At 37.5% G+C, this 57,671-nt stretch carries 53 protein-coding genes and 1 other annotated feature (1 of these 54 cut by a window edge); of the genes, 12 read left to right on the top strand and 41 right to left on the bottom strand.

The window, feature by feature from the left end:
- Positions 1-34 precede the first annotated feature (34 nt).
- From serS to JG29_RS06500, 14 genes are all read right to left on the bottom strand, one after another.
- Complete coding sequence (gene serS / locus JG29_RS06435) at positions 35-1,324, bottom strand: serine--tRNA ligase (protein WP_045923126.1); 1,290 nt, start codon at positions 1,322-1,324, stop codon at positions 35-37.
- Positions 1,325-1,648: 324 nt separating this feature from the next.
- Positions 1,649-2,521, bottom strand: a complete 873-nt coding sequence (locus JG29_RS06440) for a WxL domain-containing protein (protein WP_045923127.1) — start codon at positions 2,519-2,521, stop codon at positions 1,649-1,651.
- Positions 2,522-2,545: 24 nt separating this feature from the next.
- A complete protein-coding gene (locus JG29_RS06445) occupies positions 2,546-3,565 on the bottom strand; it encodes a WxLIP family cell surface protein (RefSeq protein ID WP_156961641.1) in 1,020 nt (339 codons plus the stop codon).
- Between the two features lie 71 nt (positions 3,566-3,636).
- Positions 3,637-4,518, bottom strand: a complete 882-nt coding sequence (locus tag JG29_RS06450) for a WxL domain-containing protein (RefSeq protein ID WP_045923129.1) — start codon at positions 4,516-4,518, stop codon at positions 3,637-3,639.
- Between the two features lie 78 nt (positions 4,519-4,596).
- The gene (locus tag JG29_RS06455) at positions 4,597-5,616 is read right to left on the bottom strand and encodes a WxL protein host-binding domain-containing protein (protein WP_045923130.1); all 1,020 of its coding nucleotides are present in this window, start codon (positions 5,614-5,616) and stop codon (positions 4,597-4,599) included.
- Positions 5,617-5,634: 18 nt separating this feature from the next.
- A complete protein-coding gene (locus JG29_RS06460; protein WP_045923131.1) occupies positions 5,635-6,387 on the bottom strand; it encodes a hypothetical protein in 753 nt (250 codons plus the stop codon).
- Between the two features lie 62 nt (positions 6,388-6,449).
- The gene (locus tag JG29_RS06465) at positions 6,450-7,487 is read right to left on the bottom strand and encodes a WxL protein host-binding domain-containing protein (RefSeq protein ID WP_045923132.1); all 1,038 of its coding nucleotides are present in this window, start codon (positions 7,485-7,487) and stop codon (positions 6,450-6,452) included.
- Between the two features lie 90 nt (positions 7,488-7,577).
- Entirely contained in the window at positions 7,578-8,375 is a 798-nt protein-coding gene (locus JG29_RS06470) for a hypothetical protein (protein ID WP_045923133.1), read from the bottom strand.
- 63 nt (positions 8,376-8,438) lie between these two features.
- A complete protein-coding gene (locus JG29_RS06475) occupies positions 8,439-9,473 on the bottom strand; it encodes a DUF916 domain-containing protein (RefSeq protein ID WP_045923134.1) in 1,035 nt (344 codons plus the stop codon).
- Between the two features lie 17 nt (positions 9,474-9,490).
- Positions 9,491-10,549: a WxL protein host-binding domain-containing protein gene (locus tag JG29_RS06480; protein WP_156961642.1), complete on the bottom strand. Its 1,059-nt coding sequence runs from the start codon at positions 10,547-10,549 to the stop codon at positions 9,491-9,493.
- Between the two features lie 97 nt (positions 10,550-10,646).
- Positions 10,647-11,714 carry a WxL protein host-binding domain-containing protein gene (locus tag JG29_RS06485; protein ID WP_045923136.1) on the bottom strand — a complete coding sequence of 356 codons (1,068 nt, stop codon included), beginning with the start codon at positions 11,712-11,714 and terminating at the stop codon, positions 10,647-10,649.
- Positions 11,715-11,907: 193 nt separating this feature from the next.
- A complete protein-coding gene (locus tag JG29_RS06490) occupies positions 11,908-12,678 on the bottom strand; it encodes a hypothetical protein (protein ID WP_045923137.1) in 771 nt (256 codons plus the stop codon).
- Between the two features lie 85 nt (positions 12,679-12,763).
- Complete coding sequence (locus JG29_RS06495; RefSeq protein WP_045923138.1) at positions 12,764-13,219, bottom strand: LPXTG cell wall anchor domain-containing protein; 456 nt, start codon at positions 13,217-13,219, stop codon at positions 12,764-12,766.
- 100 nt (positions 13,220-13,319) lie between these two features.
- A complete protein-coding gene (locus tag JG29_RS06500; protein WP_045923139.1) occupies positions 13,320-14,819 on the bottom strand; it encodes a glycosyltransferase in 1,500 nt (499 codons plus the stop codon).
- Between the two features lie 106 nt (positions 14,820-14,925).
- On the opposite strand from JG29_RS06500, the gene tpx reads away from it, so the two are divergent.
- On the top strand, positions 14,926-15,417 hold the full coding sequence (tpx, locus tag JG29_RS06505) for a thiol peroxidase (RefSeq protein WP_045923140.1): 492 nt from the start codon (positions 14,926-14,928) through the stop codon (positions 15,415-15,417).
- A 57-nt stretch (positions 15,418-15,474) separates the two neighbouring features.
- Here tpx and JG29_RS06510 read toward each other — a convergent pair whose 3' ends face one another.
- Positions 15,475-16,236: a flavodoxin family protein gene (locus JG29_RS06510; RefSeq protein WP_045923141.1), complete on the bottom strand. Its 762-nt coding sequence runs from the start codon at positions 16,234-16,236 to the stop codon at positions 15,475-15,477.
- Entirely contained in the window at positions 16,233-17,408 is a 1,176-nt protein-coding gene (locus JG29_RS06515) for an MFS transporter (protein ID WP_045923142.1), read from the bottom strand. The genes JG29_RS06510 and JG29_RS06515 overlap by 4 nt, the downstream gene beginning before the upstream one ends.
- 75 nt (positions 17,409-17,483) lie before the next feature.
- Here JG29_RS06515 and JG29_RS06520 point away from each other — a divergent pair, with 75 nt between their 5' ends.
- Entirely contained in the window at positions 17,484-17,846 is a 363-nt protein-coding gene (locus JG29_RS06520; protein ID WP_045923143.1) for a hypothetical protein, read from the top strand.
- A gap of 112 nt (positions 17,847-17,958) precedes the next feature.
- Positions 17,959-18,954 carry a UDP-glucose 4-epimerase GalE gene (galE, locus tag JG29_RS06525; RefSeq protein ID WP_045923144.1) on the top strand — a complete coding sequence of 332 codons (996 nt, stop codon included), beginning with the start codon at positions 17,959-17,961 and terminating at the stop codon, positions 18,952-18,954.
- A gap of 205 nt (positions 18,955-19,159) precedes the next feature.
- Here the strand turns inward: galE and JG29_RS06530 are convergent, their stop codons facing one another.
- From JG29_RS06530 to JG29_RS06560, 7 genes are all read right to left on the bottom strand, one after another.
- Positions 19,160-20,092, bottom strand: coding sequence for a dihydroorotate dehydrogenase (locus tag JG29_RS06530; protein ID WP_045923145.1), 933 nt, complete (start codon positions 20,090-20,092; stop codon positions 19,160-19,162).
- An 8-nt stretch (positions 20,093-20,100) separates the two neighbouring features.
- A complete protein-coding gene (carB, locus tag JG29_RS06535; protein WP_045923146.1) occupies positions 20,101-23,274 on the bottom strand; it encodes a carbamoyl-phosphate synthase large subunit in 3,174 nt (1,057 codons plus the stop codon).
- Between the two features lie 10 nt (positions 23,275-23,284).
- On the bottom strand, positions 23,285-24,352 hold the full coding sequence (locus JG29_RS06540) for a carbamoyl phosphate synthase small subunit (protein ID WP_045923147.1): 1,068 nt from the start codon (positions 24,350-24,352) through the stop codon (positions 23,285-23,287).
- Positions 24,349-25,635, bottom strand: a complete 1,287-nt coding sequence (locus tag JG29_RS06545) for a dihydroorotase (RefSeq protein WP_045923148.1) — start codon at positions 25,633-25,635, stop codon at positions 24,349-24,351. Before JG29_RS06545 ends, JG29_RS06540 begins: the two co-directional genes overlap by 4 nt.
- Positions 25,635-26,570 (bottom strand): aspartate carbamoyltransferase catalytic subunit, encoded by a 936-nt coding sequence (locus JG29_RS06550; protein WP_045923149.1) that lies wholly within the window; start codon positions 26,568-26,570, stop codon positions 25,635-25,637. Before JG29_RS06550 ends, JG29_RS06545 begins: the two co-directional genes overlap by 1 nt.
- A 194-nt stretch (positions 26,571-26,764) precedes the next feature.
- Positions 26,765-28,414, bottom strand: a complete 1,650-nt coding sequence (locus tag JG29_RS06555) for a putative polysaccharide biosynthesis protein (RefSeq protein WP_045923150.1) — start codon at positions 28,412-28,414, stop codon at positions 26,765-26,767.
- An 87-nt stretch (positions 28,415-28,501) separates the two neighbouring features.
- Positions 28,502-29,461 carry a GDSL-type esterase/lipase family protein gene (locus JG29_RS06560; RefSeq protein WP_045923151.1) on the bottom strand — a complete coding sequence of 320 codons (960 nt, stop codon included), beginning with the start codon at positions 29,459-29,461 and terminating at the stop codon, positions 28,502-28,504.
- 81 nt (positions 29,462-29,542) lie between these two features.
- On the opposite strand from JG29_RS06560, the gene JG29_RS06565 reads away from it, so the two are divergent.
- The 3 genes from JG29_RS06565 to JG29_RS06575 are packed head-to-tail and all read left to right on the top strand — an operon-like array spanning position 29,543 to position 31,335.
- A complete protein-coding gene (locus JG29_RS06565) occupies positions 29,543-30,175 on the top strand; it encodes an HAD family hydrolase (protein ID WP_045923152.1) in 633 nt (210 codons plus the stop codon).
- 57 nt (positions 30,176-30,232) lie between these two features.
- Positions 30,233-30,547, top strand: a complete 315-nt coding sequence (locus JG29_RS06570) for an acyltransferase family protein (protein WP_045923153.1) — start codon at positions 30,233-30,235, stop codon at positions 30,545-30,547.
- Positions 30,496-31,335 (top strand): acyltransferase family protein, encoded by an 840-nt coding sequence (locus JG29_RS06575; RefSeq protein ID WP_045923154.1) that lies wholly within the window; start codon positions 30,496-30,498, stop codon positions 31,333-31,335. Before JG29_RS06570 ends, JG29_RS06575 begins: the two co-directional genes overlap by 52 nt.
- A gap of 104 nt (positions 31,336-31,439) precedes the next feature.
- On the opposite strand, the gene JG29_RS06580 is transcribed toward JG29_RS06575, so the two are convergent.
- The 7 genes from JG29_RS06580 to budA form a co-directional block, all read right to left on the bottom strand.
- The gene (locus JG29_RS06580; RefSeq protein ID WP_045923155.1) at positions 31,440-32,624 is read right to left on the bottom strand and encodes a NupC/NupG family nucleoside CNT transporter; all 1,185 of its coding nucleotides are present in this window, start codon (positions 32,622-32,624) and stop codon (positions 31,440-31,442) included.
- 135 nt (positions 32,625-32,759) lie between these two features.
- Positions 32,760-33,233: an S-ribosylhomocysteine lyase gene (locus JG29_RS06585; protein WP_045923156.1), complete on the bottom strand. Its 474-nt coding sequence runs from the start codon at positions 33,231-33,233 to the stop codon at positions 32,760-32,762.
- 6 nt (positions 33,234-33,239) lie between these two features.
- Complete coding sequence (locus JG29_RS06590; RefSeq protein WP_045923157.1) at positions 33,240-34,085, bottom strand: MetQ/NlpA family ABC transporter substrate-binding protein; 846 nt, start codon at positions 34,083-34,085, stop codon at positions 33,240-33,242.
- Positions 34,075-35,214 (bottom strand): 5-methyltetrahydropteroyltriglutamate--homocysteine S-methyltransferase, encoded by a 1,140-nt coding sequence (locus JG29_RS06595; protein WP_045923158.1) that lies wholly within the window; start codon positions 35,212-35,214, stop codon positions 34,075-34,077. The genes JG29_RS06590 and JG29_RS06595 overlap by 11 nt, the downstream gene beginning before the upstream one ends.
- 67 nt (positions 35,215-35,281) lie before the next feature.
- Positions 35,282-35,527: a binding site (T-box leader), on the bottom strand.
- Positions 35,528-35,583: 56 nt separating this feature from the next.
- Positions 35,584-36,501: a zinc metalloprotease HtpX gene (gene htpX, locus JG29_RS06600; protein WP_045923159.1), complete on the bottom strand. Its 918-nt coding sequence runs from the start codon at positions 36,499-36,501 to the stop codon at positions 35,584-35,586.
- A gap of 13 nt (positions 36,502-36,514) precedes the next feature.
- Positions 36,515-37,066, bottom strand: a complete 552-nt coding sequence (locus tag JG29_RS06605) for a LemA family protein (RefSeq protein ID WP_045923160.1) — start codon at positions 37,064-37,066, stop codon at positions 36,515-36,517.
- Between the two features lie 87 nt (positions 37,067-37,153).
- Entirely contained in the window at positions 37,154-37,858 is a 705-nt protein-coding gene (gene budA / locus JG29_RS06610; RefSeq protein ID WP_045923161.1) for an acetolactate decarboxylase, read from the bottom strand.
- A gap of 401 nt (positions 37,859-38,259) precedes the next feature.
- Here budA and JG29_RS06615 point away from each other — a divergent pair, with 401 nt between their 5' ends.
- A complete protein-coding gene (locus tag JG29_RS06615; protein ID WP_045923162.1) occupies positions 38,260-39,357 on the top strand; it encodes an SLC13 family permease in 1,098 nt (365 codons plus the stop codon).
- A 12-nt stretch (positions 39,358-39,369) separates the two neighbouring features.
- On the opposite strand, the gene JG29_RS06620 is transcribed toward JG29_RS06615, so the two are convergent.
- Both JG29_RS06620 and JG29_RS06625 read right to left on the bottom strand, forming a co-directional pair.
- Positions 39,370-40,011 (bottom strand): SDR family oxidoreductase, encoded by a 642-nt coding sequence (locus tag JG29_RS06620; RefSeq protein WP_045923163.1) that lies wholly within the window; start codon positions 40,009-40,011, stop codon positions 39,370-39,372.
- Positions 40,012-40,270: 259 nt separating this feature from the next.
- Complete coding sequence (locus tag JG29_RS06625; protein WP_045923164.1) at positions 40,271-41,146, bottom strand: RluA family pseudouridine synthase; 876 nt, start codon at positions 41,144-41,146, stop codon at positions 40,271-40,273.
- 127 nt (positions 41,147-41,273) lie between these two features.
- On the opposite strand from JG29_RS06625, the gene JG29_RS06630 reads away from it, so the two are divergent.
- From JG29_RS06630 to asnB, 4 genes are all read left to right on the top strand, one after another.
- Positions 41,274-41,744, top strand: a complete 471-nt coding sequence (locus JG29_RS06630; RefSeq protein WP_045923165.1) for a nucleoside 2-deoxyribosyltransferase — start codon at positions 41,274-41,276, stop codon at positions 41,742-41,744.
- A gap of 15 nt (positions 41,745-41,759) precedes the next feature.
- Entirely contained in the window at positions 41,760-42,611 is an 852-nt protein-coding gene (locus JG29_RS06635; RefSeq protein WP_045923166.1) for an aldo/keto reductase, read from the top strand.
- Positions 42,612-43,119: 508 nt separating this feature from the next.
- On the top strand, positions 43,120-44,748 hold the full coding sequence (locus tag JG29_RS06640; protein ID WP_045923167.1) for a malolactic enzyme: 1,629 nt from the start codon (positions 43,120-43,122) through the stop codon (positions 44,746-44,748).
- 317 nt (positions 44,749-45,065) lie between these two features.
- Positions 45,066-47,024 (top strand): asparagine synthase (glutamine-hydrolyzing), encoded by a 1,959-nt coding sequence (gene asnB, locus JG29_RS06645; RefSeq protein ID WP_045923168.1) that lies wholly within the window; start codon positions 45,066-45,068, stop codon positions 47,022-47,024.
- 48 nt (positions 47,025-47,072) lie between these two features.
- On the opposite strand, the gene JG29_RS06650 is transcribed toward asnB, so the two are convergent.
- Together JG29_RS06650 and JG29_RS06655 are read right to left on the bottom strand one after the other, a co-directional pair.
- Positions 47,073-48,470 carry an MFS transporter gene (locus JG29_RS06650; protein WP_045923169.1) on the bottom strand — a complete coding sequence of 466 codons (1,398 nt, stop codon included), beginning with the start codon at positions 48,468-48,470 and terminating at the stop codon, positions 47,073-47,075.
- Between the two features lie 6 nt (positions 48,471-48,476).
- Positions 48,477-48,887, bottom strand: coding sequence for a MarR family winged helix-turn-helix transcriptional regulator (locus JG29_RS06655; RefSeq protein ID WP_045923170.1), 411 nt, complete (start codon positions 48,885-48,887; stop codon positions 48,477-48,479).
- Positions 48,888-49,023: 136 nt separating this feature from the next.
- Between JG29_RS06655 and JG29_RS06660 the strand changes: the two genes are divergently transcribed.
- Positions 49,024-49,866: a glycosyltransferase family 8 protein gene (locus JG29_RS06660; protein ID WP_045923171.1), complete on the top strand. Its 843-nt coding sequence runs from the start codon at positions 49,024-49,026 to the stop codon at positions 49,864-49,866.
- 139 nt (positions 49,867-50,005) lie between these two features.
- Here the strand turns inward: JG29_RS06660 and JG29_RS06665 are convergent, their stop codons facing one another.
- The 7 genes from JG29_RS06665 to JG29_RS06695 form a co-directional block, all read right to left on the bottom strand.
- Positions 50,006-50,314 (bottom strand): glycine cleavage system H family protein, encoded by a 309-nt coding sequence (locus JG29_RS06665; RefSeq protein ID WP_045923172.1) that lies wholly within the window; start codon positions 50,312-50,314, stop codon positions 50,006-50,008.
- Positions 50,315-50,654: 340 nt separating this feature from the next.
- A complete protein-coding gene (locus JG29_RS06670) occupies positions 50,655-51,743 on the bottom strand; it encodes a PTS sugar transporter subunit IIC (protein ID WP_045923173.1) in 1,089 nt (362 codons plus the stop codon).
- 13 nt (positions 51,744-51,756) lie between these two features.
- Entirely contained in the window at positions 51,757-52,695 is a 939-nt protein-coding gene (locus JG29_RS06675) for a 2-dehydropantoate 2-reductase (RefSeq protein WP_045923174.1), read from the bottom strand.
- Positions 52,696-52,879: 184 nt separating this feature from the next.
- Positions 52,880-55,504 (bottom strand): BspA family leucine-rich repeat surface protein, encoded by a 2,625-nt coding sequence (locus JG29_RS08595; RefSeq protein ID WP_052696328.1) that lies wholly within the window; start codon positions 55,502-55,504, stop codon positions 52,880-52,882.
- Between the two features lie 212 nt (positions 55,505-55,716).
- On the bottom strand, positions 55,717-56,859 hold the full coding sequence (locus tag JG29_RS06685; protein ID WP_045923175.1) for an ArgE/DapE family deacylase: 1,143 nt from the start codon (positions 56,857-56,859) through the stop codon (positions 55,717-55,719).
- A 9-nt stretch (positions 56,860-56,868) separates the two neighbouring features.
- Entirely contained in the window at positions 56,869-57,630 is a 762-nt protein-coding gene (locus tag JG29_RS06690) for an amino acid ABC transporter ATP-binding protein (RefSeq protein WP_045923176.1), read from the bottom strand.
- Positions 57,623-57,671: the final stretch of an ABC transporter substrate-binding protein/permease gene (locus tag JG29_RS06695; RefSeq protein WP_045923177.1), read on the bottom strand. Its footprint extends 1,463 nt past the window's final position; only the last 49 of its 1,512 coding nucleotides appear in the window; its start codon lies beyond the right edge, outside the window; the stop codon is at positions 57,623-57,625. The genes JG29_RS06690 and JG29_RS06695 overlap by 8 nt, the downstream gene beginning before the upstream one ends.

Here is a 57,671-nt window from a genome sequence, read left to right on the forward strand (position 1 = left end):
GCTTGTCAACCGAAAAATTGATCTTTTTTTATTTTTAACGTGAATTTTCAACTGTTAGCTTTGAAACACCGTTAAGATAAGGAACTAATACCTCAGGAATATCCACTGAACCGTCTGCATTTTGATAATTTTCTAAAATTGCGGCCACTGTCCGGCCCACAGCCAAGCCGGAACCATTTAAAGTATGAACTAAATGAAGTTTTCCTTTTTGATCCCGATAGCGAATATGGGCGCGGCGCGCTTGAAAATCGGTACAGTTAGAACAACTGGAAATCTCGCGATAAGTGTTTTGCTGAGGCATCCAAACTTCCAAATCATAAGTTTTAGCTGAACTAAAACTAGCATCACCAGTAGATAGCGTAACTACATGATAAGGCAAGTTTAGTTTTTGTAAGATACTTTCCGCATTCGCAGTTAAAGACTCTAATTCTTTCCAAGAATCTTCCGGCTTACAATATTTAACCATTTCTACTTTATTAAACTGGTGCATTCGAATTAATCCCCGAGTATCACGGCCAGCTGAACCAGCCTCTGAACGAAAACAAGGAGTTAAAGCTGTTAAATAAGCAGGCAACTGTTCTTCAGTTAAAATTTCATCACGATAGTAATTAGTTAGGGGCACTTCCGCCGTCGGAATTAAGGTTAAAGGCCGTTCTTCATCAATAACTGTGTAAACATCTTCTTTAAATTTGGGAAATTGGCTCGTACCAAACATAGAATCCGCATTCACCATATAAGGTGGAATTACTTCAGTATAGCCATCTTTAGTATGCTCATCTAACATAAAGTTATAAATAGCCCGTTCTAATTTAGCGCCCATACCCATATAGTAAACAAAACGACTGCCGGAAACTTTAGATGCCCGTTCAAAATCGAGAATACCCAGGTTCTCTCCAATTTCCCAATGAGCCTTGGGGGTAAAAGTAAATTCCCGAGGCTGCTGCCATTTACGAACCTCAACATTATAAGATTCATCGGGCCCTATCGGCACAGAATCATCAGGAAAATTGGGCAAACGTACCAGAATATATTCGGTAGATTTTTCAATTTTGTCTAACTGCTCATCCAGTCCCTTAATTTGCTCGCCAACTTGTTTCATTGCAGCAACTTGTTCGCTAGCATCTCCTTGTTCGCGCTTGATTTGTGCAATTTGTTGAGAAGCCTTATTCCGCTGAGCTTTTAATTCTTCGCTTTGGGTTAAAAGCTGACGCCGTTTTTCATCTAATTCTAATAAATCATCCACTTGTTCCGGACCAATATTACGAGCGGCCAGCTTTTTTTTAGCCCATTCAGGGTCTTTTCTAATTAACTTAATATCTAACATATTAACCTCCTTAAATAAAAAGTCGATCCATCCCCAGAAGGGACGAATCGACTTAATTCGCGGTACCACCCAAATTCAGTGTTGGTCACTGCACTTTACACCGATAACGGTGGCAACCGTATAACTTCAATTATTATCCGCTTGAAAATACTGGAAGATGAGTTATTCAGGCTTTCAGCAATTGCCTGATTCTCTGGACATAAACTCTAAAGGTAATTCATGCGTTATCTAATGATGATAATAAGCTATTTGATTAAAAAAAGCAAATAGAAATAAAAAAGACTTAGAAAAAATGTTTCTAAGTCTGTTAATAATTTCAACTTATTAAGTAACAGGGACAGTGCTTAAGGTCCAAGTTAATTTGGCAATATAATCACCAGTTAACTGTGATCCTAAACTTGGAGTCTCTAAGTCCACATCCTTCTCACTATTAAATGCTAATCCCCAAATACTTTTACCTTGAATAGACTTACTCTGAGCGCTCCAAATTGTTGTACCAGGTTGTTCGGGAACAATTGAAATACTTTTAGTATCTGAATCTGTTCCTACTATGTTATTAGTCGGTGCCCCGGGATAACCATTAGTTGCAGCCTTTAAATCAAATTGCTTATTTTTAATAGCATCTTCAGTAATAGGTCCTTTAAAATTACCGTGTACTAAGCGAGCACTATTAAACCACATATAATCGATAGGCTGAATAGTAGGCTTGTCAGAATCACCATAAGGATGATCCGGAGTTTTAAGTTTAAAGTCAGACACCTGAGCCGTTAGAGTCCACCCACTTTTAGCAGGAATTAGGGCCCCTGTATTATCTCGGGGACTACGAAAATCGCCCACAACAATACTATCATCTTTATAATCATCTTGTTTATTGGCGCTGTTAGAAGATTCAGATTTATTTGGAACTAACTTCCAGAATTGATCAACCTGCACAATACGAGTACCAAAATTAAAATTAGGAGCGCTTATTAGCCACAAATCACCATCTTCAAAGCCAATACCAGCCTGTGATTGCCCAGTGGCTGAACCAGTATTATTCTGATTCTGAGAAACAGCAGCAGAGTTAATAATAGTACTGGAGTCCACCCCACTCAAAGCAGCACTAGGAGCAGCAGCCATAACCGATGTCGATAAACCAAATGTTGAACAAGTCAGTGCACCTAAAGCTACAACCTGGGTTAATTTTTGTTTTGACAAAATATCTCCTCCAGTCTTCTCTTACTACTGCTTGTTTTGTATCTGATTTTGTCCTCGTTTATAGAACCAATAGAACAAGAGACCAATCAATAATAAGATTATTATCACAATTATTAGAATAAGAGGCCAATAATTCTTATGATAGTCAGGATTTTGCCGATTCAAACGATTGGCATCTTTAGGAGAAATAGTGAAATTCTTTACAAAATACCAACTACGTTCCGGAGTACGTACCCGTACCCGAGCCTGATAATTACCTGCCTGCATCCGCTTAGTTCCCCAACTAACAGGAAAATCAAAATTGGAATTAGGTGCAAAGCTCATTTGCTTTTTCTTGTTTTGCACTACAAGCTCATTACTATGACGCCGATAAATACGCGCATGAACCTGCATTTTTCCATCTTTAATATATTTAGGTTGAAAATTCTGTAAATTCAAAAACACTGCAGGATCTACTCTCAACAAGCCTAACCTAATACTGTGCAAACGCAAATTCGGCTGTGCCTGAGAAATGTCGCCAACATTCATTAAGATACCTACAGAATAAGAATATAAATTAGTAATTGCTACTTTACGATTCTTTTTAGCATTGTCCTTTTTTAAATTTTTATTAACCGTCGGTGAATAAACATAAAAACTTCCCAACATGACCCCATTGAATTTTCCCTGGGGAATCTGCAAGTTTTGATTGACGACCTGACTTTGTTTAGGCTGTAATTTTACAGTTTGCTTAGTAGGCCCAATTTTAGTCCAATCATATTTTAAACTGGAATCTCTTTTTTTAGTCACATTGGCATAATTAATTTGACCTGAATTATCGGTTCCAGCAACCGTCGGTATTATAACAATTTTTATGGCCTTATTATAATTATTAGTTAACTTTAATTTTAAAGGGTGACTTTGCCCTGGTTGAAGATTCAAACTAAAATAATCTGCCTGATTACCAATTTCATTATCGACTGGTTCCACAGAAAAACCGGCCGCGCCACTGATTGCGGCTTGTGCCGGTTTTGTAAATGTAAACCAAGCGAAAATACTAGCCATTATTAGAATAAAATATTGCCATCTCTTCTGCACAAGCTTATCTCCTCTATCTTAGTATTACTCACTAGGTACTAGTGAAGAGGAGAAGCTGATAACGTCCAAGTTATAGTAGAAACATACTTTGTATTAGGCACAATCTTAGCGATACCAGCAGTTGTAGAGCCAGGTAAGACCACAAATTCTGCACTCGCATTATCTTTAAAATTGATTGCTGTCGGTCCAGGAGTCTTACTAGACTTTGATTGTGCAATCATGCCAGCATTGTTCAAAATATCAGTAGCTGAAGTAGCAAGGTCCAAACCAACTGTACTAGGGTCAATACTATTAGTTCCAGGCTTATATATTTTGTCTGGTTGATCTTTTACATTTTGACTTTCTGGAACATTATATGTCAACTTATCCGATCCCGTTCCATTAGTACCTCTATCATTTATTAAAACTTGAACATCCCCAGTAGTTAAATCTTTTACCGTCTCAGTTTCACTATTCTCTGGTGTAAAATTGCCTGCTTCAGCAGTTAAGGTCCAGTTATACGACTTACCATCCCCAGCCTTTGCCGAACCATCTGTTGAAGTGTAGCGGTTATCTACAATAACAGCCATCCGATTACTTTCTTCACTATTAGTAGAAACATCAATCATCTTATAAGTGTTAGCAGCAATTTTATTATCCATACTAAAATCAAAGTTAGGAACTTGATAAAGAATCAAATCACCAGATTTAAAACCAATTCCAGCATAAGACTTACCTGTAATCACCCCACTACCATTAGCATCAGACACAGCCGCACTGTTAATAATTTGTGAACCAGAATAATCCGAAACTCCAGCAACATCTTTTAAAGCTGATGTTGGTTGTTCCTCATCAGCACTAACACTCTGCACTAGAAATGGTGCTACAACTCCCACCAATGCCAAAGCACTGGCGGCTTTACTTAAACCCTTAATAGACATATTGAAATCCCCCTCTTTAGTTTTTCTTAGATTTCAGTTTTATTATAGAACAATATAAAAAATAAAGAAAGCTAAATATTACTTTTTCTTAATAATTTTCTGGTAACCCTGATTTTTTGCATACCAGAAAATCCCCCAGAAAAATAATCCTAAGGCTACAAGCGCAATACAAATGATAAAAATAATCAAGGGCCAACGATTAGGTTGCAAATCGCGATTTTGGCGATTTAATTGTAGAGCTTGGCGGTTACTAATCGTCAAATGTCTTTGAAAATGCCAGAGTTGATCACCAATTTTGACTTGGGCTTTAAATAGATAAGTATCAGCTTGGACAGGATGATTTCCCCATACAATAGTTAAAGGCACAATTGCATTGGCTGCCAAAGCTGCCTGGGGTAAGTGCAAGCTGGCCACTTTTTTACCATGGCTATCCTGCAGCTGAGCTGAGTAACTCACCGCTCCGTTACCATAATAAATAGGTGCTTGATTATGGATTTCACCAACAATTGTTACTTGACCTCCTTGTGCTTGTATATAAACCTTGCCTAAACGTAAATGTGGTTTTACATCCTCATAATTTCCGACGTTTAATAAAACGCCATAAGCCTGCTGAATTTGATTAGGAAAACGAGTATGCCGCTGAAGCTTTACAACTGGTTGAACAATGATCGAACCGGAAATTGACCCCTGATAATTCGGTGCCTGCAAAGTGACTGAAATTTTTTTGATTTTTTGAGCTGGGATACTAACTGTTCGAGGCGAAAAACCCAAATTCCGCAAATGATACTGCCAAGAAGAATCCATCCGCTGTTTAGTATTATCACCTAAAACAATCTGCCCGCTATTATCATTTTTAGCGACTCCGGGGCCTACTTTAATACTTACTTTTTTATTACTTATATTATGTAACCAAATTACAAAATGAATCTTCTGTTGGGGTTGAACATCCATATTAACTACACCATTAGACTTGTTAGCAGCCGGCAATTGCAACTGAACAGTCACAGGCATCTCAGCAGCATGAGTAGTCCAACAATTAAAAAAAATACACCAACCACCAACTATGATTAGTGTAATTAAAAAACGTGACTTTTTCATAAAAAACCTCGTTTATCATTAATTCGTAACATTTAAAGTCCAAGTAATAGGTGCTACATATTTATCAGCCGTATAAGGTTGGTTATCCAGATCTAAATTTAAATTGGCAGAATTCGGACGAACAAAGGTGACCATCACACCTAAACTATCTTTCTTATTATTTGAATTATTCAAATTACGTTGCAATATTACTTTTGACGTTCCTGTACTAATGTTTGCCCCTTGGTCAAACATCTGTAAACCATCTATAGCAGAACTTGCAGCAGGATCGTAATTAGAACTTTCTTCTAAAGTAGCCGTTTTCAAAAATGCTCCACCATTAAGCTCATTATTAAAGCTAATTGAAACATCATCAGAATTAATTTGCGAATTGTTGACATTATTTTCCCCTAATGAAGCAGTAACGGTCCAATTTAAATGACCGTTTTCATCCTTAATAATGAGCACACGCTTATCTGCAGTCGAATCTATTAATTGGAACTTACTTTTTCCTTCATTTCTTTTATGATACCCAAAGTCAAAATTGGGCACTTTATATAGAGTTATTGGATTAGTCAATAACTGATCGCCATAACCGATTCCGGCATAGGATGTACCAGCTGAACTACTACTACCAGCCGACTGATAGCCATCCTCCATACCTGCGGTAACTCCCGAAACATTAGTTAAAGCATGATCATCATCGGCTGCTACAGCTGGTTTAGCGAAACACGGGGCTATGATCAAAATCGATGAACCAGCTAGTAATGATAATTTGTTTCGTAAACGCACACATATCCCTCCCCCTGATACTCACGTTTTCATTTTAAGGCATAAGCTCTTAAAAGTAAATCCTAATCCTTCCTTTTTTGCCACAAGCCATAATGATAAACTAAAAAAGTCAGTAATATTAAAAGGCATACCGTAATGATTGCTATCACAATAAATATTACTTGATAATCGCGTGGTTTTTCAGGTAAATAACGATTCAATTCTTGAACCTGCTTATCGGATAAAATAAGGGTTCGTTTAAATTCATAGTGCATCCGCGGATTGGTAAAAGTATATTTTAAATAATATTTTCCTGCCAAAAGCGGACCCTTCTGCCAAGGAAATAACCAATCAACTTGAGAATTAGCCGCTAAATCAATATTATTCATTGTCTTAGTAAAATTCAATGCGTGATTTTTCGGATTAGTAACTTGTAATTTTAAGCGTCCTTTAGAAAAGGGATAGGCAGTTAAATTCTTGACTGGAGTAATTAAAAGCGGTTGTTGATTTTGTAAACGTAGTCGGGGTGCTCCAACATTCAAATGAACTTTTAATTTAGTCATAGATTGCTGTAAATATAGTCCATAACTGATTGCTGCTGTTGATAAAAAAGCTGATTGATTTTTGCCCTGATTTTGTAAACTGTCCTTTTGCTTTTGTAAATCAGTCTGAGAGCGAAACAACAACCCGCCCATCAAAATTCCTCGAATTCCGGCGGCAGGAACATGAAGATTCATCGTTTCCGTGACCCGCTGCTGCGGCTGTAAAGTAAGAGTCTTACCAGTAGTCAGCTTGCGAAAATCATATTGAGCATGCGGACCCGGTTGAGCGTTGGGCTCATCCAAATTTAGCTGTAGTTGAGAATTAGTTTGGACAATAACTGGTATAACTTCAATTACATTAGTTGAAGACAAAAAATTAGCTATTTGAAAAGTTATTTGATAATCATGATCGGGCTGAACTTTCAAATACCAACCCTGATTTATAGAACCCATCTGTTCGGGAGATGCCTGTGGAATAACTGTAAAAGTGCTGCCGGCAGCCTTGACTGAAAGTGTAAATACTCCCAAGCAAAAACAGAAATCTAAACAAATTGCAACAAACTTTTTCCAAAATTTCATAGACTACTCCGTTATTAAAATCAAACTATACAAAATAAGAGTAGCACTACTAGCTACCCTTTAATCCATTATTAAAATGCAAAGTAAATATTAAGAACCAGTATCAGGTGTCATTGCAACGGTCCATTGGAGCGGAAAAATCAAATTTAGATGCTGATACTTAGTTGTTGATTCTGAAGTTGAAGGACTAGTAGAAAAATAATTTTTTAATTTATCTAACTGATCTGTATCAGTTATCCAAAACGTGGCACTTTTAGCATTATTAAAATTTACACCTGATTCTCCCTGAGAACCCTCTTTTACTGAAAAAACATTAGTTGCACTACTACTAGAAGTATGATCCCCAATATATAACGGTATGTTTCCTCCTGCAGTTGCATCCGTGTATTGACTCCAATAACTAGGAATTTCCTTATAAGAATCATAAATAATCTTTCCAGCTGTTAGGTACTCACTGTTAAGCGTCAAGGTACCTATTGATTTTTGTTCTGCTGATGATGAAGTTGATTCAGAAGTACCTACACTTCTATCACTATCAGGATCATATAAATAACCTTTACCACATTGAACACTTACAGAAAAACCAACGGCCGCATCTGGTGAATTAACAATTAGACTACGTTGGTTAGCCTGACCATGTTTTAGGCTAACACCACTACTTGCAGCAGAAATTAAAGAATTATCCTTACCAAAATCAAAGTTAGGCATTCTATCAATAAAAAGACCAGCTTGCGTAAATGTCACGGTAACATTAGTAGAAGCACTCGTTGTTCCCGAAAGAGCCCCACTATCATCAGCCCAAACAGTCTGAACGCTTTGTGTTGCCATTAGTGCTGAACATAAAGTTGCACCTAAACAATATGAAAGTTTCCTACCCCAATTTTTCACAATCTACACCTCCTTTTCATTATAACAATTAATCTCCCAAACGTCTAATTAATTGTCAAAAAATTAATTATGTTTGCTTCCCTGCAAATACACCCACAATAAATATCCAATAACCAGTACAACGCCTAAAACAACAATCAACAAGATCCAAGTTAGAATTGGCCAATTACGGGCTGAGCTTTCTTTTGACAGAGTATTTTCTTGACTTTTAGTAATTGTAAATTTTCGAGTAAAGTTCTGCTCCCAGCCAGGCTTTTCTTTTACATTAAGATGCAAAACATAAGTGCCTGCAGTCAGCTTTTTGTAAGGCACAAAAACCTGCCACGTAGAATTAGGGGCCATTTGCATATTATTGAGCTGCCGAAGAGGCATATTTTTAGTTTTCGGAGTAATACGGACTCGTAATTTCATCTTACTTAAATTAATAGGTTGGGCATTACGTAACTCAAAATTGAGCCCCGATTGCATATTTCGTGATTGAGACCGAACATTGGGTCCTAAAGTTAGATGAGGATTAACGGTATGAGTTTGCGAACGTAAGACGACCCCCGTTACATAACGAATACGATTTTGAATAGTTAAATTTTTCTTTTTCGAATTACCTACTGCTGCTGAAGCCGTGATCCCACCTAAAATGATACCCTGAAAACTAGTCTTAGGAGCTTGATAAGTAAACTTAACTGTCCGTGATTGCTGCGGATCTATTACTATATTTTTATGCCGTTTTCCCTGCACTAAATCACTGAGTGCCGGCTGTTGAGCTTTATAAAGATGAACGTAAGATTTATCATAACTAATGATCCCATTCTGCGACGTATAGGCATTGTTAATATTGAGATCAACTTTTAATTTTTTGGTGCCCAAGTTGGTCACAACCATTTTCAGAGTTTGTTTTTGTTGAGGATGGACTTGTAAATCATAATAGGTTAATTTTTTATCTGTTTGATTATGTGGAATAACGGCCTTGACTGTAAAAGAACGTGCTGGTTGATTATTGTTATCTTTATTAGCGGCTACAGTTGGTAGAAACCAAGTAGTTAAGAAAAGACAGCCAGTAATTACTACAACCAAAGCACTCACAAATTTAATCCTTTTCATCAATAAACCTCCTAAGATTAACGTCGATTATGTGAAGAATATCTTGAATTCCGGGGAGCATTAGGGGGTTGCTGACGAGTAGCATTTAGTTTTTTACTTTGACGACTTTGTGACCATAATCCCCAAATAACGAACATAATTAGTAGTAATAAAGCAGCTGTAATCATAAGATATAAAACCGTTTTGTCAGACTGTAAGTTATTACAATTTTTATTCACAGCATCAGCCTGCTTTTGGGTAATCTGATAACTACCGGAAAACTTCCATTTAGTTTTACCACTACGCGCCGTACCTTGAGCCTGATAAATTCCAGGTTTAATTGGCAGAGATTGTTGATCAAAGGCTACAGGAACATTGGAATTGGGAGCTATTTTTTTATAAACTTGATCCGCATTAACAGGTTTAAAACCCAAATTAAATAACTCCAATAATCCTTTACGTCTTAAAGTCATATGAACAGTGACATTTTTCATTAATCCAGGTTGATTATTGCTTAGATTGACATTAATAACCGGGGTATGATTAACTGCTTGAGGCTTAATTCCGTCTAAGATTAAGACACCGCCTACTGCCTTGTTAGTTTCAGTAATCCAGACGGGCACTTTTAAACCACCATCATGCGGATGATCCAGATCGTAAATGTAAAACCCGGCCATTATAAATCCCGGCAAACTTTCTGGCGGCGTCTTAATATTAAAAGACAATTCCTTAGTTTGATTCGTATTCAAAGTAACAACTTGAGCAGACACCATGTCCCGAAACGCCACTTTTAAACCATAGGTCCCGGATTTTATAATTTCTGAATAAATAATTTGCCCAGTCGGACTTGTAGAAGCATTGGTAGGCCGAATACGCAAACGAGCAGTACTAGGTCCAAAATTGGAAAATGACATTTTCACTGTATAAACGTGATTGGGTTGTGCAATAATTTGAAATTTATCAGTTACATTAGGGTCATTTACAATTGGAGTAACTGTAATATCTTGAACATCAGCTTGGATATCCGTCAGACAAAACTGACCACTAATAAAAGTTATCACAAAAGCAGCTAAAAGCATGAAGAATTTCTTTTTCATAATCAATCTCAATTCTCCTTAACTATCACTATTGATGATAACATAATATCACAAAAAAGGCAGACACTTTTCCTGTGTCTGCGATATTTAACATAATTTAATATTGATTATTCATTGGAGGTTGCTTTTTTTGTTGATTCCGCCGACCAAAGAAAATTCCTAATCCTAGAACCAAAATTAAGGCCAGTAGAGCAATTAAGATCCATAACCAGGTATAATTAGGTTTAATACCGGACAGCTTATTATACTTAGCAGCATCAGCATTAGAGATAGAAAAATCTTTATTAATAATCCAAGATTTAGTTTTATCAGCAGTGGTATATTTCATCCGGAGATGATAATCTCCCGCTTGTAAAGTTTTTTTACCCCAATCAATATAAAATTGATAATTAGAATTAGGAGCTACGGATTGCGGATTGCCACTGGTAGTTTTAACCTTGAACTTATGGTCATCAGGCCGTCGTGTTACTGTGGCTTGCAAACTAAGATCTGGTAAAAAACCATCCACATAATTCTGTACATGGGCATTAACTCCCCGTGACTTCAGCGTTTTATCTGCTGTGGGAGAAACTCCTAAGATACGAAATTCAGGATTTTTCTTGTTTCCCTGTGCCTGGCGAACTTTTACCGGAAGACCCTGCGAATATTTATTCTTAATCAAAGTTCCATTAGAGGTTAAAGATGTTTCAGCCTTTTGATGATAAGGAGAGACCGTAATCCCGCCCATCAAATATCCTGTGAATTTTTTAGTCGGAATAGTTATGTTAAAACCAACATTTTGCATAGAATTAGCCTTCACAGTTACAACTTGCTGAACAGGCTTAATATAATTTTTAAGATTAAGCTTTAAACTAGAATCTGGTCTTCTCTTCTTAACATAATTATAAGAACCATCATCAGTAGTTCCTGCAGTATAAAAATGAACTTCATACTGTTGATCCTTAGAAGACTGATTGCTAATCGTTATACTAGCATTAACAGTCTGACCTGGGGAACCAAAAACATCAATTTGCCCGTTTTGAGCAATTTGATTATTACCATAGTTAACCTTCAATCCATAATTTGGTGAAGTAGCAAAGGCTGAACTACCGGTAAAAAATAATAACAAACTAAAAAAGGTAATCCAAAAAATAAAATTACATTTCTTCATACTAGAAAGATGCATTGATCTGAACTCCTTATTAGTGTTTATGTAAAGTAAACACTGATTTTCAATCAGGTACAAAAAACAAATAAATAATACTAAAAATAAAACCACTACCTATTGTAGTGGTTTTATTTTTAGTAGTCAATACTTCTTAATTTAAAATAAGAAAATACAAACGAACGGAGCACAATACTAACTAACTTCACGGATCCTAGGATGCAGCAACCTTAGCATTTAAAGTCCATGTCATAGTAGCATACCATTGACCCTCAGCAGCAGTTGGTGGTACATTCAACTTTACATCTTTACCAGTAAATGCCCATGTATGATTACCACCTGACGTCTTTGTACCTGTTGTTATAAGTGTACCGCTAGCTCCTTCTTGAATATTCCCAGGACTAGCTTCTAACGTATCAAATTTATTATTTTTGTTATATTGTTCTCGTAAACCAGCAGAACCTTTAACAAAGTCTAATGAAAACTTATCAGTGTCAGGTCTTGTTGTTGTGGTTGTACCATTGTGATTAAAGCCGCCCAATGCAAGAGTTAAAGAAAAACCCATACCATCCTGTGGAGTAGGATTAGTAGGAGTAGGTTTTTGACTGTGACGACTATCAAGAATAGTTAATAAGCCAGAATCACCGGCATCATTTGCGCCATGACCAGCATTTTGATAATTAACTAAATCAGCAGTATTACCAGCAATAGCAGCACCAAAACCAAAATTAGGAACACTTTGTAAAATTAAATAACCATCAATAACATTGACACTAGCATCTGAAGTTGCTGTTACAGAACCAGAATCAGAATTTTTGTCCTTGGATGTTGCTGCAGGCAACGAGGCACCTGATGATGGTGTTTGACTAACGCCATCATTAGTTACGGGATAACCAGTGGCCGCATTAGCAACTGCTGCTGGTGCTAATGTAGTCAATACCATTGTTGCCGTAGCAATTGAACTAAATAATTTACCCATTTTCATGAATAATACCTCCCCAAAATAATATCTAGATAAATAAATATCCGTCTTTATGATATCACTGATAATAAAAACGTCAACCTACTTATCACCGATTAAACTTAAAAAGTGACATTAACTTCTTGCGATAAACAACAATCAAGCCTAGCAACAAACTCCAACCTAACACTACAGCACCATAACTGTTTGCATCACCCGTATTCGGATAATTAGTATTCTCCACTACGGTAACCGCTCCGGGTGTACTCATTTTAACTGGAGCATTACCCTTGTTATCAGTAGTGGACTTAACATTATCAGTTACTAAGACATTAGCATCCGATTTAGCAGTTGCCTGGCCTACATTACTGTTTTCTCCCTTATTAGCCGCAACGGGAAGAGCCTTACTAATCTCATTGCCACTGTAATCATAACCAGTACCCGCCCAAGTTAAAGTGGTATGAATACCGATTACAATGCCAATTACAACAAGCAGAGCAATAACCAATCCTGCTACTTTACCAAAAGTGAGTCGCTTGAAATTACTATTTGTTTTATATTTCATTCAACGACCCCTCCCACTAAGTTAGAATTGAAGTAATGCACTATCTATAATATAGCACAACTTCACAAAAAAAACACAATTTTTCAAATAAAATTCATAATTAAATAATATTTTGCCATAATTGCCAAATATGTTGCGCATCAAACTGCACTGCAGTTTGATATGATCCTTGGCAAAGATTTTCTTGTAAAGAAGAATCGCTCATAATTTTAATAATTTTTTGAGCTGCTTCTTCAGGAGCATCTTGCTGAATCAGATAACCATTACTACCGTCTTGAATAATGTCACGCGGGCCGTAACGGCAATCATAAGCAACTAAAGGCACTCCATGACTGACAGCTTCTAAAAAAGTTAAGGGAAAACCCTCACTAATGGAAGTTAATAACAAAAGGGCTGCTCGGTCATATTCGGCATTTAAATCTGATTTAACCCCACATAACTTTACCGCATGGCGTAAATTATTCACAGCAATTAACCCTTTAATCCGATCGTATTCTTTGATTTCTGTAATCCCGCCAAAAATATCCAAATGCGCCTGCGGAAGAGTCTTACGTACCAATTGTAAAATTTGAATAGCCTGGCTAAGCTGTTTTTCGCTTGAGATTCGTGCCACCATCATAATTCGGTAGCGATCACGGTGGGTCAACGGCACCTGGGGAATTTCAGTTTGTGCAAAACCACCGGGAATGGCTCTGACTTTATCTCCCAAGTGAAAGCGCTGATTAATCTCGCTTTTTTCCGTTCGGGAAGGACAAATCAGAAAATCAAAAAGATCCGCATGCTCTAAGGCAAAACTATAGTTATAATTTAAACCGCCAGTTAGCGGATTGCCACGTGGATCTGATCCAAATTGATTATGGATATAGACTCCCTTCCGCGCTGCTGTCTGCATTCGACAGAGAGCTTCATTACATTCATAGCGATCAGAAATAAAGAGATTATTTTCTCCATAGTCTTGATTTAAATGATCAAAAAAGAAAGCCTGAAAATTTCGCAAATCTTGAAAATTATATTTATGACCTCGAAAATTTAATTTATACAAGGCCACATGTTTCTCATCTTTAAAAACCTGGGTACAGAAAGTTTTCCCCTGTGTATTTATAACCTCCTGTTTTTTTACATGTCCTTTCTGATCATAATAATATTTAGCTGATAAAAAGCCCCGGGTATCATAGGCTTCTCCATAATTAGGAGTTTTACTGCCCAATGGTGCAAAAGCCACAGACAGAACCTGCTTAGTGTCTGCCGAAGCTCTGACTAAAGCTTGACGTCCATCTGAAGTTGTGACTAAATACCCCAGCTCATCTTTCTCTTTTCCTAAAAAACGTGTTTGCAAATAATGATTTTTTTGACAATATTCGATAATTGTATTTTTTTGATAAAAATCATTCTCATTTTCGCCTAAGTAATCAAAAATATTAATAACATCTTGGACGTCGACACCAAACTTTCCCGGGCCGGCTGTCCAATTATTTCGATAAAAGGTAGTAACAATTTTGGCAGGTTGGTGATATTTTTGAAAAAGTCGTAAGCGCTTAATCTCGGAATGCTCAATACCTGAACTAGGATTAGATAAATCCACATTAACAAAGAAATTCATCACAATAGCTCCTTTATCTCAAATTATAGCAAATATTACAATGACTACAAGCAGCGCACCATACTTTCTTTAAAGAATCCAGTATAATAGAATTGAGGTGATAAAAATGAAAATTACGCGACTAGGAAAGGAATTTGCAACTTTAACGGCTGTTCCCGAAGTGGGAGATCAATTCCCAGAATTTACAGTTAAAAATAGCAACGGTCAAACAGTGCAATTGTCTGATCTCTTGACTAAAACTTTACTTATTAGTGTGGTACCCGATATTAATACCAGCGTCTGCAGTTTACAAACAAAAAAATTTAATGAAGAAGTTGATCAATATGGGGATATTAATTTTGTAACTATTTCCACTAATACCCCTAGCCAACAGTCTCAGTGGTGTGCAGCCCAAAATGTTAAAAAAATGCAGCTGTTATCAGATCAGGAACAAAACTTTGGTAAAGCAACTCATTTACTGATGAGTGATTCTGGACTCTTGGCCCGTTCTGTCTGGGTAATTAATAGCCAAGGACAAATTATTTATCGAGAAATTGTTGGCGAAATGACTAATGAACCGAATTATAATCAAGTTCTCGATCAACTTAATCAGAATTAAAATCACCCTATAGGAACCAATAAAAAAGCTGTGACTAAAAAAGAAGTCACGGCTTTTTTAACGCCGGCGATGTTTGACAAAAGTCACAAAATGTAACAAACAGGCTAATAAAACAAAGAAAATAATCGTAAAACTCAAATAATTCCACCAAAAATTAGTCAAAGGTAGAAATTTTCCCAAAAATAATTGCAAAGTCATAGTCACTAAAGCCATCAAAGCAATCATTAAAAATAACTGCACATAGCGCTTCACTGTTGCATCATCCTTTCTCACATAGGTAGAAAGCTTAGCTCCATAACGGGCACATAATTGCTGCTTGGCCCGCGGCAATCGTGATAAGTGCAAAGTATTAGGGCAAACAATCTCACCCACCTTAATTACTCCAGCCGCACTCATTACTCGATCCATAGTTTTAAAAGTCTCATCCGTCACTCCTGTTAACCAATTTTCCAATGTGCTGGCGTAACAATCAGTAATTGTCAAATAATGTTTATTTTTAAAGGGACCGGGAATAGTGTCACCGTTCTTTTTAAAATATACTAATTCGGGCCGCAAACAATCGAGAAATTTTTTCATAATACCAGATAATTCCCGCCAATAAGTCGGAGCCGCTAAAACCCAGACATCACTGGCAGCTAATTTATTGACCAAGAATTGTAAATCATTGTTTGTATGGACATCACGCGGATGAATTTCATAATCTTCTAAAAAAATAGTTTCTGTTTCGATCGTAGCATCCACATGATCTAAAACCTGTTGGAGCATTTGTGCAGTTACACCTTGTCGACTTTGAGAGCCGAGAATTCCTAAAATTTTCATAATGACTGTACTTTCTTATAATGTAAATTATTTAAATAATTTAAAATTGTTACTATTAACATCGCAATCCCAGCTATAATAAACAATACTCGAAAAGAAGAATGATCAATAATAAAACCTCCAAATAATGGACCTAAAGCGCGTCCTATCGATGAAAAGCCGCTGACTAATCCTTGATTACGGCCCTTGATTTGCGGCGCAGACCAATTATCAATAATTACCGGCACACTAGGTACATAAATTGCTTCCCCAATCGTTAATAAAATCATCCCCAAATAAATATAAATGACTTGATGACTGGCAACCGTTATAAAATAAGAAATAGCCAAAAAACTCAAGCCAACATTTACTCGATCAAATAAATTAGCGATCATCTTGGGAAAACGAGTTAACAAACTTTGCACAATAATAATCACTGCTCCGTTTAAGGCCCATAAAATACTATAAACCCGCAACTTAAAGCCCATATCTAACAGATAAACTGAGAAATTGCTCTCCCACTGGGAATACATCATCCAGACAACAACCAAGGTCAAAAAAGATACGGTAAATAACGAAGGAGCGGGACCTTTTTGCTGGCGCCGCTCAATTTTAGCCCGCGAAACCGGTCTGTCCGGATATTTTACTCGCTGGCGGGGAAAAAAGCATAAGAGCATTATCAGCGAAAACGCATAAATACCAGTTGCAAAAATAAAAATTGGTGCAATGGATTTTTGAAAAATTTCACTAATTATCATTGTTCCCACTACCAAGCCGACATTTAAAACCAAATAGATCTTATTAAATACTTGGGTAGTAGATTGCCCCGAAATCAGCGTTCCATAAACGTTAATTGCCGTTGTCAGCCAGCCGGAAGTAAAACCGAAAATAGTCAAAATAATCGGATAAGCCGGCCAGCCATCTAGCCAAATTCCTACCAAACAAATCAATACACATGAAATCATGCCCGTTATAGTTAACAGAAATTGATTATACCGATCGTATAATTTTCCCATTAAGACGGAGCCTACAACATTAGCTACTGAAAAGCAAAATAAAGCAGTTCCCGTCACGGTTAAAGATTTATGTAAGATAGTATTCAAATAAATGGTAGCTAGTGGCCACATCATACTATAGGCAGTTTCGTTCAAAAAGGCGACGATCATTAACGGCCGTAAACGCACTCGCTTCATACTTTCCTCCATAAAAAATTTTTACTATAATTAGTTAATAATATCATAACGCAAACTCTGAAAGGAGCGCAAAACATGAGCAACCAATATCAGCCCCGCGACACTAAAGACGCTCTTCGTTATTTGGAAAAATTGGCCAATCGCTATCTCAAAGCTCCCTTAACGCCGGATCTTTTGGCTTATAATCAAAAACAAATTAATTATTTACGACAGCAGGTAGTGCCGATCGCCCAATATCAAGAACATAATCAAAAACGGGCCCAACAAGCAAAACAAATGGCCGAACAATTAGAATTATGGCAGACACGCCGTTTAGCTGGACTGCAGGTGCCCGACAAAATGCATCATTTTCAATTAGTCTCAACGCCAGCAATTAAATATCATCATCAAAAAAACAAAACACAACAACCAGGCAGTTATCGAGCCCAAAAACGTTAATCCCCCCGATTAGAATTGCAAAAGTATTGCTGAATATTATCATCTTCCTTTTGGAGATGATTAAGCTCTAATTGTGGTAAACTACTGGTAAATAAAGCTGGGAGGCAAAACAATGTCAGAAACAATTATGGTTGCCGGCGGAGCTGGTTATATTGGCTCACATATGGTTCATCAATTACTAAAAACCGGTTATGATGTGGTCATTGTCGATAATCTATCAACAGGCCATCGTCAAGCAGTTAATCCGCAGGCGCGTTTTTATGAGGGGGATACGCGGGATATACAATTTTTAAAACAAGTTTTTGCCCAAGAACCAATCCAAGCCATAATCCATATGGATGCGTTCTCTATCGTGCCTGAATCTGTTGGTGATCCTTTAAAATATTTTGATAACAATGTCATTGGGATGATTAAACTACTGGAAATCATGCAGCAATATGACGTTAAATATTTAATTTTCTCTTCTACGGCGGCTACATTTGGTCAACCACAACAAAGCCCCATTACTGAACAAACTCCCCAACAACCTATTAATCCTTATGGTGTAAGTAAACTTATGATGGAGCAAATGATGCACTGGGTGGACCAAGCTTATGGTATTAAATCAGTAGCACTTAGATATTTTAATGCTGCCGGAGCTTTGGCTGATGGTTCCATTGGCGAAGACCATAATCCGGAAACCCATTTAATTCCGATTATTCTTAAAACGGCCATGGGACAACAGGATACTTTAAAGATCTATGGTAATGACTATCAAACACCAGACGGTACCAATGTGCGTGATTACGTCCACGTTACTGATTTAGCTCAGGCTCACATTCTGGCTTTAAAATACTTACAGGCTGGTAATCCCAGTACCGCCTTTAATTTAGGATCGAACCAAGGTTTTTCCGTGCAAGAAATTATCCAAGCTGCCCGCAAAGTAACGCAAAAAGCAATTCCTGCAGAAATAGCTCCTCGCCGCGGAGGCGATCCGGACATTTTGATTGCTGATAGCAGTCGTGCTAAAAGTATCTTAGGTTGGCAACCCCAGTATACTGATATTCAAGCGATTATTAAAACGGCTTGGACTTGGAAACAAAAACATCCGCAAGGCTATCAATCTTAAAAAAAATAAAATTTCACATTTTCTTCACAGTTTAACAATTACTAATTCATAACTGCATTTTATAATAGGGCTTGTAAGTTGATAAGAGATGAATATTTCTTATCACCTCCCCAATATAATATTTAAATATTGAATCCCCCCCTCAATAATTTAAATAATAAAAACACCGCCTTAGCGGTGTTTTTTCTTTTACATAAAAAAATTTTTAATGCGGTGCTACTTGCTTTTGAATTTTGTCAATTAAATCTTGTAAATTAGTAATTTGATATTTGTCCATCACCGCTGGCAGGTCCTGTACAATCTTTAAACAGGCATCAGCTTGATGATAAGTAGCACTACCCACCTGCACGGCATTAGCTCCGGCAATTAACATCTCTAAAACATCGGCAGCAGAAGCAATTCCCCCCACACCAATAATTGGCAGCGAAGTGGCTGTGCGAACTTGCCGTATCATCCGCACTGCTAGCGGATGCAAAGCACTGCCGGATAATCCGCCAGTACCATGAGCCAAAAGCGGTTGCTGAGTCTTAAGATCAAAGCCTAAACCTGTTAGAGTATTGATCATAGTTACGCCATCAGCACCGCCCTTTTGGGCAGCTAAAGCTATTTTCACAATATCAGTTACATTAGGCGTTAATTTCATAAATACTGGTTTAGTTACCACCTGCTTAATTTGTCGAGTTAATTTTGTAACTATTTGGGGATCTGTTCCAAAAGCCAACCCGCCTTGTTCAACATTTGGACAAGAAATATTTATTTCCAGCCATTTTATATTAGGAGCACTGGCTAATTTTGGGGCCACAGTTACATATTCATCCAGTGTAGAGCCGGCCACACTGCCAACGATCGGTAAATCTGGATAATGCTGTGCTAACCACGGCAATTTGGTGGTCAATACGTCTTGAAGACCGGGATTTTTTAAACCGATGGCATTTAACCACCCTCCTGTCATCTGCGCAGTTGTTGGTCGGGCGTTTCCTTGACGAGCATTGAGCGTGGTCGACTTAATTACAAAGGCTCCTAACGCGTTTAAATCAAAATCTTGGGCCATTTTTTGTCCATAAGCAGCCGTTCCACTAGCCGGCATAACGGGATTTTTTAAAGTAATATTAGGTAACTTTACATTTAAACGTTTCATTTATCCTCCTATAAAGCCTGCGTTACAAATGACTGAGCTTCCAACACTTGTAAAATCGCTGCGACAGTATCTAACGACGTAAATAACGGTACGTCATGGGCAATCGCCGTTTGGCGAATCAAAACTCCATCTGCCGCACTGTCTTGAGCATGAGAAATTGTATTAATAACTAACTGAACTTGATGCTGGGTAATCAAATCTAACAGGTTCGAATTTTGTGCCAATTTATCTACTGATTTAACTTTTAAACCAGCCGTCTGCAAAATTTGAGCTGTGCCCATAGTCGCTATTAACTGAAAACCTAGTTCATGAAAGCGCTGAGCTAACTGAATTGCTTCTTTTTTATCCTCATCTTTTACCGTTATTAAAATGGTACCATGATGGGGCAAATGAATTTTAGTAGCTTCAAAGGCTTTGTACAAAGCTTTGGGGAGAGTATAGTCACTTCCCATGACTTCACCAGTGGATTTCATTTCCGGTCCTAATAAACTATCCACTTGTGTCAATTTTGAAAAAGAAAATACGGGAGCTTTTACATGAATCAATTTTCCAACAGGCTGTAAACCGCCAGAATAGCCTTGGTCTTTGAGACTGTTGCCCAGCATGGCTTTCGTTGCTACTTGAGCCATAGGAATAGCCGTTACTTTGCTTAAAAAAGGTACTGTCCTGCTAGCACGGGGATTAACTTCAATGACATAAGTTTGTTCATTATGAATAATAAATTGAATATTCATCATCCCTACACAATTTAAACTTTGAGCTAATTCTTGAGTATATTGAACAATCTGTTTTTGCACGGCTTGCGATAAATTTTGGCAAGGATAAATAGCCATTGAATCGCCCGAATGGACGCCGGCACGCTCAATATGTTCCATAATTCCGGGAATTAAAACATCTTTGCCATCCGAAATTGCATCGACTTCACATTCTTTGCCTACTAAATATTGATCAATTAGAACCGGATGACGATGAGATACTTGAACAGCATTATGCATGTAGTGTTTGAGATCCTTTTGATTATGGACAATCTCCATAGCTCTGCCGCCCAAAACATAGCTGGGACGAACCAAAACCGGGTAACCAATGCGATCAGCAATTTTTAAAGCATCATCGGCATTAGTAGCTGTATCTCCAAGCGGTTGGGGAATTTGTAATTTTTTAATAACTTGATCAAATTCATTACGATCTTCAGCCCGGTTAATATCGGCAACAGTGGTCCCAATAATTTTTACTCCCGCTTCGACTAGAGGAGCGGCTAGATTAATAGCCGTTTGTCCCCCAAATTGAACAATTACTCCTTGAGGCTGTTCTAAATCGATAACATTGAGGACATCTTCAAGACTTAGGGGCTCAAAATATAATTTATCGGAAATAGAAAAGTCAGTAGATACCGTTTCGGGATTGTTATTAATAATAATGGCCTTATATCCCAAAGATTGAATGGCCTGAATACAATGGACTGTCGCATAGTCAAACTCTACTCCCTGCCCAATACGAATCGGGCCGGAACCTAATACTACAATGGCAGGTTTTTGATCAACTAAGCTTTCATTTTCTTGCTCATAAGTACTATAAAAATAAGGCGTTACCGAAGCAAATTCTCCCGCACAAGTATCTACCATTTTGTAAACCGGCACAATATGTTGCTCTAAACGCAATTGGCGAATCTGCTGCGGTGTTTGTTGCCAACAATGGGCAATGGTTGTGTCCGCCAGACCATATTGTTTGGCTTGCCGCAAAAGTGACAAGTCCTGCGGATGTTCTTGTAGCTGCTGTTCTAATTCTTGAATATGTGCTAATTTGTCTAAAAAGAAAATATTAATTTTTGTAAGATCATGAATTTTTTCTAAGGAATATCCGCGCTGCAACGCTTCTGCTATATAAAAGAGCCGATCATCCTGTGCTTGTATTAGACCTTTTTCTAAAGAATCATTACTTAGTTTTTGCAGACTGGTTTTGTGTAAATCATTCAGACCAATTTCTAATGAGCGGACAGCTTTAAGTGTAGCTTCTTCCAGATTACGGCCGATAGCCATAACCTCACCGGTGGATTTCATTTGCGTTCCCAAAGTGCGGTCAGCTTGGGTAAATTTATCAAACGGCCACCGAGGAATCTTACAGACCACATAATCTAAAGCCGGTTCAAATTGGGCATAAGTTGTTTGGGTAATAGGATTTTTAATTTCATCCAGTGTCAAACCTACCGCGATTTTAGCGGCCATTTTAGCAATCGGATAACCTGTAGCTTTGGAAGCTAAGGCACTAGAACGACTGACACGGGGATTAACTTCAATGACATAATAATTATAACTATCTGGATCCAATGCTAATTGCACATTACAACCACCCTCAATTTTTAAGGCGCGAATGATTTTTAAAGAAACATCACGTAACATTTGCACTTCGCGATCCGATAAAGTTTGCACCGGCGCATACACTATCGAATCTCCGGTATGAATACCTACCGGATCAAAATTTTCCATATTGCAGACAACCAGGGCATTATCTTGATGATCACGCATTACTTCAAATTCTATTTCTTTAAAACCCGCAATACTTTGTTCTACCAAAATTTGAGTTGCGGGTGACAGATCTAAGCCATTAGCTGCAATTTGCCGTAATTCCTGATCATTATGAGCAATTCCGCCGCCACTGCCTCCCATGGTAAAAGCAGGCCGCACAATGACCGGGTACCCTGCTTGATCGGCAAAATTTAAGGCTGCTTTGACATTATGTGCAATTGCAGAATCCGGAACGGGTTCATTTAGTTCTTTCATAAGTGCACGAAATTGCTCACGATCTTCTGCTTGCTCGATAGCTGCCAGCTTAGTTCCCAAAAGCTCAATCTGCAATTCATCTAAAATTCCCGAATTTGACAAGGCTACCGCCATATTTAATCCCTGTTGTCCCCCTAAAGTCGGCAATATTGCCTCCGGTAATTCCTTACGTAAAATTTGGGACACAAATTGGACAGTCAACGGTTCTAGATAAACTTTATCAGCAATTTGCTTATCAGTCATGATCGTAGCTGGATTAGAATTTACCAAAACTACTTGATAGCCCAATTCCTTTAAGGCCAAGCAAGCTTGAGTTCCTGAATAATCAAACTCGGCTGCTTGACCAATGATAATCGGACCAGAACCAATGACCAGAATTTTGTGGATATCTGTTCTTTGTGGCATTTTAAACCTCCTAGCGTGTGTATTGATCCATTAACTTAATAAAATGATCAAATAATGCAACATTATCATGCGGTCCCGGAGCTGCGTCGGGATGAAACTGCACCGAAAAGGCCGGATATTGCTTATGACGCAATCCTTCAACAGTATGATCATTAATTTCTTCATGGGTAATGACTAAATCTGTTTGAGCAAGAGAAACCCGATCCACAGCATAACCATGATTTTGAGCAGTAAAACCAATTTTTTGTGTTGCTAAATTGCGAACAGGATGATTAAAGCCGCGATGACCAAACTTCAATTTATAAGTATCCGCTCCATTAGCCAAAGCAAATAGTTGATGACCTAAACAAATTCCAAACAAGGGCACTTTTTTTTCAATAATTTGAATCATTGTTAACGCTTGGGGCAAGTCTTTGGGATCCCCGGGACCGTTACTTAACAATACGCCATCCGGATCTAAAGCTAAAATTTGTGCGGCCGTGCTCGTAGCCGGCATAACGATAAAATCACAATTACGTTGTGCTAATTGTCGCAGGATAGAATTTTTTAATCCGAAATCAACTACCACCACCTTGTGTCCGGTAGCTGGGCCAGGATAAGGATTATTTGTGGTACTTTGTAAAACCTGATTATGCGGTAGTGGTTGCTGTTTTAAGTTAGTCACAGTATCAGTTTGGATTTCATCAACTATCGCAGCTTTTAAAGATCCACGCTGTCGGATATGCCGCGTCACAGCCCGCGTATCAATAGCAGTAATTCCGGGGATTTTATGCATTTTTAAATATTCATCTAAATTTAATTTTTGACGCCAATTACCCGGACGTCTGGCATATTCATGCACAACCACTGCACGACAGGTAGGATGTAAAGACTCATCATCATCGCGATTCAGTCCATAATTACCAATCAAAGGATAAGTAAATAATAAAATTTCTCCGTTATAAGATTGATCAGTGATCGACTCCTGATAACCAGACATGCCAGTATTAAAAACAATCTCGCCAAAGGCTTCGTGCATATCGCCAAAACCTTGGCCTTCATAAATACTCCCATCTTCTAAAACTAAATAGCGTTTCATTTTTTACTCCCTTCTTGATACACCCATTCGCCTGCCACCATAGTAGCTTGGATAGTGGCGGTAACTTTTTCTCCAATAAAGGGGGAATTGTGACCTAAAGAATACATTTTCTGTGCTTGGACTTCAGCTGTCTCTGCAGTATTTAAAATAGTTAAATCGGCTCTTTTTCCAACAGCAATCCGGCCAGCTTGAGGCAAATGAAAAATTTGGGCCGGCTTACAACTGAGCCACTGAATTAATTGTTCCAAAGAACAAATACGAGGGGCTACTAAATGTGTATAGAGCAGAGCAAAACTAGTTTCTAAACCCGTAATACCAAAAGCGGCTGTTTTCATCGAACCGGACTTATCAGCCGCCGTATGGGGCGCATGATCAGTAGCAATGAAATCAATCGTCCCGTCAAACAATCCAGCTAATAAGGCTTGTCGATCAGCTAAAGTCCGTAAGGGTGGATTCATTTTAAACATCGGATTATCTGTCGTAATATCCGATTGATCTAATAATAAATGATGTGGCGTTACTTCAGCACTCACCGCTAAACCGCGCGCTTTAGCACTGCGAATTAAGCGAACACCGGCAGCAGTAGAAACATGACACGCATGATAATGAACACCTGTCAGCTCTACCAGTTCTAAATCACGGGCTAGTTGCGCTGTTTCAGCTGCTGGAGTGATAGCCGGCAAGCCTAATTTTTGTGCAGAACTGCCTGCTGTGATTACTCCTTTATTTGTTAAGCCGTCATCTTCAATATGTGCCATTAAGGGTAAATTTACTTGTTGAATTCCCTGCATAGCCGCGTACATGGTCGCCGCCTTTTGCACACCATTGCCATCATTACTAAAGCCAAAGGCTCCAGCAGCTTTGAGACCGGCAAAATCCACCAACTGATCGGTCGTTCGTGCTTTAGTAATACTAGCGTACTGTAAAACGTGGACTTGAGCTTGCTGCTGATTTAACTCCAGCATTGCCCGCAAGCGGGCGGGCGTGTCAGGAACAGGATGGACATTGGGCATGGCCGCCACGGTCGTGTAACCTCCATGAGCAGCGGCCAAAGTGCCGGTTTTAATAGTCTCTTTTGCTGTAAATCCCGGCTCACGTAAATGCACATGCAAATCCACAAATCCGGGAGCAATCACCTGACTGGGATGCAAATGAATAACTTGCGCATCGGAACACTGAATCGCAGGTGCAATTTGTCTGATTTTTTGTTCACTAACCAACACATCTTGTTGGACTAAGCGTCCCTCTAGAAATACGCGGCCGCCAGTTAATAAAGTTTTCATTAGATCAGCTCCTGTAATTCTTGTTCTTTGATAATTCCCTGGCTGGCCAAAAGAGCAGCCACAATTGCCATCCGCGCGTACACCCCGTTTTGCATTTGGGTAAAAATCCGTGATTGGGAACATTCTACCAACTGATCAGCAATTTCCACATCACGATTAACGGGAGCAGGATGCATAATTATCGCGTGCTGGGGCAACATCGCTAAGCGCGCTGGTGTCAAGCCATATTGCTGATAATAACTTTGTGTCTCAAAGGCATTTTCTTCTGCTGCTTGAAAGCGCTCATGTTGAACACGTAAAAGCATTAGAACATCTACTTGGGGCAACAGCTCTTTTAAGGGGAGAAATTTTCCCCATTGGCGAAAATCAGCAGTCAGCCATGGCTTCGGCCCGCTAAAATAAACTTGTGAGCCCAAACTTTGCAGAATTTGGGCATTCGAACGTGCTACTCGCGAATGGGCGAGGTCGCCCACAATCCCAATTTTTAAATCATTTAATCTGTTAAATTCTTCAAAAATAGTCATTAAATCCAGTAATGATTGTGAAGGATGTTGGCCACTGCCATCCCCGGCATTAGCCAGACTTAATGTCAAGTGTGCTTGCAGCAAAGGCTGATAATAGGCATTTTGACTATGACGAATCACCGCTAAATTGATACCAATGGCTTGAAGCGTTTTTAAAGTATCTAATAAAGTCTCACCTTTACTTACGGAACTGGCACTGGGAACGAATTGGAGCACTTGAACTCCCAGACGGCGTTCAGCCATTTCAAAACTGGTATGTGTGCGCGTACTATTTTCAAAAAACATATTCAGTGCATAAGCTGGACGCTGTAAAGTAATACTGGCTCCCTGTTTAAAGGCTTCTGCTAAAATAATGAATCGTTTTACATCAGTCAGCGATATTTGGTTGATATTAACAAAATCATGTATCATTTCTAGGCCCCTTTTTTGAATTCATCAAAAAACACCTAACATCTTCGCCAATTATTGCCTGCAAAGATGCTAGGTGCACTTCCGCCCTTAAACCTATCTGTTCCTCACGGGAAACAATTAATTGGTTCCAGTATTCAAATGTTTTTAAATTACAATTAGTCTAATATAAACCAATTTGACTGTCAAGAAACAATTTATTTAAGATGCAGCCAGCGCCGCCAGCGCTGAGCATCCAGTCCTAAATTCTGATCCAGCCAGCGAAATTTTAAAGTTAGGTAGCCATAAATACCTGCACCAATAACTACTTCCAGCAGTAAATAAACCGCACTTAAAATCCGGCCGATTTTGGCTGTTACGGTGTACAGGAAAATGTCTACTCCCCAAACAACCATTGCCATTATGACCGCTGCTAAAAGAATTTTACTTAAATTCTGGCTGATGAGCTGTTTTAAATTAAAAGGATAAAGGCAATAAATTCGATGCAGCATCAAATAACAAATCAGAATTAAAGCCAAAACGGTGGCAGTTAGCGGACCATATTCGTGTAACCAATAAACTAAAGGCCACTGAATAATAACCTTAAAGCCAAAGCCAATCAGTAAATACTTGATGGCAAGATTATTGCGGTACAGAGCCTGTAAAATAGCTGCCAGTACCATAAACAAGCCAATTAATAGCGCCACTAAACAAGAAAAACGCAGCATTTTGATACCCAGTTGGTCAAAGCCGTAAAACGCCCCCCACAAAGGTCGGGATACGGCCCACATTCCTAAAGTAGCCGGCAACATAAAGAACCCAAACAAACGTAAAATATTAATAATTTGTTGGGTAATTTTGCCAGTATCTTTACTGGTATATAAAGAAGCTACCAACGGAATCGCTGAAGAAACAATCCCTGTGGCTAAAGAAACAGCGACCATCATTAACTTATTAGCCTGAAACCCAAAAAGCGAATAATAATAGTCCAGCTGCTGTTGTGAAATTTTTAGGAAACTTTGCATCATAGGATTAAAGGTGGCTTGATCAAACAAATTAAAGATGGTTACGGCTGAATCAATAATAATAAAAGGAATCGCCTGCAGAAAAATTTCTTTGGTAAAGTCTTGAGCAGTAAAGTGAATTTTATGGCTGCCGGTATGAGCCAGCTCGGCCAGGTGTTGATGTTGCCGAGCAAAGCAAGTTAATAAATACAAAACCGAAATGGCCGCACCAATAAACGAAGCAAAAGTAGACTTAGTAACCGCATCAACGTAATTTCCGCGTTGAATCTGCATAATAATATAGGTAATTGCCAGCATATAAGCTACGCGTGCTAATTGTTCCAACATCATTGAAATAGCTGATGGCCCCATTTGCCCGTAACCTTGAAAATAACCCCGCATAATACTTAAAGTCGGCAAAATCAAAACGGCAATAGCTAAAGCTCTAATCGCAGGAATACTCCGCGGATCACTATTAGTAAAAAGTGCTGCTACCACGTCCGCTCCAAAATACATAAAGGCTCCAAATACGACACCAATTATGGCAGTAACACGAATGGCCTGTTTAAATAATTGATTGCCAGCTTCATATTCTCCTAAAGCATTATAATGGGAAATTTGTTTAGAAATAGCGCTGGGCAAACCTGCAGTCGAAACTAATAAAAAGAAATCATAAATATGATAAACCTTGCCATATAAAGCATTGGCCGAAGCTACTACTGCTGCTGAACCCATCCAAATATTCCAGGGAATTACATATAAAGCCGACAAAGCCCGAGACACAATCCCACTAACTGTAATCCAAGCTGATCCAGTCAATAAATTATCTTTGCGTAACTTTTGGGAGCTATCTTTGGTTGCCATCTCAATCTTCCTTTAATTTTGATATACATTAAATTCATATTATACAAAAAAGACCGAGAAAAAACTATCAATTCTCAGTCTCAACTGTTAATTTGCCAACTGTTTTAAAGCTGCTAGTACGTGGTTGACAATCTGGGGGGTAGCAGCGGCATCAGGATGCAGACCATCGGTATAAGTTAAATTCCAAGTTGCCGTTTCTAAAACTCGAGTTTGCGGATATTCCCGAGATTCTTCACGAATTACTTGGGCATGTTGTTGTGAAAAAGGAATCATTACCAATTTGGGGGTTTGTGGATATAATAATTGAATTTTTTCTAATAATAACTCAAAAGCAGCTCTAAAGATAATTTCATTAGCTTTACGATCCGTTGTTCCTAAATTAATTACTACATATTGCGAAGGCTGAACTTGCCAAAAGTGATCTGCATCAACTTGTTCCAAAAATTGCGCCGCCGCCGGAACAGAACCACTACCGGGTTTGAGCACTCCAGCTCCCGGATAAGCTATCCGAATATCTTCCAAATTTAACTGATTAGCAACTAAGGCCGCATAATTACCTTCGGCACAGTAATCGCGGCCAGCAGTGGTCCCGTGCAGCCATGAACCCGCAGTAATTGAATCACCGATAAAAGTGATAGGCCGACCAACAGGTTTAACCGGAGTCAGGATTGCTTCTTGATTGCAGTGAATTTTTTGTAAACATAAACCGCCTTGACGCTTCCAAACATTATCCCGAGGTGTATTACCACTATAAACTATTCTCAGAGTATGCCGTTGTTCATCAGGCAAGACAATTTTCAAAGGCATATGGGCTAAATTAACACGCTGATAGGGTTTTTGGTCCACTTGATACGCTAGCCAAACTCCTGCTGCAGTAGCTGTCGTTGTAAAAAATAACTCAATTTGGCTAGCTTTTTCAACTTGAAAATAGATTTGTGCTCCTAAATTACTGGTATATACTCCCTGATTATCTGCTAATTGTGCCCAGCGTCCTGAAAAATAAACACCGGGTATGGCAAAATTAGCTTGGGTAGTTTGCACTTGCATTAAAATAAGTTCCTCCTTATTGCTCAGTTCTCTTTTATCATACTATAATAACGATATGAAAATTCGTTAGGGGTCAAGAAAATGTATAAAAATGTAATTTTCGATATTGATGGTACTTTATTAGACACACATGATGCTGCACTCTTAGCTTTACAAAAAACTTTATGGGAAGAGTATCAGATTAAACAGTCTTTAAAAGATTTAGAGTTTAGTTTTTCGGGAACGGCACAAGACGTTTTTGACAAATATCATATTCCCCCAGAACAACAACTACACTGTGCCGAAAGTGTGGTCAAAAACGCATTTACCTTTACTGATGAAATTAAACCTTTTGCCGGAATAACCGCAACTTTAGAGCAACTTAGAAACTGGAAAATTCCCTTAGTTGTTGTAACTTCCGAAGATCAACGTGAAGTAGATTCGGTTTTAATGAAAACTCCCATTGGCCAATATTTCCAACATTTTATTACCGCTGACAAAGTCCAAGCACCTAAACCAGATGCAGAACCAACCTTAGCAGCTCTACAGCAAATACAGGCCAAAGCCAGTGAGACTTTATACATCGGTGATTCCAAAAATGACGTCGGTAGTGCTCATAATGCCCAGGTAGACTTCGGATTAGCTCAATGGGGAGCTAATCCGGAACTGGAATTTCCTGAAGCAGAACACATTTTTTCTAAACCAGAAGAGATTTTAGCATTTATCGCTCACTAAAATACTTTTTCTTTGAAAAGCTAGCGTCACTAACGGCTTTTAGCAGGGGGAAAAACAATGGCTCACCAAAGAGATTCAAAAATTGAGTTCTTGCGGATTATAGCGATGTTTCTAATTATTTTAGGACATATCATTTATTACACAAATTGGCACTATACTGCTATGACAGCGTCTCATCAAGTTTCTATTCAGAGTCTTTGGATCGGGGCTAAATTAGGAGTCAATCTCTTTTTTCTTATTACGGGCTATTTTCTCATTCGGCAAACTGCGCTTAAATCTTTTAAAATAGCACATTTATGGATCACTACTTTATTTTATTCATGGACGATATTAATGCTGGCCCTAATTTTTATCCCCATTTACTCACATTAGAGCCTTTGATTAAAAGCATCTTTCCTATTTTTGGCGGTTATTATTGGTTTATTAGCACTTATATTTTCTTGATTTTATTGGCACCTATTCTCAATAAGCTGTTAGTTGCGCTTTCTCAAAAAGAATATTTGAGCCTTTTGTTCGTGGGTTTTGGGTACTTATTTATTCTGGCAACTTTTTTTAAAAATCAAACTACTGGTTCTAATAATACCTTAATTACTGCGATCTATCTTTATTTTTGCGGCGGCTACATAAGATTGTATCGTCACAATTCCCATTATCTGCAAGCCCACTATTTAATTCATCTTATTATCCTTTTGATCATGCTGATCTTTTTGATTGGTTCTATTTACGCTTTAGATCTTCTCATCAAAAACGGTTTTATCAAAGCCGGCAATCACCGCTTCTTTTATTTTGCGGATGGCAACAGTCCTTTTGAACTAATTGGGGCGTTGGAGCTATTTTTAGTATTTCTTCAGTTGCCATCTTTTCATAATCACTGGATTAATAAGATTGCTACCACCACTTTACCCATGTATCTTTTGCACGATAATTATTTATCTCATTATTTAATTATCAATCAGTGGATTCATGCTACCAAGTATCAATACACTAATAAAGTGCAATTGTATTGCTTATTTTGGGCCATTGTCCTTGTTTTTATTTTGGCTGCTATTGATCTTATCGTGCAGTTTATCTTTGGAAAAGGCATCAATAGATTAGCACAAATTAGCAGTCAACAAATGCGCCGTTTTGCAAGTTATTTTTACAATTTAATTAATAAGTGAATGACTTCATAAGCAAGGCGGCCTAATTTTACTTGTCAATATTTCAAACAAAAATCAGTCCTCATAAGAGAACTGATTTTTAGAATTCCTTTCTTTGAGAGCTATTAATAATAAACCCCCACAATTGTCGCCGTAATGACTGAAGCTAAAGTAGCTCCCAATAATAATTTCATAGTAAAGTTGGCGACATAAGTACCCTGTTTGGCACTGATGGATTTCATCGAGCCCGTGATAATTCCTATCGAACCAAAGTTGGCAAAAGAAACTAAATAAGAAGAAATTATCGCCAGTGATTTAGCTGATAAACCCTTCATCGCCTGTAAATCAGCCATTGCCACAAATTCATTAGTTAAGAGTTTAGTAGCCATTAAACTGCCGACTTTCACAATATCAGCTGCGGGAACTCCCATAATAAAAGCAATCGGTGAAAAAATATATCCTAAAATCTGCGTAAAAGAAATATGAATCGCGGCTTTTAAAGTATTGTTTAAAAAAGCAATCAGTGCGACAAATCCTAAAACCATAGCTCCGACCGTGATAGCTACATTAAAACCATCCATAATGTAGTTGCCAAGCATTTGAAAAAATGGTTCCGCCTGCGGATCTGTAGTTGGTTTAATTTCCTGTTCATCGGCTTTAACATCATAAGGATTAATAATGCAAGACACAATTAACGCCGATAAAATATTTAAAAAAACAGCCACTACCACAAATTTGCCCGGAATCATCTTCATATATGAAGCTAATAAGGAGGCTGAAACTGCACTCATAGCCGAAGCACAGATTGTGTATAAACGTTTGGGACTGAGTTGGGCAATCTGATCTTTAATAGTAATAAAAACTTCCGGCATACCTAAAATAGCCGTCGAAATGGCAAAATAACTTTCCATTTCCCCCATTCCTACTATTTTATTTAATGACCAGCCTACCCATTTAATAATAAAGGGTAAAACTTTGATGTAATTGAGAATCCCAATCAATGCGGCAATAAAAACAATCGGCATCAACACATTCAAGAAAAAGACTGTTTGTCCCGGTTTAATCACGATATTACCGAACACAAAGTTAACTCCGGCTCCGGCCTGATCCATTAACCAATTAAAAAAGGCCGAGATCTGTTCTAATACGCTAATACCGCCAGAAGTATGCAAACATAAAAATGAAATCACAAATTGTAACAGCAACAAGATACCAATCTGGCGATATTTAATATGCTGACGATCATAGCTTACTAACCATCCCAGGAAAAATACTAAAGCTAGACCTGCTATTAAAAAAATAAACCGCATCGAACCACTCCTTTAACTATTAATAAGTCATCTCCGCTTAAATAATTTAATTTATTCTTGAGATAATGTCAAAGTTAATGTCATAGTAATTGATACGGTTTATAAAATTATTTGAGATAATATCAGCAATGATGCTTAAATCACATGCCGCTCAAAGGGTTGATCACTAATACCTTCATCTAAAATTTTTTTACACCATTCTTTAGCTGAAAACAGCGAATGGTCACGATAATTACCACAACTTTCAATTGTGGTGCCTTGAACATCTTGCCATTGAATTTGATCTCGAATTTGCTCTAAAGATGATTTTAAAGCTTGTGCTACTTCAGTAGTAGAATGTTCTCCCCAAGTAATTAAATGAAAACCGGTGCGGCAGCCAAAAGGTGAACAATCAATAACACCGTCTAGTCGATCGCGCAATAATCCGGCTAGTAAGTGTTCAATCGTATGCAAGCCGGCTGTAGGGATTGCATTTTCATTAGGTTGTACTAATCTTAAATCATAATTAGAAATCTTATCACCCTGAGGACCGGTTTCTACTGTAATTAAACGTACATAAGGTGCTTTTACTTTAGTATGATCCAAAGTAAAACTTTCTACTTTTGCCATTATTATCTACTCCTTTAACTTACTTACTGGTTCTTTCACCAAAACTTTAGTATGGTGAAAACTATTTCTAATATAACGCTTAACGGCGGGTTGATGATATACTTTGACTAATTTTTTTATTTCCGGGCGCCGACTATTTTTAGGACTGGCGGCAATAATATTGATATTTTTTTGGGTGGAACGATCCAATTTCTCATGGAGAATACTATCATGCCAAACATTCAAGCCGCTTTCTTGGGCTATTGTATTAGTAATTAGTCCTGCCGCTACATCATTGAGCACTCGGGCTACTGTAGAACTATTTACCTGATAAAAACGGAAATGATGCGGATTGGCCTTTAGATCATTGACGGAAGCCGTTTGATCACGAGTTTTATTTAATTTAATTAAACCGGCAGTTTGTAATAATTGTAAGCTGCGGGTTTGATTAGCAGGATCATCCGCAATGGCAATCTTCGCATGATCGGGTAACTGCTTTAAACTTTTATATTTTTTGGAATAAAGACCTAAAGGTTCTAGATAGGTAGTACCGAGAATTGTTAATTTACCATTCGGGTTGTCCTTGTTATAAGATTGCAAATAACTAGCCGATTGAAAAGCATTCGCATCGACGCTACCTTCCGAAGTGGCCCGATTGAGCTGAATACCATCGTTAATCTCTTTAACGCGAATTTTTAAATGTGCTTTTTTAGCAGCGGTGGAGCGGGAAATATAGCGCCAAATTTGCGCATCTGAACCTTGACTGCCAACCACTACTGTCTGACTGCGGGCCTGTACTGTCGAAACATTAACGCTCAAAATTAAGATTAAAGTAAGAATGATAGCAAAACCCCAGTTTTTTTTAAACTTCATGACCCCAAACCTCCTGTGCCACTTCCTCTAAAAGTTTGATTTTCGCCCATTGTTGTTCAACTGTTAATACATTGCCTTCTTCTGTAGAAGCAAAGCCGCATTGCGGACTAATAGCTAATCGATCGAGATCAATAAACTGACTGGCTTCTTGCAGACGTTGAATTAATGCTGCTTTATTCTCTAAAGTTCCAGATTTACTGGTAACTAAGCCTAAAACTACATATTTATCACCACTAACCTGTTTTAAAGGTTGAAAATCGCCCGCTCTCTGCGAATCATACTCTAAATAATAAGCCTGAACATTTTCTTGAGAAAATAACGGCTCTGCAACACTTTGATAACCACCGGAATAAGACCAAGTGGAATGATAATTTCCCCGACAAATATGGGTATTGACTACTAAATCTGCAGGCAAATTTTGAATGGCTGCATTGTTTAACTGGACATAAGTATCTTTTAACTGTTCTAAATCCAACGACTCGCTTAAATGTTCAGGATGAGCCTGCCAATCAGCGATCGCTCCCCAGGTGCAATCATCCAGCTGCAAGGTTCGACAACCGGCATCATATAGATCTTGAATCACCTGTTGATAAGCTTGCGCAATATCAGCTAACAAATCATCTTGATCAAGATAAAATTCTGCAACCCGGGTTTGTTCGGGCCGACGTTTTAATTCTGCTAAAAATTGACTGGGTGCAGGAATTGTTTGTTTAACCTGAACGCCAGCAGGGGCATGCTCTTGAGTAAATTTAAAATGCTCGATAAAAGGATGATGATGGCCGCTAATTTTAGCAGTTAATTGTACCGTTTCCGCACGTGTAACTTCATCATGAAATTGATATCCTGTTGCGGCCGCCACTTTTTGAACACCTTCTAATCCCCAAAAAAAGTCCAAGTGCCACCAGCTGCGACGAAACTCACCGTCAGTTACGGCATGTAAACCTACTTGCACTTCTTGTTGAAGTAAAGCAATAATTGCTTCATCCTCAATTTTTGTTAACTGTTGAGGCGTTATTTGCCCAGCGCTTAGTTGCTGGCGGGCTTGCTTCAGCTTAGCGGGCCGTAAAAAACTGCCAACAATATCAAATCTAAATGGTGATTGTGTTCGTTTACTAAAATGTTGTGCCATAATACATCCTCCTTGAGCTGAAAAACAAGAACAAAAAAGCGTCCCTTATTACAAATCTAAATCTGTAATAAGGGACGCTTTTCGCGTGTTACCACCCCAAATTTAATAGTATTTCACAATACTATCCTCGACAAGTACACAAACAAAGCTATACTTGGACCGCGCTATCAGGTGTCAACCGCGAATGATTAAGATTAATTCATCACTCGATTTGCTCCCAGACCATCTTCAACATTGTTGGCATTCCACTTCTCATCACCAGTGGTTCTCTGTAAATGTAACTAATATTTACTCATCTGTTCTCAGCATTTTTTAATTGTCGTTATCGTAAACCTAATTTAAAAAGCTGTCAAGGCTAATTTTAAGATTCTACATCCGTTCCAATCTTTGAATGCGGTCTGCTAACGGTGGATGCGTATCAAACAATTGTTGTAAAGAATGTTTGCCTTTTTGCGGATCAGTAATATATAAAGCTGCACTAGCATCGTCAACATGCTGCATGGGTTGAGTTACTTGTTCTAATTTTTTTAGCGCGTTAATTAATCCCTGTGGATTACGAGTCAATTCTACGCCAGAAGCATCAGCTAAATACTCCCGATTACGTGAAATGGCCAAACGCACGATCGTCGCAATTATAGGGCCAATAATCGCAAATAATAAACCTACAATATATAAAACAATTTGCAGGATATTCCCATTTCGAGAATTATCACGGTCAGTGTCACCACCGCCACCAAATAACCAGCCCCAGCGATACATATTGCCTAACATTGAGGAAATAAAAATAATTGCTGAAGATAAAGCTACCGAAATGGTTGATACTCGAATATCATAATTGCGAATATGGGAAATCTCATGTCCTAAAACCCCTTCTAATTCTTCACGATCCATTAATTGATACAAGCCGGAAGTTACCGCTACAGCAGCATGTTGGGGATCGCGACCGGTAGCAAAAGCATTGGGGCTGGGATCGTCAATAATATAAATATCCGGCTGCGGCACATGCGCTACCAGAGATAAATCTTCCACAATATGCCAGAGATCAGGGGCTTGTTCCACATTTTTAATAGGTTGGGCCCGATTCATCTGCATAACTACACTAGTCGATTGAAAGTAAATCGTAAAAGCATAAAAGAGCGTTATTGCTAAAGCAATAACAATACCGCTCAGCGCATTATTAAAAAATAATTTACCAACAACCCAACCAATCAATCCCAACAATGCAAAAAAAATGGCAAAAACTACATAAGTTTTGCGCTTATTACGCGCAATTTGTTGATATAACATAGATTTTTACCTCTTAAAACTTCACTTGTGGTGCTTGCTTTTCCTCTTCAGGGATAGATAAGAATTCCATAGGTTTAAAGCTATGAATACTAGCTATTAAATTACGCGGGAAAGTTTGCGTAGCAGTATTATAGTATTGAACTGCACTATTATAAGCCTGACGTGAATAAGCCACTTTATTTTCTGTATTGGTCAATTCTTCCATTAATTTACCAAATTCTTGATTAGCTTTCAGATCAGGATAATTTTCTGCTAAGGCAAAAACTTGACGTAAAGCACCCGTCAGCATATTGTCAGCATCCACTTTATCCTGTAAGTTATCAGCACTTACGACGGAATTACGTAAACGGACAACTTCTTCTAAAGTTGTTTTTTCATGCGCAGCATAACCCTTAACTGTTTCTACTAAATTGGGAATTAAATCAGTCCGCCGTTTTAATTGAACATCAATTTGGCTTTGAAATTCTTGCGCCTGATTGCGAGCTCGAACCAGACCATTATATAAGACTGCATAGAGAATAATAAGAACTATTATTACAAGAATAATAATTAAAGTTGTTGACATCGATAATCTCCTTTAATCTATTTGGCAATATCTTACCACAAAATAAGTGCACAACAAAACCTAATTACAAGCTCTGCCAACTGTAACTTATTCAGCAGTAGTAATATCGGCTCCAATATTATCATGTGAGAAATCGTGCTGCATAAAATCATGATCAGCAATCGGTAAATGTTGTTCGAAAGTATCAAAGACTTGGACTTGTACCTGCCCTTTAGTTAGTACAAAATCCAAAACATGCCCTCCCATAGAATGATCAGCTGCCAAAAAATGACTATGAAAGCCGGCTACTGCGGCTCCATGAAAGAGTTGAGGTGAATAATAACTTAATAAAGTACCCGTTACGTTATGGGCTGTAAATTCCTGCTGTTGTTGAGCCGTTGCCACTAAAGTTTTATAAGGCGGAGTTGATTTAACGGCGGCGCGCGTATGCATCATCTGAAAACTGCCGTTAATTTTTACAGAATAAAAAGTATTCGGTGCTTTGACTAACTGCTCCAAGCGCTGGTAAGTCTGCGTCTGAGAAAGTTGTGCCAGTGTAGTTACATCCTGATAAGCAGCCTGATGGACATCCGCAAAAGGGACTGTAAAATCTGCAGGTACTTGCCGGACTTGACCTTGACCATTAATCTGATAGGCATTTCCTTCTAAAATAATTAATTCACCATCTAATCCGGCTCCCGTACCAATACCGGTATCACCATGCTGTAATAACTCACCAATAGACATTGTACCAGCTAACAAACCGGGTACCAACAAAGCCAAAGTACCATGCTGAAATAAAACTTGCTTCATTAATATTCCTCCTTCATTTTATGGTCCGCAGCGGACACTGAATTAACAAGCGGGATCCTGCGATAATTAAGCACATCTTCAGCGCCAATTAGTAGCCCAAAGTTGGATGGGGTTTAAAACTAAAGCAATCAGTGCGCTTTTAGTTATGACTATATATTAATAGTACTAAATTTTTGATACTATCCTAAACGGCATCGATTACTGAAAGTTTATTGAATTACTAAGCTAATTCTTGCCGCCATGTAAAAATTTTACATATCTCATTTCAAAATCCGACAAATTCTGAAAACCACCAATTATTTTAGATTGTCTAGTTTTCCCTTTATTCTGATTTCTATTTACAGTACAATAATAAATGGTGTTTTGCTCTTTTTCAGATCCTTAAGCAAGAAGGTTAAAAAATGGCCGTAATTAGGAACATCTCCAATGATAAAATGCTCTGGATTGCTGCAATTGCTGCGTTATTATCCAACTTTATCAGTAAACCAGAAATAGATGATATCAATTTTCATACTATCTTTTCATTATTATCAATGATGGTATTAATCCAAATATTTGAAAACATTGGCTTATTGCAATATTTATCCACTACTTTTACTTCTAAAGTTAAAAATACCCGTCAATTAATGATTATTCTCATTTTAATAACTTTTCTAGGAGCAATGTTAATAACGAACGATGTTGCTATTTTAATCATTGTACCTTTATTTTTTAAAATAGCTAAAAAAGTTCCCGCTAATCATATTTTAACAGTCACTATGATTGCCGCCGCCGCTAATATTGGTAGTGCTTTCACACCCTTTGGCAATACCCATAATTTATTTTTGTTGTCACATTATAATTTGAATATTACTAATTTTTTTAAAGTTTCTACTCCGTATGCTCTTATTGGTTTAATAATTTTAATTGCAATGGCGGCACTTCTAACTAAACCCCAACCTATTAATGTCGATATCGGCCACTTCAGTGTTCATTTTCCAGCATTGTTAGTGGCTTTAGTCTTGACTGTTTTAGTGTTTTTGGGAATTTTTAAAGTCTTGCCCATTGCTTGGATGGCGGTTATAACTATTATTATTGCTTTTTTAATGAATCGAAAAATTTTATTGCATGTTGATTACGCTACTATTTTAGTATTTGTTTGCTTTTTTATTGCTATTGGGAACTTAAGCCGTTCCCAGCAAATTGCTTCTTTAATTAGTTTATTGGTGTCCAACAAATACGCCACTTATTTATCGGCTATTGGTCTCAGCCAATTTATCAGTAATGTTCCGGCAACTATTTTGGTAGCCAAATTTACTGTTAATATTGGCGCTGTTTTCCTAGGTTCTAATATCGGTGGCATCGGATCTCCCATTGCTTCGATGGCTAACTTATTAGCTTATAAACAATTTTCCTTTTTTACGAGTAAAACCGAATCAACGCAATATTTAAAAAAATCCTTTGCGCTCAATTTAATTCTTTTAGCTATTTTAGGTACTATCGGCTGGTTTTTAGTTTGAAACTGGATTTTTTTAATACCAGCTGGCCCGCTCTCCCGCAGTATGGGGCTTATTAACTCCTAAAGATTGCTGAATGTATTGTTGGGGTTGAGTAATAATTTTTGTTACTAAACTAGCAACACTTTTGCGTGAGACTTCTGTTCCCTTAAAAGGTTCATCTTTAGTAGTAATTTCATAATCAACTTCATCCAGATCTTGTAACCAAGCCGGCCGAATGATCGTATAATCTAAATTGCTGGCTTCAATAGTTGCGGCCGCTTTTTTATAGTTGGGGAGATAACTTTCACCTAACATTTTATTATTCCATTTGCCAAAATTACCCGGCACTTCATTGTAAATACCCAAAGTCGAAATCCAAACCAAACGGCGCACTTGCTGTTGTTGCATTGCTGTCACCACATTTTGTGCCTGCTGGAAAATATTTTCTCCAGCTAAGTTGGCATAAACTAGATCCTGGTGTTCCATAGCCTGTGTTAACAGTTTAGTATCCATTACATCTCCCAGAATAACTTGACCCCAAGCTTGATTTTTATCAGGCAGTTTGGCAAGATGACGTAAATAAAGAGTCAGATGGATATCTGTTCGTGAGTGCAGCATTTCTTCAACTAAAAGAGCAATTTTACCACTGGCTCCTAAAATTAAAACGTTTCTCATTTGATAACCTCCTGGGTAGTTAACTACTACTGTAGTAGTTTCCGGCTTTTTTGGCAAAGAAAAGCACTTTCTGAGATGTTTCTCCGTTGCAAAAGTGCTTATTTGCACTTCTATCGGGAATAGTTAACAATACTAACAGTTATTCAACTACTGTTAGCCAATTGTCATTTTCAAAATGCTAAACACTGGGGGGCTATTATTGAAGACATTCCAAGCAGTTAATTTTATCTGCCCAACGCTACATAATTATTATAACTATTTAATTACTATAACTTTGCACTAAACGCTCCGGTAATTGAAATTGACGTTTTTGTTGTGCAAAATCATCCATAAACTCCAAATAATAGGCCTGCAAAGCCTGATGTTTAAACCCTAAATCCATAGGGCCGCCATATAAATGATCACCGATTAAAGGATGTCCCAAATAAGCAAAGTGCACTCTAATCTGATGGGTGCGGCCGGTATGCAGTTGGACTTTAACCAAAGTTGCCTTCGAAAAATGTTGCAAAACCCAAAATTCCGTTTTAGCCATTTGCCCTGTTGGTAAAACTTGATGCGCAATCTGCTGCGGTAAACGACCTATCGGCTGCTCAATTAAGCCATGTTTTTCTTTGATATCACCAGCTACCAAAGCATAATAAAATTTTTTCAAAGAACGCTGCGTTAACTGTTGATTGGCCCAGCTATTAGCTAAACGATGTTTAGCAATCAACATTAAGCCCTGCGTATCACGATCCAAGCGGGTAATAATATGAGGAACTAAATTGGCCGAATGTTCTTGTTTTAAATGGCCTTTCACACGATTAACCACCGTATCAGTAGGATTATTGGGACCCGGAACAGAAGCTAGGTAAGCGGGCTTATCCAGCACCAGCCAATTCTGATCTTCAAATAAAATAGTCAAGGGTTGATTGCTAGTTGCCACTTGAGGGTCATCTGCTTCCACAGGAAGAGTAATCTGCACCTGATCTTGGGGTTGCACTAATTGTTCTGCTGACACCAACTGATCATTAACAACAAAATTTTGCGGCAATTGCTTCAACTGATTATACAAGCGATGACTAATTCCTTGTCCACTTAAAAAACGCTTGATTGGTAAGGCTGACTGTGAATGGTTCACAAAAGTAAATTGCATGATTCACCTGCTATTTTTTCATTTATTGTGCCAGTTTTTAATTAATTTCGCAAATTGACCATTATTTGATTGGTATTACTACTTTTTTTGTTAGAATAAAATAAGATAGAACTAGGGAGTTGATCAATTGCAAAAACATATCTATTTAGCTGGAGGCTTCTTTAACCCCAAACAAAATCAATTATTGGATCAAATCGAAGCGGCCCTGCAACAAAATCCCACGGTAGGATATTGGCACAGTCCACGGGATCATCAATACAAAAATGCCAGTATTGATCATGATCCAGAGGGTATTTTTGGTAGTTATGAATGGGCTACAGAAACTTATAATAATGATCTAGCTGCTATGCAGTTAGCTGATATTGGGGTTATTGCTTGGGATAATCTGCAAGTTGATACCGGTACCGCTTGGGAAATGGGATATCTTAATGCGATTAATAAACCCTTAATTATGGTTTGCAGTGATGATGTTCAAACTACAGGTATAAATCTCATGTTAGTTAAAAGTATCAAGGCTTATTTACAAAAACCGGCAGCTGTAGCGGATTTTGATTTTAATTTAATTCCCACACAGCTCTATCAGGGAAAAATTATTTAGTAAGGAGATAATATAATGACAGTTCCGACAATTACTTTAAACAATAACGTTCAAATTCCCCAACTGGGTATGGGCGTTTTTAAAATGAAGGATCACGAACAATTTCTCAAAGCCTTCCAATGGGCTTTAGACATTGGCTATCGTCATTTTGATACAGCGGCCATTTATGGTAATGAAAAATGGCTGGGTGAAGCTATTAAAAAGTCTGGTATTGATCGCCACGAACTTTTCATTACTTCTAAGTTATGGCCTGCAGAATTTGATGATCCAAAACAGGCGTTTGAAAACTCACTCAAGCGTTTAGGCTTAGATTATTTAGATTTGTATTTAATTCATTGGCCTGCTCCCGGTTACCAACAAGCTTGGCAAGCAATGGAAAAACTTTACCAAGCCAAAAAAATTCGAGCTATCGGGGTCTCTAATTTTATGATTAAGCATTTAGAGCAATTACAGCAAGTCTCACAAGTAACCCCTGCTGTGGATCAAATCGAATTACATCCTTATTTACAACGACCGAAGCTACTCCAATATTTGCAGCAGCATAACATTGCCGTTGAAGCTTGGGGGCCATTGGGTCAAGGAAGTAACGGGGTATTTGATGAACCGGTATTACAAGATTTAGCAGCTAAATATCATAAAAGCGTGGCGCAAGTCATTTTACGCTGGCACTTGCAACGGCAAGCCATTATTTTCCCTAAATCTGTTCATCAACAGCGGCTGCAACAAAATTTTGACATCTTTGATTTTGAATTAAGTAGTGCCGATATGCAGGCTATTGCCCGTTTAGATAAAAACCAGCCTAATGGCTCAGATCCTAATAGTGATGAATTTCTGGCACAAACTAAATTACGACCAGTGATTAATTAGAATTATTCTGCTAATCTGTCAAATAAGTTTTAAGGTAAGGTTTGCCCTTTCAAAAAGGTTGCACAACCAGTCCGCTTAGATAAAAATTAATTTCTCATACTACTTTGGCCGGCCCAATTAGACAGTGTCCCAGAATTAAAACGAGCGGTCGCAACAAGTAGTTAAAATAATATCGTCTCATCAAGAGTGAAAATATTTCTTGGTGGGTCGATTTTTTATCTCTTCTACAAGAGTGGCACAACAGCCATTATTTTTAAAATTGTATCATCTTTTTCAAGACCAATCTGAGCATAATAAAGGGTTGGAAATTAATTTAACTTATATACAACGGTCACACTTTAATTAAAAATCCAATTTTCAGTTATTGTTAAAATCAACATTTACAGATCAGCAAATTTGCCATTATTTTGTCATTTTACTAATAACTGAAGATCTCATTTTTAAAAATGTTATTTATACCGTGACAACTACTAAATCACCCAGCTACTTTGAACAAGGAGGAATTCCAATGACCAAAACTGGTCAAGATGTACTCAATGATCCGTTCTTAAATCATGGTACAGGCTTTACTTCAACTGAAAGAAAAACGTTGCATTTACAAGGTTTATTACCACCGCAGGTCCAAACCATTGACCAGCAAGCCCAAATAGCTTATGAACAAGTTCAAGGCAAAAATTCTAATTTAGAAAAAAGACTTTTTTTAATGACGCTCTTTAACACTAATCGTACTTTATTTTTTTATTTATTTAGGCAACATCTTCCCGAATTTATGCCTCTGGTTTATGATCCTACCATTGCCGAGACCATTGAAAATTATAGCCATCTTTTTATTAATCCCCAACAGGCAGCTTTTTTATCTATTAAGCACCAAGATGAAATGGCGGAAACCTTAAAAACCGCCGCTGCCGGAAGATCCATTAAACTAATTGTTGTCACAGATGGCGAAGCAATTTTAGGTATTGGTGATTGGGGCACTCAAGGTGTGGATATTGCTATCGGCAAACTTATGGTTTACACAGCTGCTGCCGGACTTAATCCAGCCCAAGTTCTTCCTGTGGTTTTAGATGCCGGTACCAATAACCCCACCTTACTCCAGGATTCTTTTTATTTAGGATTACATCAACAACGTATTCAAGGAGAACCATATTACCAATTCGTCGATAATTTTGTTCAAACTGCCGAACAGCTCTTTCCCAACATGTATCTGCACTTTGAAGATTTTGGCCGGGATAATGCAGCTGCCATTTTGAATCATTATCAAGATCAGTTTTTAACTTTTAATGATGATATTCAGGGAACGGGAATTATTGTTCTCTCCGCTATTTTAGGTGCCCTGAAGATTAGTCAACAAAAGCTAACAGAACAAAAGTATTTATGCTTTGGAGCCGGCACAGCCGGAATGGGGATCGTCAAACAAATATACCACGAAATGATTCAAGAAGGCCTCTCTCCAACAGCCGCCCAAAAACGCTTTTATTTAGTAGACAAACAAGGTCTTTTATTTGATGATACGGCTGCTTTAACTCCGGAACAAAAGCCGTTTACCAGAAGCCGTAAAGAGTTTGCTCATTCGGATTCTTTAACCACTTTAAAAGCAGCCGTAACTGCAATTCAACCCACTATTTTAGTCGGAACTTCAACTCAAGCCGGAGCTTTTGATGAAGATATTGTTCAAGCAATGTCTCGTTATACGCCGCGGCCCATTATTTTCCCTTTATCTAACCCTACTAAATTAGCTGAAGCTACGGCCGCTGATTTAATCAGATGGTCCCACGGCCGCGCCTTAGTCGCCACCGGCATCCCTTCTGCACCCGTAGACTACCAGGGTATTTCTTATCAAATCGGTCAAGCCAATAACGCTCTGGTGTATCCCGGACTAGGAATGGGAGCTATTGCTGCCCAAGCAAAAATTCTCAGTACTAATATGATTAGTGCCGCCGCGCATTCGCTTGGCGAGATGGTGGACTTTCGCCAGCCCGGAGCAGCAGTTTTGCCGCCTATTTCTCAATTGGAGCTTTTTTCCCAAACTATTGCCGAAAATGTTTGTAATCAGGCAATTAAAGACGGATTAAGTCAAAATAATTGCCCAAATGGAGCTGAAGCCGTAGCGACTATCAAATGGTCTGCCCACTATTAAAATCAAAATTACCGTGAATTGGGCTACTGGCAACTGTTAATCATTTATACATTTCGTGGTTGTACTTTAATTTTAATTATTACTCTTGTATGCTTAAGGCTGATTAAGCCGTAAACTTTGTTTAATTAGTAAAAATTTTATTCAATTTTATGGCATAACCCCCATTTTTGTGGCAAAATCAGACTTATGAAAGATATTCTTAATAATTTAACTCTTTAAATTGTAATTAACCACTTCCACTAGTATGCTTAATTAATTAATGGTCTGTTAGTTGCATCCAAAACATCTTTCCTAAAATCAATATTGGAGGAAATATTATGTGTGGTATTATTGCATTTAGTGATCCAACAATTACCGACAAAGAAACAACAATTCAATCTATGATGAAAATGATTCAGCATCGTGGTCCTAATGTTAAGGGTAGTGGTTTTTATACCAATGATCAAGTTGCCCTCGGCTTTCGACGTTTAAGTGTCATTGATCTAAAAGGTGGACAACAACCTATTTATAATGAAGATCACTCTATTCTGATTACTTATAATGGTGAAATCTATAATTATCAATCCTTAAGAGAAGAACTTATTACTGCGGGTCATACTTTTACTACCCATACTGATACTGAAGTACTGCTGCATGGTTATGAAGAATGGGGCATGGAAGGTACTTTGCAGCGCATTCGTGGAATGTTTGCCTATTTAATTTGGGATGATAATCAAAAAACTCTTTATGGAGCCCGGGATTTCTTCGGTATCAAGCCGCTTTACTACTATCAGCAGGGATCGACCTTCATTGCCGGTTCGGAAATTAAAGCTTTTTTGAAGCACCCACATTTTAAAAAGGAATTAAATAAAAAAGCTTTGAAGCCTTTTTTAATGAATCAATATAATGATTTAGATGAAACCTTCTTTAAAAATGTTTATAAATTCCCAGCCGGACATTGGTTTGAATTACATGGACAAGACTTGCAGATTCATCAATATTGGGATGCTGAATATAAAATCAATTATCAACGTTCGCTTTCACAAACCGTCAATGAAATTGATCAAACTGTCAAAGAGTCTGTAAAAATGCATCATATTGCGGATGTTCCCGTAGGCAGTTTCCTATCCGAAGGTGTAGATTCTAGTTATGTAACTTCTGTCTTACATCCCCAAGAAGTTTTTAGTGTCAATTTTGACAATGGTCCTTACGATGAAGCGAGTGTGGCGCAAGAATTATCCCAACGAGAAGGGTTGAATTTTAATGAAGTCACCGTTGACGGTGATGAAGCTTTTAATGATTTTCCCGAAATGCAATATCATTTAGATGAACCAGATAGTAATCCTTCAGTAATTCCGTTATGGTATTTATGCCGCTTAGCACGTAAGAAAGTTACGGTAGCCCTATCCGGTGAAGGTGCTGATGAATTATTTGCCGGTTACGTTAACTATGGTATGCATACTAAAAATACAGTAGTTAAAGTTTTTGCGAATGGATTGCATAAATTACCCCGCCATTTACGCTATAACTTAGCTCGGGGTCTTCAAAAAATGCCGAATTTCCCTGGGAAAGTGCATCTATATAGTCAAACGGCTCAGCCTTCAGATTATTATGTAGGAGAATCTCTCATTTATGATCCGAAGCAGCCGACAATTTTTACTTCTCAACAAGCCAATGCTGTTTTGCAACCTCAATATCAAAATGATTTAACTGTTCAAAGCATCTATCGAAAAGACTTCGCTAAAGTAAAAGATGCCGAGGAAGTTAAGCAAATGCAGTATATTGATTTACATCATTTTATGTTTAATGATATTCTGCAAAAAGCTGATAAAATTTCTATGGCCCATTCATTAGAATTACGTGTTCCTTTCCTAGATCGAAAAGTGGCTCAATTAGCCAATTCTATTCCTTCCAAAATGTTAATCAATCAACACGATACTAAATATGCCTTTAGAAAAGCTGCTAATCGGCATTTGCCGGAAGACTGGGCTAAACGTCCTAAACTAGGTTTCCCGGTTCCAGTAAAAACTTGGTTGCAAGAAGACAAATATTACCAAAAAGTGAAGGCACTGTTTAGTGAAGATTGGGTCAATGATATTTTTGACCAAGCTAAAATTTTACAACTGCTTCAAGATAATTATGAAGATAAAATTGACGGTCGCCGTCAAGTCTGGAATATTTTTACTTTCCTTACTTGGTATAAGTTATATTTTATTGATTTTGACAATACCCTTAAAAAATATGAACATCTTCAACCCGATGTGCAAAAATTTACGGAAAATGGTACCTTAGTCTAAAATTTAATAACTAATAAAAATCCAAGGCTTACAGCCTTGGATTTTTATTTATCTTGTATTTTTATTATTAACTACCACTTTAAATAAAATGACCCATTCAATCAAAGCTAACACTAATAAAATTAACAATGCGTTATGACTGCCGTTAGCTGTATTGGCAGCATTACTTAATTGGCCTTGTTTTTGGCTTTGGGCAATAATAGCAGCCACCACTGAGGTTCCCATTGCACCTGCAAACTGTTGCAATGTTGTTAAAATAGCATTACCATCCGCCTGCTGCTGCACGGTTAAATTTTGCAATCCACTAGTCATGATATTGCCAAAAGCAAAACCGCAACCTGCCATATATAACAAATAGATGGCTACAATCATTCCACCAGATAAATGACGACTAAAAATAGTAAAAAGTAAAAGTGCCAATACAGCAAAGCTGGTTCCCCATAAAATTGGTTTTCTGGCACCCCAATGATCCAAAAGCTGTCCACTAAAAGGAGCCAAAACAGCTCCCAGTGTTGCTCCTGGCAACACAAGAAGTCCCGCGACAGTAGCACTTTGATGATTAACTAATTGGATATAATTAGGCAAGATAAAAGAAATCCCTAAACTGCATAATTGAAAAAAGAAAAAGCTAATGACATGTCCGCTAAAACGTCTATTGGTCAAAACCTGTAAGTTGACAATCGGCGAAGTTACAACCCGACTGCGATAAATTAATAAAATGAGCCCTAAGATTCCTAATAACCATGCCCCTAATACGGACCAGCTGAACCAGTTTTGAACACCTAAATTGCTAAAACCATAAATTAAACCACTAAATAACAAAATAATACTTAAAACACTGAGAACATCCACGGGAGTTTTTTGCAGAGCACTCACCTGCTCAATAGCAGAACACCCCAGAAATAAAGAAATTACTAAAATAGGTAATAGTAAGATAAAAATATAACGCCAACCTAAACTATTAACAACTAATCCGCCGTAAGTGGGGCCAATTGCCGGTGCAATCGCAGTAATTAAAGAACCAATTCCCATCATCAAACCAATCTTGGAAGTCGGCACCTGTTCTAAAATAATATTAAACATCAAAGGTAAAGCCAGCCCCGTACCTATTCCTTGGATCATCCGGCCTCCTAGTAAAATCATAAATGACGGCGCCCAAGCATCCATTACGGCTCCTATAATAAATAGTAAATTAGCTGCTAAAAAAATACCCTTAGTCGGAAAATTCTTCTTTAAAATTGCCGATAACGGAACCACTATGGCGATCACCAGTAAACAACCTGTGGTCATCCATTGAACCGTTGTTGTATTGACCTGGAATTCTTTCATCAAAGTCGGAAAAGTAATATTCATGGCCGTTTCTACTATTACCCCACAAAAAGACATCAAACCAGCGGCCACTACCGCAGCTAAAACTTTTCCGGAAATTTTTTTCTCTGTTGCCATAATAAACTACACTTCCATATAATAATGTAATATTTTTTCAAACAGAGCAATTTCTGTGTTTGAAAATTGTTGCTGTAATTGTGTTTGTTGTAATTGCATATAATCACTGACGGATCCTACTAACTGTTTGCCTTTATCAGTTAAAACAACCGCTCTTTGCCGGGCATCAATTTGTGCAGGAGTCCGTTTAATCAAGTCTTTTTTTTCCATACGTTGCAAAATTAAAGTGGCTGTCGAACGGCGAATATTGAATTCCTGCTCCAAATCCCGCTGTAACACCTCTTCTTGCTTTCGACCCAGATGATCAATAATCGACATTTGCGTAGCCGTTAAACCATACTGCCGGGCAAAATTATCAAAATTCTTAGTCAACTGCCGCGCAGCAATCTTTAATAAGCGTCCTGTATCATGAACCATTTCATCACTCCTCCAAAATCGCTAGTCAGCTAACGATACAGTCATTTAATATAATTCTTTTTTCGTAATTGTCAATAACTAAGTTAGCAGCAAACCGCTTTTTTCATGCTAAAATAGTAGTAAAGGGGAATCAAATATGCCAATTAATCTCTTATTTTCAATTGATAATCACTATTTACAGCAGCTAAAGACTACCCTCTGGTCTATTTATCTGAACACTAATGCTCAACAACATTACCGAGTTTTTGTCTTACAGCAGCCCCGTTTGTTATATGATCAAGAGTTGGCCGTTTTTTGTCAACAATTACAAATGGATTATTATCCTCTGGTAATTGAAGATTCAAACTTTTGGGCGCAGGCTCCTGTATCTAAGCGCTATCCTTTGACTATTTATTTTCGTTTATTGGCTCAACGTTATTTACCGGCCGATTTACAGCGTATTCTTTATTTAGATGCTGATATTTTATGTATTAATGATTTCACTAAATTATATAACTTGAATTTTCAGGATAATTTATATGCCGCAGCTATTCATTCCGGACTAACCGATATTACAACCGTCTTTAATAAAGTACGCCTAGATACTTATGAAAGTGATGGTTACTATAATTCGGGGGTTTTACTGATGAATTTGCCTTTGATTAGAGAACAGGTCAAGGCGCAAGATATTTTTCAAACTATTAAAAACAATGGCAAGTTTTTTCTATTACCAGATCAAGACATTTTAAATGCTCTTTATGGCAAGCATATTCTCACTATTCCGGATGAAATTTATAATTATGATACCCGCAAAAAAATCATCTATGAAACTACCAGCGGCGGTCAGTTTAATCTGCCTTGGGTGATTAAAAATACTGCTTTTTTGCATTTTTGCGGCAAAGATAAACCCTGGCAGGCAAGCTATAAGGGCAACTTTCGTGAATTATACTTGCATTATCAACATCAAATGCATAACTTAATGAAGTCAGCACTTGCTTAACAAATCGCAGTTTTATTGCTACAAAAAAAGTGGAACTAAAGTTCCACTTTTATTTTTACTAGCTGCCTTTTATTTATAACAGTTTACATTTTAAACAAGTAACTTTGATTGTACTTATGGCATAGTTCAAAAGAACGGTTTATTTTGCTAATTCGACAATCCAGTTATCTTGATGATCATGACTATTAATTTTTTCGGGATTATCTGCTAAATCTAAATTAGCTTTAATAACTTTACCGTTAATAGGAGCTTCCAATTCGGTTACTGCCTTTGATCCTTCTACTGACACTAAAGGATCTCCTACTTGGACATCTTGAATATCGTCATAAAAATCAATAAAAGATACTGTGCCGACTTCTTTTTGGCCTTCATGACTTAAACCTAAAAGAATGTGATCATCATCTAAGTCTTCTTGCCAAAAATATTTTTCTTCCATTTTATTGGCCATTTGTACTACAACTCCTTTATGAACAAGATTCAAATTCTGCTTATTAATCTGTAAAGGTCATTTAACAATAAATTGTTAAATTTCTAAAAGCAATCCATTATCAACAATTATTATAGCACTTTTGGCAACGTTTTATCTTTATTTAAATTGATTTTTTTGTATCTCAACAATAATAAAGAGCATTATATTGTGATTATTAAGTTTGAGGCGGTTAATTAACATCAAGTGATCCTCAGTTTATTGTTATTCTAGAAGTTGTTTTATTGCTGAAAAAAGAGTTGTACAGCTTCTAGCACACAGCTCTTTATTTTCAAATACCAATTAGAATAAAAGTAATCTTTTATTCGCCCAAGTATGCAAAGGCCTGTTTTTCATCATAAAGATGCAACATTTTATCATAAACCAGCCGACAAGCAACTGCTGCAATTATAGGAATAATAAACCAAACTAAGGCCGCGGTTAACAAATTAATACTCATTTTACCAACATCCAACGAAGCCAAAGGCCCTACTAAGCCAACCAAGCCAAAGCCAGCTGATGCCGGGGTTCCTGCTACTTGAAATAAGGCCACTGGAATTGCTGATATGATTGCCGTTGTCATTACAGGTAATAAAATAATAGGATAACGGAACAAATTAGGAATCATCATTTTCATAGCGCCCAAAGCCACGGCCAAAGTAACACCGGATTTATTAGTTTTCCAAGAATGTACCACTAAAACAATAGTTGTTGCAGCAACTCCCATTGCAGCAGCACCAGCCGAAATACCGTTCAATTTAATCGCCATACCGATTGCCACAGTTGAAATAGGTGTAATAATTAATAAGGCAAACATACAAGCAATTAAAATACACATAACAATAGGCTGTAAGTTAGTAAAAGAATTAATTAAATCACCAATCCAAGTGGTAATTTTAGCAATAAAAGGTAAAATTAAATAACCAATCCAACCAACACCGCCTCCAATTAGAATCGGCCCTAAAACAATCTTCACTGATCCTAAACGATCTCCAATTAAAAGTGTGACCCAAACTGCTAAAGCAGCTGTAATCATTGTATTAATCAAATCTCCCGTCCCAGCTGAAACATAAAGTCCGGGTGCTTTAGTTGCCGGATTAATTATTGCCGGGTTAAATTGGGTTACTCCTGAACCAACATAAGCGGCTGCCGCAATTGTAGCGATATCCACAGGTGTCAACTTGAATTGATAAGCAATTAAAGCGCCAATTAATAACGGTGTTGCACATTGAAACACTATTAAAACATGATTTAAGGTTAGTGCCCAGGGACTGTTCCCAAATAATTTCAAAATTGCAGCAACAACCGCATTGGGGATAAGCCCTACAATAATCCCGGTAGCTGTTCCTGCTAATACATTATTAAAGAAAGTTTTCGCCGAATTCTGAGATGATGCAGTGGTTGTACTCATTATTTATTCTCCTTTACACGCCCAACAATTCCTCCTTAGCATGAATTAGTTGGGTAATCAAGGTACAATAGGGGGTGGCTACGCCATACTCTTTTCCCTTTTGCCAAACCGCGCCATTAATAAAGTCAATTTCTGTTTTCCGATGATTTTTGAGTAAATCTTGATACATAGAAGGATAATGATCAGCAATATCACCATGGAAAGTTTCATCGACATGTTGATATACTTCTGCTTGGTCTAAGTTCACGCCTTCTTGAGCTGCTACTGCTGCAAATTCAGCAATAATGGTTTTTAAAAAGTCCGCAGCTTCCTGAGTTTGACCTAATTCGCCAATATTACAATCTAAAATCGAACATAAGGTATTTAATGTACCATTTACACAAGCTTTGCGCCAAATTGCATATTTAGGATCGTCAATGTACTTTGGACATAAACCGGCATCATTAAAGACATCAACTACCTTTAAAGCAAAATCCTTACCTTCGCTGCCAAAGTTTTTTAATTCTACATTACCATTGCCAAATAAAGTAGCATGACCTGGGCCCGCTAGACCAGCTGTCCACATAGTAATGCCTAAAAGCAAATGGTTGTCATCCACATATTTCTTTAAAATACTTTCGTGTCCCATTCCATTTAAAAGACATAAAACATAAGTTTGTGGGGTAATAAGAGCTTTAATTTTAGCAAAAGCTGAATCCAATTGATAAGATTTAGTAAAAGCGATAATTAATTCAGGCTGATACCCCTGTAACTGATCTACTTCCTCTAGAGAATATACAGGAATATTGGCGGTAACTGCTTTCCCATTAAAGTCCGCCTGCAATCCTTGTTGTCTAATTGCTTGGACATTGGGCTGCCAACCATCAATTAAAACTAGATCGTTACCACTCTTATGTAACATCAAAGCAAAACGGCTGCCCATGGCGCCAACACCAACAATTGCAATCTTCATTTATTTTCCTCCTTAATACCATTTCAGTAATTAGTGCTAGTAATTACCCTTTCTTAATTAAAATTAATCATTTTTAATTAAATTTAAATAATATTTTAACATGCGAACTATAATTGTCAACCATATTTAAAAAAGGCTTCACCAAGTAATATTCACTTGGTGGAGCCTTTATATAGTAATATAATTATTGAATCGAGTTAACTAAATCATAATCAATAGTTGTTGTATAAGAAGAACCAGCTTTTGGAATGCAATTTAAACCACCAATATTAATATTCAATACGGGTTTTAAGGCCCATTCCAGAGAGTTATCTGCTGAAGTACGTATTGAAGTAGGTTGTTGATTCAAGGGATGCTGCTTTCCATTTTCTGAACCCTCATTCAAGCTCAAACTCATGGCATCACTATTTATTTCAGAATCACTATTACTCTTTTTTTTAAATTTAGTCATCATTGCATACAGTTGCCAAGACTCTCCTTTAGGATTTTGAACAGTATATTCAAGGTCACTATTAGCTTCAGCTAAATAAGAACTCTTATTATTACCTAAAATATTATTATTAGTATCTAAGATAATATCAAAATTGATCTGACTTGGACTGACAGTTAAAACTAAGCTTCCCTTAGATTGATTAAAAGCAGGCTGCCAAATAAAGAGCTCACCATTATCCCTATCTTTCTGGGAATACTTTTTTATTTCATCCGCAGTATACATCTCATCATTAGGATACCACCAACAAAATGCACCTGTTTTATCTACAACTGTGTTTGTACCTTTTTGCCATTTTCCGTTTTGTGATGTTTTGTACTTCATAGGAAGTTCCTGATTAGAAGGAAACAGCGTATCTTTAGGAGCCTCAGGCAAGCCACAATCATCCTTTAATTTTGTATCTTTTCCTATCTTCAAGTACCAGAGCTTAGTATCTCCTGAAAAAAAATTATCTTGAGTAGCATATCTGGTATCAAAACCACTAAGATCAAGCTTTTGTAAGGAAGCAGCAGAAGCAAACATAGAAGACATATTAGTAGCAGCTGTAGTGTTCCATTTATCTAAACCAGTGATAGATTCTAGATTTTGGCAACCTGCAAACATGGAAGACATATTAGTAGCAGATTTAGTGTTCCAGTTATTTAAACCAGCAATCGATGTTAGCTTTTTGCAATAAAAAAACATCGCATAAAAATTTGTTACATTAGATGTATCAAAGTTCGAAAGATTCAAACTACTAAGACTTTCATTAGAAGCAAACATAGAAGACATATCAGTAGCAACAGGGGTTGTAAAGCCTGAAATATCCAATGTTTCAAGCGCTTTATCATAAGCAAACATCAAATTAAATGTTGTCACCTTAGATGTATCAAATTTTGAAAGATCCAAACTTGTAAGTTTTGCATCAGAAACAAACATAGAAGACATATCAGTAGCAGCAGGGGTTGTAAAGTTTGAAAGATCCAAAGTATCAAGAACTGAGTCATAAGCAAACATAGAAGACATATCAGTAGCTTTGCTATTTTTCCAATTACTTATACCAGTAATAGATGTTAAATTTGAGCAACCTGCAAACATCGCCTTAAATGTTGTCACATTAGATGTATTAAAATTTGAAAGATCCAAACTACTAAGATTTTCATTAGAAGCAAACATAGAATCCATCTTAGTAGCAGCAGGGGTTGTAAAGTTTGAAAGATCCAATGTTTCAAGCGCTGTATCATAAGCAAACATAGAAGACATATCAGTAGCTTTGCTATTTTTCCAATTACTTATACCAGTAATAGATGTTAAATTTGTGCAACCTGCAAACATCGCATTAAATGTTGTCACATTAGATGTATTAAAAGATGTACCTTTATCAGAGTTTGCAAGATTCAAACTTGTAAGATTTACATCATAAGCAAACATGGAAGCCATATCAGTAGAAGCACCAGTATTCCATCCATCTAAACCCTTAATAGATGTTAGATTTGTGCAACCTGCAAACATGCTCGAAAAATTTTTAACATTCCCTACATTCCAATTAGAAACATCTAAGCTTTTTAATTGTTCGCAACCATCAAACATATAAGCACATTGTATTACGCTGTCTAATTTCAACTGACTGGCATCAATAGAAGTTAATGAACTATCACCAGCAAACATAGCATTCATATACTCAATTTTATCAGTAAAATTATTTAATCCACTAATGCTTGATAATTGAGGCATTTGAGCAAACATGCTCGAAGTATTTGTTACTTTAATCTCACTTTGAATATCAACACTTTTAACCTGTGTTCGTAAGTTATCCCATGGCCATATGGTTGTCCAACTACCGTCTTGATTTTGTTTTGTCTTTGGTTCAGCTAAACCACTGTTCAAAGTTAAAGTACCCTTTTCAAATTTAAAACTCCATCCTGGTCCACTAGTTGGTTGATCTGTCCCTGTTTTTTCATAATCAGAATTTGAACGTAATAAAGGGGGAACGGTGATTACTTGAAGGAGCGGGCTTATATTTGGCTGTTGCAATTGGGGAGCAGCTGATACTTGTATCTCTGAAGTTGTATTTACTTGTTTTATCGGCAACTCAACTTGTACTGATCCCGTACCATTATTAATATCTAAATATGAAGGATTAATCACTTCTTCTAAAGTGCTAGTAGTGGCGGCCTTAATATTTAAGCAAGCAGAATAATTTGAGTTTATTAACAATAAACCCAGAAAAATACCTAACTGCACACTTAATACTTTATAATTTAATAATAAAGATATAAATTTTTGTCCAGCTGATAATGATCGTATTAAGAAATGATGAATTTTCACAAATTTCTTCATTATACTCAGCCTCTTTGAAATTATCATCACAATTTAATAAATTTATTAACCCAAAATGTGATCGCCTTATAATAATTAACCAAAATTAGAATTACTTTATATTAATTTAAAATATTATTCTAAATAGATCTCTAATATTCATTCACATTATAACATCAAATTGTAATAATATAGACAAATTTATAACTCAGATAATCATTAAATTATAATAATTATGAAAATCTCTGCCAAAAGTTTTCTGCAAAAGTTCGATAAAACTGACAACCGCGTAAATACTTATCAATACTTACAAATTCATTAGGTTGATGATCACTAACACCGTCCGCAGGACCTAATATTATAATAGGAAGATTCGGAACATGATAATATTCAGAGGCATCAGTCGCACCTGTTCCTACGGTCAATTGACTATTTAAATTAAATTGTTGTTGCAAAACTTGAAGTGCCAATTGTGCCAAAGCAGTATTAGCTTGTGTCGGCAAAGGAGGTTCCGGATAACTATAAGTCAAAGATAACTGGGCCCCTTGCTGATTCAGCTGGGCAACAATCTCATTTAGCTGCTGCATGACCATTTCGTTGGGGTAGGCCGGAATGGTGCGGATATTACCAGTCATCCAAGCATGCGCAGGAACCGTATTAATTTGCGAACCGCCTTGAATTTGGCTAATAACATGAGTTAAAGCTCCTAAAGTCGGATCTATCTGATCATCTTGAGCTAAAACTGTCTGTGTTTTTTGAATAAAATCTATTAAAGGCAGGATTGCGTTTTTTCCTAGTTCTGGTTGTGAAGAATGAACACTTTTTCCATTGGACTCTAACTTATAGTCAATAACTCCTTTATGACTAATGCGAACCTGCAAATCTGTCGGCTCACCAATTACCAAGCCTTGTAAATCATCTGCATAACCGGCTTGAGTAAGCTGGGCAGCACCATACTCCCCAGTTTCTTCACCAACTGAAGCTAAAAGTCGCAGACGACCCGCCAAGGGCTTGCCACTTTCCAAAAGATCCAGCATGGCCACAACCATTGCCGCCAAGCCGGATTTCATATCACTTGCCCCCCGACCATAAAGACGGCCGTTTTGCATCGTAGCTTGAAAAGGTGGATGATCCCAATCAGCTATTGCGCCTGCATCTACCACATCTTCATGTCCTGAAAATCCTAATAACGGTCCGTGATTACCGATAGTTACTACTAAATTATCCCGTTTGGGAGCATAATTTACTCGTTCAATTTGCACAGGATACTTATGGAATAAAGTAGTTAAATAGTCTGCTACTAGTGCTTCTTGTCCATTAACAGAAGGAATAGCAATTAAATCGGATAGAATTTTTAAAGCAGCTTCTTTTTCCATTTATGTCTCCTATGCTTCTAAAATTTTCGATAAAAAGTCTTGAGCCCGAGCAGTCTTGGGATGAGCAAAAAATTCTTGCGGTGTATTGCTTTCTTGAATATAACCATCAGCCATAAACCAAACCTGATCAGCCACATTTTTGGCGAAGCCCATTTCATGGGTTACTACCACCATTGTCATTCCGGCAGTAGCCAAATCCTGCATAACTTTAAGCACTTCTCCGACCATTTCTGGATCCAGAGCAGAAGTTGGTTCATCAAAAAGCATCACTTTCGGATTCATGGCCAAAGCCCGCGCGATTGCCACTCTTTGTTGTTGACCGCCAGAAAGATTATCCGGAAAGGCTTCTGCTTTATCTGCCAATCCTACTTGCTTTAATAATTTATTGGCTAACTGCGTTGCTTCTTGTTCAGAAGTTCCCTTAACTTTCATCGGTGCCAATTTTAAATTTTCCAGCACATTTTTATGAGGAAAAAGATTAAAGCTTTGAAATACCATTCCCATCTGTTGACGTAATTGATCCAAATGCTGATCATCCAGTGCTGTCAATTCGTCACCTTCAAAAAACACTTGACCGGCACTCGGCTTGTCCAATAAGTTTAAACACCGTAAAAAGGTACTTTTCCCTGCACCGGACGGTCCAATTAAACAAATCACCTGTCCATCATAAACTTCTTCATTAATATCTTTTAAAACTTCGTTCTCACCAAAAATTTTTTTCAAATGCTTAACTGCAATAACTGGTTGTTGTGCTCCTGTTTCCTTATTCATGTGACATCTTCCCTTCAAAATGTTTCATTAACCGTGAAATT

It is taken from the genome of Bombilactobacillus mellis, assembly GCF_000967245.1.
Taxonomy (GTDB): Bacteria; Bacillota; Bacilli; order Lactobacillales; family Lactobacillaceae; genus Bombilactobacillus; species Bombilactobacillus mellis.

Coding starts and splice junctions, on each gene's coding strand:
- JG29_RS06445 (WP_156961641.1), bottom strand. CDS start 3,565: ATGGCTAGTATTTTCGCTTGGTTTACATTTACAAAACCGGCACAAGCC.
- asnB (WP_045923168.1), top strand. CDS start 45,066: ATGTGTGGTATTATTGCATTTAGTGATCCAACAATTACCGACAAAGAA.
- JG29_RS06615 (WP_045923162.1), top strand. CDS start 38,260: ATGGCCGTAATTAGGAACATCTCCAATGATAAAATGCTCTGGATTGCT.
- galE (WP_045923144.1), top strand. CDS start 17,959: ATGTCAGAAACAATTATGGTTGCCGGCGGAGCTGGTTATATTGGCTCA.
- JG29_RS06515 (WP_045923142.1), bottom strand. CDS start 17,408: ATGAAGCGAGTGCGTTTACGGCCGTTAATGATCGTCGCCTTTTTGAAC.
- JG29_RS06465 (WP_045923132.1), bottom strand. CDS start 7,487: ATGAAATTTTGGAAAAAGTTTGTTGCAATTTGTTTAGATTTCTGTTTT.
- JG29_RS06640 (WP_045923167.1), top strand. CDS start 43,120: ATGACCAAAACTGGTCAAGATGTACTCAATGATCCGTTCTTAAATCAT.
- tpx (WP_045923140.1), top strand. CDS start 14,926: ATGAAAATTACGCGACTAGGAAAGGAATTTGCAACTTTAACGGCTGTT.
- JG29_RS06565 (WP_045923152.1), top strand. CDS start 29,543: ATGTATAAAAATGTAATTTTCGATATTGATGGTACTTTATTAGACACA.
- JG29_RS06555 (WP_045923150.1), bottom strand. CDS start 28,414: ATGGCAACCAAAGATAGCTCCCAAAAGTTACGCAAAGATAATTTATTG.
- JG29_RS06590 (WP_045923157.1), bottom strand. CDS start 34,085: ATGAAGTTTAAAAAAAACTGGGGTTTTGCTATCATTCTTACTTTAATC.
- JG29_RS06480 (WP_156961642.1), bottom strand. CDS start 10,549: ATGAAAAAGAAATTCTTCATGCTTTTAGCTGCTTTTGTGATAACTTTT.
- carB (WP_045923146.1), bottom strand. CDS start 23,274: ATGCCACAAAGAACAGATATCCACAAAATTCTGGTCATTGGTTCTGGT.
- JG29_RS06625 (WP_045923164.1), bottom strand. CDS start 41,146: ATGCAATTTACTTTTGTGAACCATTCACAGTCAGCCTTACCAATCAAG.
- JG29_RS06545 (WP_045923148.1), bottom strand. CDS start 25,635: ATGAAAACTTTATTAACTGGCGGCCGCGTATTTCTAGAGGGACGCTTA.
- JG29_RS06665 (WP_045923172.1), bottom strand. CDS start 50,314: ATGGCCAATAAAATGGAAGAAAAATATTTTTGGCAAGAAGACTTAGAT.
- JG29_RS08595 (WP_052696328.1), bottom strand. CDS start 55,504: ATGAAGAAATTTGTGAAAATTCATCATTTCTTAATACGATCATTATCA.
- JG29_RS06530 (WP_045923145.1), bottom strand. CDS start 20,092: ATGAAACGTTTAAATGTAAAGTTACCTAATATTACTTTAAAAAATCCC.
- JG29_RS06450 (WP_045923129.1), bottom strand. CDS start 4,518: ATGTCTATTAAGGGTTTAAGTAAAGCCGCCAGTGCTTTGGCATTGGTG.
- JG29_RS06620 (WP_045923163.1), bottom strand. CDS start 40,011: ATGAGAAACGTTTTAATTTTAGGAGCCAGTGGTAAAATTGCTCTTTTA.
- JG29_RS06540 (WP_045923147.1), bottom strand. CDS start 24,352: ATGAAACGCTATTTAGTTTTAGAAGATGGGAGTATTTATGAAGGCCAA.
- JG29_RS06560 (WP_045923151.1), bottom strand. CDS start 29,461: ATGCAAGTGCAAACTACCCAAGCTAATTTTGCCATACCCGGTGTTTAT.
- JG29_RS06570 (WP_045923153.1), top strand. CDS start 30,233: ATGGCTCACCAAAGAGATTCAAAAATTGAGTTCTTGCGGATTATAGCG.
- JG29_RS06520 (WP_045923143.1), top strand. CDS start 17,484: ATGAGCAACCAATATCAGCCCCGCGACACTAAAGACGCTCTTCGTTAT.
- JG29_RS06650 (WP_045923169.1), bottom strand. CDS start 48,470: ATGGCAACAGAGAAAAAAATTTCCGGAAAAGTTTTAGCTGCGGTAGTG.
- JG29_RS06635 (WP_045923166.1), top strand. CDS start 41,760: ATGACAGTTCCGACAATTACTTTAAACAATAACGTTCAAATTCCCCAA.
- JG29_RS06660 (WP_045923171.1), top strand. CDS start 49,024: ATGCCAATTAATCTCTTATTTTCAATTGATAATCACTATTTACAGCAG.
- JG29_RS06550 (WP_045923149.1), bottom strand. CDS start 26,570: ATGATACATGATTTTGTTAATATCAACCAAATATCGCTGACTGATGTA.
- JG29_RS06605 (WP_045923160.1), bottom strand. CDS start 37,066: ATGTCAACAACTTTAATTATTATTCTTGTAATAATAGTTCTTATTATT.
- JG29_RS06575 (WP_045923154.1), top strand. CDS start 30,496: ATGGACGATATTAATGCTGGCCCTAATTTTTATCCCCATTTACTCACA.
- JG29_RS06500 (WP_045923139.1), bottom strand. CDS start 14,819: ATGAATTTCTTTGTTAATGTGGATTTATCTAATCCTAGTTCAGGTATT.
- htpX (WP_045923159.1), bottom strand. CDS start 36,501: ATGTTATATCAACAAATTGCGCGTAATAAGCGCAAAACTTATGTAGTT.
- JG29_RS06585 (WP_045923156.1), bottom strand. CDS start 33,233: ATGGCAAAAGTAGAAAGTTTTACTTTGGATCATACTAAAGTAAAAGCA.
- JG29_RS06485 (WP_045923136.1), bottom strand. CDS start 11,714: ATGCATCTTTCTAGTATGAAGAAATGTAATTTTATTTTTTGGATTACC.
- JG29_RS06675 (WP_045923174.1), bottom strand. CDS start 52,695: ATGAAGATTGCAATTGTTGGTGTTGGCGCCATGGGCAGCCGTTTTGCT.
- JG29_RS06490 (WP_045923137.1), bottom strand. CDS start 12,678: ATGAAAATGGGTAAATTATTTAGTTCAATTGCTACGGCAACAATGGTA.
- JG29_RS06685 (WP_045923175.1), bottom strand. CDS start 56,859: ATGGAAAAAGAAGCTGCTTTAAAAATTCTATCCGATTTAATTGCTATT.
- budA (WP_045923161.1), bottom strand. CDS start 37,858: ATGAAGCAAGTTTTATTTCAGCATGGTACTTTGGCTTTGTTGGTACCC.
- JG29_RS06495 (WP_045923138.1), bottom strand. CDS start 13,219: ATGAAATATAAAACAAATAGTAATTTCAAGCGACTCACTTTTGGTAAA.
- JG29_RS06655 (WP_045923170.1), bottom strand. CDS start 48,887: ATGGTTCATGATACAGGACGCTTATTAAAGATTGCTGCGCGGCAGTTG.
- JG29_RS06475 (WP_045923134.1), bottom strand. CDS start 9,473: ATGAAAAGGATTAAATTTGTGAGTGCTTTGGTTGTAGTAATTACTGGC.
- JG29_RS06455 (WP_045923130.1), bottom strand. CDS start 5,616: ATGAAAAAGTCACGTTTTTTAATTACACTAATCATAGTTGGTGGTTGG.
- JG29_RS06595 (WP_045923158.1), bottom strand. CDS start 35,214: ATGGCACAACATTTTAGTAAACGAACACAATCACCATTTAGATTTGAT.
- JG29_RS06690 (WP_045923176.1), bottom strand. CDS start 57,630: ATGAATAAGGAAACAGGAGCACAACAACCAGTTATTGCAGTTAAGCAT.
- JG29_RS06580 (WP_045923155.1), bottom strand. CDS start 32,624: ATGCGGTTTATTTTTTTAATAGCAGGTCTAGCTTTAGTATTTTTCCTG.
- JG29_RS06510 (WP_045923141.1), bottom strand. CDS start 16,236: ATGAAAATTTTAGGAATTCTCGGCTCTCAAAGTCGACAAGGTGTAACT.
- JG29_RS06670 (WP_045923173.1), bottom strand. CDS start 51,743: ATGAGTACAACCACTGCATCATCTCAGAATTCGGCGAAAACTTTCTTT.
- serS (WP_045923126.1), bottom strand. CDS start 1,324: ATGTTAGATATTAAGTTAATTAGAAAAGACCCTGAATGGGCTAAAAAA.